Raw genomic sequence first — 46822 nt, forward strand, 5'->3', positions numbered from 1 at the left:
CGGATTCGCGCCTCAGGACTCAGCGCAACGCGTTGCGCTGAGTCCTGAGGCTGTTGCAATGAAAATGACAATCAAGGGAGCCCCGAAGTTTACTTGCCTCCTCCTCGTAAGCATAAAGATCGTCCACTTGTTCGATATACTCTGAAGGATGCTCATCATCAGGCTGATTAGAAATAGTATACATATGATTCTATGTAAGGGGTTTCATATGCCCGTTGTAAAGCCCATATCCGATCTGCAACGCAACTTTGGCTCCATTGCAGATATTTATCACAAGACCAAAGAGCCCGTCTACCTAGCTAAAAACGGATCGGCGTCGCTTGTCGTCATGGATGCTGAGGCCTATGACAAGCAGACGCGCGCTTGCCGCCATTCAGGAACGCGAAGCTCGCATCCAGCACTCCATCGCTCGCGGCTACGCTGACCTGGTGAACGGCCGCGTGCGTCCTTGGAAGCAGGCAAAAGCAGAGGCAGACCGGATGCGAGCCATCAGGTAAGGTCACCTCTCCCCCATGTAACCATACTGTAAATCATAGCGGCGCACTCGAGTTTTACCGTGATACGGTCGCGCCTGGCGCTCCACTGTGCTAAAGTATCCCGAACGTTCAAACGACTACGAGGGGAACTAGAAGATGGCACGTGTGCACAACTTCTCAGCTGGCCCGGCCGCGCTACCTACAAGCGTGCTCGCCGAGATCGCCGACGAGATGATGGACTACCGCGGTTGCGGCATGTCCGTGCTCGAGATGAGCCATCGATCTAGCATGTACCAGCAGATCATCGATGACGCCGAGGCAACCCTGCGCCGTCTGCTGAGCATCCCCGACAACTACCGTGTCCTGTTTTTGCAGGGCGGCGCCACGCTGCAGTTTGCGGGCATCCCGATGAACCTCATGCGCCGCGGCCGTGCCGGCTACGTCGTGACCGGTAACTTTGCCAACAAGGCGTACAAAGAGGCCGCCAAGTACGGCGAGGCCGTGCTGCTCGCGAGCTCCGAGGACACCAATTTCGACCGCATCCCCGACATGGCCGACATCAACGCGCGCATTGCCGCCGAGGCCGCGGGCGACGGGCTCGACTACGTCTACATCTGCCAAAACAACACCATCTTTGGCACCATGTTCCACGAGCCGCCCGATTGCGGCGACGTGCCGCTGGTCGCCGATGTCTCGAGCTGCTTTTTGTCGCAGCCGCTCGACGTCGAGCGTTACGGACTCATCTACGCCGGCGCTCAAAAAAACGCCGGCGCCGCGGGCGTCACCGTGGTCATCGTGCGCGACGACCTGATCGCCGACGGCCCCGCCTTTGCGCAGACGCCGCAGTACATGGACCTTAAGACCCAGGCCGCCAAGGGCTCCATGCTCAACACGCCCAACACCTTTGGCATCTACGTGTGCGGCAAGGTGTTCCGTTGGGTTGAGCAGACCGGCGGACTTGCCGCCTTGGCCGAGCGCAACTGGGCCAAGGCCAACCTGCTCTACGACCTGCTCGAGAACAGTAAACTATTCCACGGCACCACGCAGACAGACAGTCGCTCCATCGCCAACGTCACCTTCCGTACCGGCGATGCCGAACTCGACGCCGCCTTTGTTGCGGGCGCCGCCGAGCACCAGATCCAAAACGTCAAGGGCCATCGTCTCGTCGGCGGCATGCGCGCCAGCGTGTACAACGCCGTCACCATGGAGGACGTGCAGGCACTGGCCTCGTACATGAAGGACTTCGAAGCGCAGCATAGTTTGAGCCCGCGATCTAACTAGCCCGCAACACGCGGGCCGACCAGCCACCTCAGACCACCCTGTTTACATCAAAACCTGCTAAGGAGTTTTTTCCATGCGTAAGATTAAGACCATCGACGACATCACTAAAGACGGCAAAGTCGAGTTTGGCGAGGGCTACGAGTTTGTAAGCACCGCCGAAGAGGCCGACGCCATCCTGATGCGCTCCACCGACCTGCACGGCTACGAGCTGCCCGAGGGCATCCGCGCCATCGCCCGCTGCGGTGCCGGCATCAACAACATTCCCGTCGAGGAGTACGCCAAGAAGGGCGTCGTCGTCTTTAACTCCCCCGGTGCCAACAGCAACGCCGTCAAGGAGCTTGTCCTGGGCATGCTGGTGCTTTCGAGCCGCGGCGTAGTGCAGTCGATGAACTGGGTGCGCGACAACGCCGACGACCCCAAGATCCAGGTCGATGCCGAGAAAGCCAAGAAGGCCTTTGTGGGCCGCGAGCTCAAGGGCAAACGCATCGGTGTCATCGGCCTGGGCAACGTTGGCTCCAAGGTCGCCAACGCCTGCGTCGATCTGGGCATGGACGTCTACGGCTACGATCCGTTCATTTCCGTCGAGCACGCGTGGGTACTGAGCCGCGAGGTGCAACGCGTGGGCACGCTCGAGGACCTCTGCCGCGGCTGCGACTATCTCACCGTGCACGTGCCCAGCAAGGCCGACACCATCGGCATGATCAGCACCGAGCAGATTAACCTGCTGGCACCCGACGCCGTGCTCATCAACTACGCGCGCGAAACCATCATTGACGAGGACGCCGTCGACGCTGCCCTGCGCGAGGGCAAGCTGAGCTGGTTTAGCTGCGACTTCGCCACGCCCAAGACCGTCAAGATGCCCAACACGTTTATCACCACGCACTCGGGCGCCGGCACTGGCGAGGCCGAGGCCAACTGCGCAGACATGGCCATCAGCGAGCTCAAGGATTACCTGGAGAACGGCAACATCGCGCACAGCGTCAACTACCCCGCTTGCAGCATGGGCAAGGCGCGCGCCGCGAGCCGCATCGCCTGCCTGCACGCCAACGTGCCCAACATGATCGGCCAGATCACGGCCATTCTCGCCAAGGACAACGCCAACGTGCAGCGCATGACCAACGAGTCCGCCGGCGAGAACGCCTACACCATGTTCGACACCGACGAGCACCTGAACAGCAGCACGATCGAGGCGCTTAAGCAGATTCCGTCGATGTATCGCGTGCGCGTGATCAAATAGCGCCGGCACCAAGCCTGCCAGGCAGGCCATGAAGCCCATTCGGCCCCCGTTTTCACGAAACGGGGGCCGATTTTATTGCTCCGGCTGGTTTCAAAAATGCTATCCAGAACAAGTTTTTTCGGATAATCGACGGTAAGACCCAAATCACTGAGCGCACCTGCTTTGATAAACAACTTTATCAGGGGCTTTAGTAGGTAGTAATTGATCTCTATATGCCAAATCCAAGTTGACTGTCTATTTTCCGAAACAACTTATTCTAGATAGCATTTTTAAGGCCCCTTCAAGGCGAAATTAAAGCCTTTTTTGTGACCAAAAAGCTAGTCACGCGACCGCTTTCCACCCGCGCGGCTACATTCCCGCCCAATCGATAAAAATCTCCTCACGAAGACGCCGTTCGAGCTCCTGCTGCCGCGGCGTCTTGTCTTTCAACGGCATATTGAGATAGGACATGATGAGTTCCATCACCACGCGGAAAGCATCGGGGTCGGCCAGCTGACCATAGGTCATCAGAACGACGGGATATCCCATCGCTTGCAGCGCCGTCGTTCGGTCGGAGTCCGAGATCTTGGATTCTATGGATCCGTGAATGGCTTTACCCTGGCATTCAACAAGGCACTCTCGGCTGCCGTCCTTATTTGCCAGCAGAATATCGGCATAGCGCCTATCGAGCTCCGAAATCAGGCGGGCACTGCGCGTCATGCGAATTTCGACGTTATTGGTGAGGCGCAGCCCTTCGCCGCCGCGCAGCCTCGAAAGGCCAAACAACATCGAAGCTTGAACCTCAAGCGGTGATGCCACAACCCCCGTAATGCATTTCGCGGCACGTGTGAACGATTTAGCACCGCGGAGCCCCTGGATCTTACTGGCGTACTCCGTAAGCTCAGAGAGCTCGATCAAGGGCGGTCGTTTCCACAAGTCCGTTGGATTCCCCGAGACATCCTTTACGTTATCCCAGCCCAACCGTGCGTCACCCCACCGGCCCCCATATGCCTGCTCAAGTGCCAACTTTACTTGAGGCGCAATCTTGCACACGGCAAAGGTGCCGCACATCTCATACATGCACATGATTAGACGCTCGTTTGAGACCGAGGAAGACAGGGTCAGCAGGGTAAAGAGAGGGGACGCGACATCGAGGCCAAACTCCGTCTGCCGCACGGAGCCAAACGGTCTCTCCCCGTTCCAAACATGCCTGACAATGCGATCGCCCTTACGTCCGCAGCTGCCCTGCGCCAAAACGTGTATCGGGGTGCCCAGAAAATGCGCAACGAGAGGATGCTCACAAAGGCGTTCCCTGCGCGGATCGTCCGCAGAATCGGGCAGGTCTGGCATTATTGCCAAGACCTGTGGAGGTATCCGGTGATACCGAAAGGCAGATATGTCGCACAGCATGTCGTCCATGAAAGGTATGTACCCACCGCGTCGTTTGTAAACCCGCCTGGACGGCAAACGCGCTGGCTCGGCCTGCGAACGGTAAATACTGCTGCGCGCGCATCGCGGATCTCTCAGGAGGCTTACAATTGGTTTGGATAGCAAACTGATTGTGAGGTTGCATATGGTTGATGAGGACTTTGCCTGGCGGCTTGCGCAGGAGCTTGTGCGGATCGACAGCTCAGACCCGGGCGCGTATGAGGGCGAGATCGAGCACTTCATTAAGGGGCTCATTGAGCAGCAACTGGCGCAGCTTGATAGCCCTGTGCTCGATGCCGTACAGATTGCAGAGCTCGAAGTACTCCCCGGACGCCGCAACCTTATGGTCACCGTGCCCGGTTTGAGCGACGAGCCACGGCTCGTCTACATCTGCCACATGGATACCGTCACCTTGGGTGACGGCTGGGACGCAGGCATTCCGCCGCTCGGAGCAATCGTGCGTGACGATAAACTCTATGGCCGCGGTGCCTGCGATATGAAGGGTGGCCTGGCCTGCGCCATTGCCGCACTGGTCCATACGCTCGAGCGCGTGGCGGCGGATGGCGCGCTGCCCCGCCGCGGCTTTTCGCTCATCTGCTCGGTCGATGAGGATGACTTTATGCGCGGCTCCGAGGCCGCGATTGCCGCCGGCTGGGTCGGCTCGCGCGAATGGGTGCTGGACACCGAGCCCACCGACGGACAGATTCAGGTGGCGCACAAGGGACGCACATGGTTCGAGGTCGAGATGACCGGCGTCACGGCGCATGCGAGCCAGCCCTGGAAGGGCGCGGATGCCGTCGCCGCCATGGCCGAGGTCGTCTGCGCGCTGCGCCATGCGTTCGCGGCGCTGCCCGTGCATGATGAGCTGGGGCCATCGACCATCACGTTTGGTCAGATTGAGGGTGGCTACCGTCCCTATGTCGTGCCCGACCACGCCAAGGTCTGGGTCGACATGCGCCTGACCCCGCCGACTGATACGGCCGCCGCGACGCGCATGGTAGAACAGGCCATCGCCGGCGCCGAAGCCGCGGTCCCCGGCTGCCATGGCAGCTATACCGTGACAGGCGACCGCCCCGCCATCGAACGCGACCCAAGCTCTCCTCTTCTAGCCGTGCTCAAGCACACAGCAGACGATGCGACGGGCACGGACACGACCGTCGGCTTCTTTACCGGCTACACCGACACTGCCGTCATTGCCAGCAAGACGGGAAACCGCAACTGCATGAGCTATGGCCCAGGCTCGCTCGCGCTCGCCCACAAGCCCAACGAACATGTGCCCCATGCCGATATCGTTCGCTGCCAAAACGTGCTCATCGCGCTTGTCGACAACACGCTCTGGAGCGGAAGCGGCCAAGTTGGGGCATAATAAGCCGCGAACAAACCGACTCGCGCGTTAGGACCGTCCATGAAAGCACTTCCGTTTCCCTGCATCCGCCCAGCTCAGGACCGCGTGCTCGAAGCGCTACCTGCGATAGGCGGCATCCTGAGCGACAACGAAGCCCTGCGCGGCGCGATCGCCGATGGGCTCATGCTCAAGGATCCAGGCGCGGCATACTACGTGTACGAGTGTTCGGGAGAGCCGGGACGCGTAACGGGCGTCGTGGCAATCTGCCCGGTTAACGTGCTGGCGGGCAGCGACGAGGCTGGTACCGAGAGCGTCGACGCACTCGGCGCAGCGTGCGCAATCGCCGAGCTCAAGGTGCAGCCGCGCCCCGTGTCGCTCGCCTACGAAGCCTCTCCCGTCATGGATATCATCCTGGGCGCTGCCAAAGAGGGCGCTTCGCTCTATGCCGTCACCGATCCCGCCGGCATTACGCACCGTGTGTGGGAGGTCAAGCGCGAGGACGCCGTTGCCGCCATCCGTGCCATGCTCGATCAGGCACCGGAGTCGGCACTGGCCGACGACCCCGCCTACGCCGCAGCTCTGACCGTGGCGTCGCAGCTGCTGGCCGATGAGGCCCGTGCCGCCGGAACGTACACCGGCAAGGAGCCGTTCAACTTCACCGTGGCCGTACTCTTCCCCGCCGCGCAGGTCGGTGGCGCCGCGCCGCAGGTCCCGATGGGCCTGCTCACCCACCAGGTCGCGCGGTTCTAACGCTATCCCCGCTGCGGGCCTGCTGCCGCCACGAGCGGCTCAAGCCCCAGCTCGCGCGCGTAGTCCTCCTGCATAAAGATCTCGACCAGTTCAAACGTATCCGTCGCATCATCAAACGCAAAGTGCAACACCGAGCAATTGCCCGGAACGCGGTCGCGCTCGTCGGCCGCCGCGCCCCTCACGTGGTCCAAAAACTCCTTAATGGAAGAGGCATGGCTCACCGCGAGGACGCACGAGTGGTCCGGACGCTGCATGAGGTCGGTCAGCGTCGCCACCATGCGCTCGCGCACCTGCATCTGCCCCTCGCCGCCAAACTGGCGGTAGAAATCGCGCCACGGGCGCTCGGGCATGAGCATCACGCGCTCGGCCTCAAAGTCGCCAAAGAACCACTCACGCAGGCCGTCCAGGCGCTCGTAGGCAAGGCCCGGCCACAGGTTGGCGATAGTCTGCTCGGTGCGATGCAGCGTTGAGGTGTAGGCGTGGTCGGGCTCAACACCACGCGCGCGCAAAAACATGCCGGCGCGCGCCGCCTGGTCGCAGCCCAGCTGCGTGAGCGGCGAGTCGCTCCAGCCCTGAATAATGCGTTTGAGGTTAAATATCGTCTGTCCGTGACGGACCAGATACAGGTCTTTATTCATAGGGGTCCTTTCGTTTGTTACCAGCCCAAGAGCGAAAACGCCCCGTCGCGATAGCCAAAATGAAGCACGGCGCCGTTGTCGGGTTGTTCTCCCCCGCCAGTCACGCATCTAAGAAACTCCTGGCAGGCTGAGCCGTGGGAGACGGCCAACACGCAGTCGTGCCGGGGCCGGGCCATGATGCGGGATAGCACCGCGACCATACGTGCGCGAAGCTCACTTTCCGACTCGCCACCAAAGGCAACCGGATAATCGCCCCAGGGTTGCGCCGGCATCTCGCAGTTTGATGTGCCCTCCAACGAACCCAAATGCCACTCGCGCAGTTCATCGACCAGCTCTATGGAACGACCCTCGCCAACGATAAGCTCTGTCGTACACCGCGCCCGCCCCAACGGAGACGAGTACACATGGTCAAAGGTCACGCCGCGGTCCTCGAACGCCGCACGCGTCGCCAGCGCTTGCTCGCGCCCGCGCGCCGTCAACGGCGAATCGTGCCAGCCCTGCAAAATGTTCTTCACATTGAGCTCGGTCTGCCCATGCCGCACCAAATACAGATCGGCCACACGCCCTCCCCTCGCACCACCACAAAGGGGACAGGCGCCTTTGTGGTGGTTTTACCGCCTGATCGCGCCGCAACGACGCGCAACTACAGCAGCACGTCGGCAAGCGGACGCTTAGGCACGTGATGCGTCTGCGCCTCATCGCGCCAGTAATTGATAGAGCCGTCCGGGTTGGAGTCGATCGCGTCGATCACCTGTGTCTCGGCTGGCACGCCAAAAGCCATGATCAGTTTGAGCTCGTATCTGTCATTATCGAGCCCCATGGCGTCGATTGCGCGGGACGTAAAGGCCTTGAACATGCATGCCGCCACCTCGGGCGTGGCGCTGCGAGCGGCGAGCATCATCGTCTGGGCGGCAATGCCGGTGTCGACCTCGGTGATGGGCGCGGCAGGCTTACCCGGAACAGCGCGCTCGGCAAGAATCGCGATGTAGCCGGTTGGGCGCTCGCCCTCGGCAGGGCCCGGCCAGTCCTTGAGCGCACCGGCCCACGCGAGCTCATCAAATACGCACGCGCAGTCCTCTGCACCGCTCACCACATGAAAGCGCAGGCGTTGAGCATTGGCGCCACAGGGAGCCAGGTGCGCCAGCTCCGCCAGCTCGAGCAAAAACTCACGCGGCACGCGCATGGACTCGTCAAAGCGGCGGCACGTGCGGGCGCGGCGGACCAGCGCGTCAAACGTGTCCAGGCCAAGCTTTTCGCAACCCTGCTTTGCCATCGACTCAGCGCTTACCGGCGCCGTGGGAACTGTTTCGTTCATAGGGACCCCCCCAATTTCGGGCAATTGTTCTTAGGAGAATCTAACCCAAAACGTAGGCAATTACACTCAACGGCATAATGTTCCACAGCCGTTGAACACTCCTCACCAAAGCGGGGACAAAAGTAACGATTCGGGAAGATGGGGAGGCAATTCGCCCTCCTCGTCCCACACGCCGGCGCCCTTGGGCGATACTGGTTGCAAGAGCCACGGCTTACGCCGCACGGAAAGGAGACATCATGGGCATCTTTAAGAACGATGACAAGCAATCGAGCGCGTTTGGATTTGACGAGAACAGCATGGCAGGCAAGGCTGTCAAGGCCGTGCGCTGGATTTACGCCATCACGGGCGTCCTGGCGCTCGTCACCGGCATCGCACTGCTGTTTGCGCCCGCCAAGTCCCTCATCTTCCTAACGACCGTCTTGGGCTTCTACTTTGTGATCACGGCCGCGATCAGGCTGTTTACTGCTGTTTTCGAGCCGCTGCTGCCCACCGGTTGGCGCGTTACGAACATCATCACCAACCTGCTCATTATTCTGGGCGGCGTGGTGATTCTGCGCAACCAGGCCTTCTCGACCGCGACGCTCACCACGCTTGTAGTGGTCGTCGCCGGCTTTGGCTGGATCGTCGAGGGCGTCATGTCGATTCTGGAATCCGAGCTTTCCGCCAACCGCGCCCTCGCCATCCTGAGCGGCGCACTCTCCATCATCGCGGGCATGTTCGTGTTTATCTATCCGCTGTGGTCGGCCACGATGCTCGTCCTCTTTAGCGGTGCCGCGCTGCTGGTGTTTGGCGTGACGCTGATTATTCGCGCCATTCAATTTGGCAAACTGGTGCGCTAGATGCCAAAGACGCTTTTTATTGATGCCGACGCCTGCCCGGTCACGCGCGAGTCGATCGACTGCGCGCGAAGGGCGGGCGTCGCCGTCGTTATCGCCGGCAACAGCACGCAGAACCTGGAATGCCACATTCGCCGCGACGATCCGCGCGACGCCGAGCATGAACGTCGGGGCTTTTGGGTCACGACGCTCGATGTGAGCGTGGGAGCCGATAGCGCCGACTTTGCCATTGTCGAGCGCCTGCGGGCTGGCGACGTGGTCGTGACGCAGGACATAGGCCTGGCGAGCATGGCGCTCGGACGCGAAGCCGCCGCCATCGGCGCGCGCGGGCGCGTCTACGACAAAGCCACCATCGATATGCAGCTATTTATTCGTCACGAGGAAAAGAAGGTGCGCCGCGCCGGGGGACGCACCCGCGGTCCGGCAGCCTTCACCAGCGAGGACCGCGCCCGCTTTAAACGCAACCTCACCGAACTGTTACGCTAAACAAGGTAGATTTTTGGGACATGCCTAAAAATCTACCTAGAAGCCACAGGCGGAGAGAACGAGTCCCCAGCCGGCGCCGATGACGTACATCATAACCAGAAACAGGGCGTTTTCGCGGGCGCTGCGGTTGGTGCGGAACAGCACCAGGTAGCCCACGCCGGCGGAAATGAGGGTGCCAGCGAGCATCGGCGCCAGCTGCAGCGCACCTTCGAGGTACAGCTGCGTAATAACGACGCTGGCAGAGCAGTTGGGGATCAGACCGACAAGCGCCGAGCCCAGGACGGCGAGCGTCTCATTGCCGCGCAGGAACTGCTCGATCGTGGACTCGCCAAAAGTCTCGAGGACGGCAACCAGGATCAGCGTCACCAGGAAAATGAATACCGATACTTGCACAGTGTGCGAGATCGCGCTGCGGATGATCGACAGGAGGGGCGCACCCTCGTGGGAGTGACCGTGCTCATGGCCGTGTTCGTGACCGTGACCATGTCCGTGCTCGTCCTCATCCTCGTCACAGCCGCAATGATCGCGCTCGCACAGCTCATGGATGTGATCGGCACTTACGCCCGCCTCGGCAACTTCGTCAATGATGTCGCCCCCGGTATGGTCGTCGTGCGCGCAGTTCGCGTGTGCCGGATTGACCGCGGTCCCCAGCACGGTGCGGCGAATCGCCGCATGCGCGCGGACGTTGCGGCGCAACCCGCGAACGGCGGCGTCCACGATAAAGCCCGTGACCAGCGCGATCAGCGCCTTCGAAGCCAAAAGCATCGCCATGGTCTGCACGGGAACCTGCTCGGCAAGCAACAGCGGCAGCATCTCGTCTGAGGTCGAGAGGAAAACCGCGACCAGCGTGCCCAGCGTCACGACGCGGCCGGCGTACAGCGTCGCCGCCATGGCCGAAAACCCGCACTGTGGCACCATGCCCAACAACGATCCGACAACCGGACCCGCGGCGCCGGCGCGCTTGATAGCGCCGTTGACGCGGTCGCCCGCAACGTGCTCAAGTGCCTCAAGGGCAAGATACGTCACCAACAAAAATGGCACCAGCGACAGCGTGTCCTTGCCGGCGTCGAGCAGAATATCAATCAGTAAATCCATGACAGATGGAACCTTTCGTGTCTTTCGGCAGCATTGTAAAAGTCCTAGCGGTCAACTAGGGTATTGTAGTTGTCCCGAGCGCGGTGCCAATAGTTGCCCATGGTAAACTATCATCTCGCCACAACTCAGTAACCCAGAGCCGCGCGACGCGGCCCGTCAAAGGAGCAGCATATGAATGTTTCGCAAGCACTCGAATACGAGCGTCAGCCGTTTATCCCCATGTTTATCTACGGCGACCACGGCGCCATGGAGTCCGAGCGCCAGAAGGGCGAGGAGGCCCTCAAGGTGCTCGAGACCGAGTACTTTACCGCCGAGGGCGACCCCGGCTTCGACTTTGCCACTGTGCGCGACCTGGCCGACCGCAACCGCGACCTGTGCGACCAGATTGGCGAGGCGCGCCTGCGCAACGTGACGCCCGCGACGCTCTCGCGCGGCCTGTCCGACGCCGACACCTGCGCCGCCATCGGCAAGATGCAAAAGCGTACCGCCGCGTCCGTTATGCGAGAGATCCGCGGTGACCGCGACGCACTCGGCGTGGCCTATGCCCGCAAGCCCATCCAAGGCACGGTGCTGGGCATCGACATCGAGACCACCGGTCGCGCGCCCGAACGAGGCTACATCATCAACGTGGGCTGGGAGATCATGGATCTCACCAGCGACGCCGTGCCGCATGACGCCGAAGCACACTACTGCGGCCTGCCCGACATCTACCGTGGCGAGGATGTGCCGCTGTCGAACATCCATCACATTACCTGGGACGACATCGACGGCAAAAAGCCGTTCCGCGAGAACAAGGAGCTGCAGAAGCAGCTGCTCAAGCTCATGAAGAAGTATCCCTATATGGCACATAATGCCGCCTTCGAGGACAGCTGGTTCAAAATTCATCTGGACGGTTACGCCGAGGCACGGCGCGCAGGCAAGATCATCGTCATCGACTCGCGCCAAATCTGCCGCAGCCTGGACGCCGACGTGCGCTCGCTCCCCCGCGAGTCCGCGCCCGCTGCGCTCGAGAACTGGGCGCGCCGCCGTGGCACCCTCGCCGCCGACGCCAACGAGCAGCACCTGGGCCTCGACGACACCGACCTCATGCTCCGCACCGTCCAGGCCGAGTTCAACCTCAAGAACCTGTTTGCAAAATAACCGATCCATCTGCGGGAGCGCCTGCCAGGCACAGCGCAATCCGTCTGGGCGCGTCGGCACGCAGTAAACTAGGGCGCAGCCTTATGGCTGCGCCCTAGTTTTCATCAAAACGAGCGAATACGCGTACTTCGCACAGTCGAGTGGTTGGCCCACCTACATTTTTCGAGTTGTTCGGCCAGCTGAACCACTAGTCAAGGCCCCTTGAACCACAATCGAGCGCTGTAGTCGCCTTACTTTCGCAACAAAGCCCCATTAATCTACCTGAATCAATTCGAATAGGACGCATGCGTTCGCACCATTCGTATAGGATAAGGCCGAATAACTCAAATTATGTTGGTGAGGCATCTGGGCGGTCGGCAAAAACGCCTAGAAGCTACGAATTCGCAACTAAAGTTCACCAAAAAAGGCGCAGCTGGCAGAAACCTCCCCAGCCGAAGCTGCTCCGTCGATACGACTGCTCAAAAGCCCACCGTTCGCAGAAGATAAGCCGCGCCCCAATACCGTTGCCCGAAGTTTCGAGCGTATGTGGCGTCCGCTATGCCATCATGCGCGTATGGGAATCGTTCTGTCACATACCACGGCACGCGCTGTATACCAAACAGCCAACTCGCTCGCAAGCTATGCGATCGATCCCATACCTATGGAAAAGATCAGAGGGTCTGCGCCGACCACGTCCGACCTGGAAGCAGCGCGAGCATGGCTCAACAGAAAGAATGTCGATTCTGAATGCATCCATGTGCTGACGTTTTCCAATAATGCCAAAAGGCACCGCAAGGGCTGCATCTGCCACTGCACGCGCTATACGTTTGATGCAGAAAGCTACCTAAAACTCGAGCCGAACGTCTACATCGTCGATATCAAGCTGTGCGCGCTGGAAGCAACAGCCGACCTCAACCTTTCGGAGCTCGTTGAGTATTACTTTGAAATCTGCGGCTCCTACGCGCTTGAAACGTCCGACGAAACTCAATATCGCGAACGCCCAGCCCTAACCAGCGTTGAAGTGCTCAGAGCCTTCTTTTCAGAGGCATCGGGGTATCGTGGATCCAATAAAGCTCTTAAGGCACTTTCTTATGTACGCGAAGGCTGTCGCTCCCCACTCGAAACGGCGTTTGTCATGATGCTGACAATGCCCAAGTCAATGGGTGGCTTAGCCATACGCGCTATCAAAACGGATTATCCGATCCCAGTCCCCAAAAGATACGCCGCTCTAACGCGACGGACGGTTTTCTACCTCGACGCGCTGCTCAAAAATTCGATGACCGATATCGAATACAACGGCTTTTACCACGACGAACCCGAGCAGCAATCAATTGACGAGGAGCGCCGAAACACGCTGCGAAACATGGGATATGCCGTTATCACAGTTAGTCGTCATTCGTTTTTCAAGCAGTCCGCTTTTAGACGGATCATGGAAGCGATTCGCATTCGCGAGAAGATCTGGCCCGGTCGGCTACCGGATGACTTCGCCATCCTGCAAGAAACTCTTCGTCAATTTGTCTTGCGGCGCTATTTCGAATACGGTCGCCGCGTCCTGGAGGCACTCAAAGAAGAAGAGGCCGCCAAGCGCGAAATTGCAAGCCAATATCCGCAAGCCGATGACCCGAGCATCAACGATGTGCCCGAACCCGACGATATGCAACACGTCGGGGCCCTTGCTGAAGAAATCAATGGGCCTTGGGAATGCGACATGTCCGCAAAAATCGATGAAAACCGCACGGAAGACGACACGATTATTGATTTAATTGAGAATTCGCTCTTCTAAAGATGGTCTATGCGGATGTCCACCTACATTTTTCGACTTATTCGGCCACCAATGTGCCTGATTGACTGCAGCAATGCTCGATATAACTTTAGATAAAACTGATTCTGCAGGAACTCCCGTAGAGTAAAAACTGATTCTCACGGTATTTAACAAGATAAAGTACAAATATGAACAGTTCTAATGCTTCTCGAGACAGCTTTCTTAACATGTTGGCCGAACATCTCGAAATATGTTGGCGAGCATGGCATCGATACATCCCAACCCACAGAAAATCGCAGAGGCGGCAAGCAGTCATCGAAATTATCGCCAATTGTATTGACATATGAACATGCGCTCATATAATCGGAAGCAAGTTATATGAGCGCATGTTCATATGAAAGGACATTGCAATGAGCATCCGCGTTGATGAAACGAAGCCCGACATCGAGGCCACCGAGCCCGTGATCCCCACCACCTGCTCGCCCGAGGACCTTCCCGACGAGGAACTTCTCTACGACCTCGCAGACCTGTTCAAGGTCTTCAGCGACACCACGCGCATCAAGATTCTCTATGCCCTCATGGGCCGCGAGCTCTGCGTAGCCGACATCGCCGAGGCGACCGCAACCTCGCAGTCGGCAGTATCGCACCAGCTGCGCACGCTTAAGCAGTCGCGCCTGGTCAAGTTCCGCCGCGACGGCCGCAACATCCTCTACTCGCTTGCCGACGATCATGTCTACACCATGCTCAACCAGGGCATGAGCCATATCTGCGAATAGCAACCAACCACGGTATCAACGCGACCGGCACCCAGGTCGCCAACACAGGGAAAGGAACCCACCATGAAAAAGCAATTCAAGCTCGACGAGATCGACTGCGCCAACTGTGCGCGCGAGCTTCAGGACGAGCTGGCCAAACTCGAGGGCGTCAAATCCGTGTCCGTCAACTATATGACCCAGAAGTTGACGCTCGAGGCCGATGACGCCGAGTTCGACGAGGTGCTCAACCGCGTTGTAGAGTTTACGGCCGACGCCGAGCCGGACTGCGAGATCATTCTCTAGTTCAGGTTTACGCCAACCTGCAAGGCCGCGCTTGCCGCGGCCTTTGCTCGCGAAATTATATGAGCGAGTGTTCATACATTCAAATGGGAGGATACGAGTCATGGCCACCGGCGACCCCAAGAAGAAAAAGAAGAAGCGCAAGAAAAAAGAGTCACTCGAGCATAAGCGCAACCGCATCCTGGTAGCGCTGGGCATTTTTGCCGTGGTGTACGCCCTCGATGAGCTCGGCACCCTCGCCGCCGCATTCGGCACCCCGGGCGACATCTACGCCAGCTTCGTGCTGTTCCTCGTGCCGTTTTTGATTGCCGGCTACGACGTACTGCAAAAGGCATTCAGTAACATCCGCCGCGGCAAGGCCTTCGACGAGAGCTTCCTCATGGCCGTCGCGACTATCGGCGCGTTTACCATGGTGCTCTTCCCCGATACCGACCCGCACATGGCCGAAGGTGCCGCCGTCATGCTGTTCTACCAGGTCGGCGAGCTGTTCCAGGCATACGCCGTGGGCAAGAGCCGCAAGTCAATCAGTGCCATGATGGACATCGCGCCCGACTACGCTAACGTCGAGCAAGCCGACGGCACACTCGAACAGGTCTTTCCCGATGACATCGCCGTCGGCACCGTGATCGTGGTCAAGCCCGGCGAGCGCGTGCCCATCGACGGCGTCATCGTCGAGGGCGAAACCCAGCTCGATACCGCCGCGCTCACGGGCGAGTCAGTCCCCCGCCCCGCCAAGTCCGGCGACGATATCATCAGCGGCTGCATCAACATGACGGGCCTCATCCACGTGCGCACCACCAGGCCGTTTGGCGAGTCCACCGTCGCGCGCGTCCTGGAGCTCGTGGAGAATGCCAGCGAGAAGAAGGCGCATACCGAGAACTTCATCACGCGCTTTGCCCGCGTCTACACGCCCGCCGTCACCGGCGCGGCCGCGGTGCTCGCGCTTGGCGGCGGCCTGATCACCGGCGCCTGGTCCGACTGGATTCTGCGCGGTCTGACCTTCCTGGTCGTCAGCTGCCCGTGCGCGCTCGTGATCAGCGTGCCGCTGAGCTTCTTTGGCGGCATCGGCGGCGCGTCCAAGCTGGGCGTTCTCATCAAGGGTTCTAACTATCTCGAGACGCTCGCCGACGTGGACACCGTTGTCTTTGACAAGACGGGCACCCTCACCAACGGCACGTTCTCGGTGGTCGCGGTGCACCCCGAGGCTGGCTATACCGAGCAGTCGTTGCTCGAGGTCGCAGCCCTTGCTGAGTCGTTCTCCGATCACCCCATCGCGCAGTCCGTGCGCGTCGCCTACCAGGGCGAGGTCGACCCCAAGCGGGTGAGCGACTCCGCCAACGATGCGGGCCGCGGCGTGACGGCAACCATCGACGGCAAGCATGTCGTCGTTGGCAACGCAAAGATGCTCGCCGCGGCCGGAGTCGAAGCGCCCGATTGCAAGGTCGTCGGAACGATTCTGCATGTGCTCGTTGACGGCGTGTACGCCGGCCACATCGTGATTGCAGACACCGTAAAAGCCGATGCCGAGCAGACGATCCGCGACCTGCACGCCGCCGGCGTCAAGTGCACCGTTATGCTCACGGGCGACCGCGAGGAAGTAGCAGCGACAGTGGCCAAGCAGCTCGGCCTCGACGAGTTCCATGCGCAGCTGCTGCCGGGCGATAAGGTCGAGCGCGTTGAAGCGCTGCTCGCGGCCGAAAGCGGCAAGGGCAAGCTCGCCTTTGTCGGCGACGGCATCAACGATGCGCCCGTGCTCACCCGTGCCGATGTGGGCATTGCCATGGGCGCCATGGGGTCCGACGCCGCGATCGAGGCCGCCGACGTCGTGCTCATGGATGACAAGCCATCCAACATCGCCCGCGCTATTCGCGTGGCGCGCAAGACCATGTCGATTGTTTGGCAGAACATCATCTTTGCGCTGGGTATTAAGCTGCTGATTTTGGTGCTTGCGGCGCTCGGCATCGCCAACATGTGGCTTGCCGTCTTTGGCGATGTGGGCGTGGCGATCATCGCCATCCTGAACGCCATGCGCGCGATGGGGGTCAAGAACCTGTAGCGTTCGTGGGCTGTCCGGCCGGAGCCGGGTTTGGTTTTGAAACGTCCTCGCGCATGAGGCCCGTCTTTCCTGCTCCTGCAGAGCAACAGAAAGGCGGGCCTCGCGCTGCGGATTGTTTTCTAAACCAAACCCGGCTCCGGCCTGCGGTAACATCGCTGTTGGTTCTTGGGCATCGCTTGCTGGCGGGGTTCCTTGTCTGAATTGGACTTAGTTGATGGGGTTACTGGTCCCGATCGCTGTCCCGCCCCAGCATCGTTCTTAGCTTCTCGAAGCTTTCCTCGCTCAGGCAGTGCTCCATGTGGCAGCCCTCTTGCGAGGCAACCTCGGACGCTACGCCGGCGTCCTCGAGCAACTGCACAAAAAAGCAGTGGCGCTCCCACATTTGACGGGCAACTTCAAGACCGCGTTCCGTCAGATGCACATCGCGTTTACCCATCTCCACGTAGCCGCTGTTTTCCAGCGTCGCCATGGCTTTAGAGACGCTCGCCTTGGTCACGCCCAGGTATTCGGCGACGTCAATTGAGCGCACCGTGCCTTGGCGCTGCGACAGAACGTAGATCGATTCGAGATAGTCTTCTCCGGATTCACGCAGGGCCATGGGCCGCCTTTCGCGATGGCTTCTAGTTAGCCTTTGGATACTTTTACTAGATTCACTTTACCGCAAAAGTTGCCCATGTCTTACTACGTTGTCTAAAAAGTTAACCGCGTTTCACAAAATGTGCAGCACAGGAGCGGGGCGGTGACACACTCGCAAGGAGTGTCCCCAGCTGCCGGCAGAAAAGGAACGTCCCCAAGTGCCGAGCCGCAGCTATAGCAGGCCAAAGTGCTTGGCGGCGTTGTAGATGCCGTCGTCGTCCACGGCGGTCGTCACGTAGGTTGCCGCCGCCTTCACCGTGTCCTGCGCGTTGCCCATGGCCACACTTGTGCCCACGGCCGAGAACATCGACAGGTCGTTCTCGCCGTCGCCAAAGGCGATCGCCTCGCTCGCGTCGATATACAGCCGCTCGAGCGTCGCCGCCACGCCCAGGTCCTTGCCGCCGTTGGCCGGAATAATGTCGCAGAACAGATCGCACCAACGCGTGGTGAGCGAATGCGACACGGCATCGGTCACGATATGCTCGTCGGACGGATCCACAAAGGCGCAGAACTGGTAAACCGGTGCGTCAAAAGCGTGCTCAAATGGCTCCTCGTGGTAGACGATTCCCGCGTTGTTGCCGGCCGTCACCACGCGCTCGGATAGGCGGTTCACAAACGAGTTCTCGCCCTGCATGCACAGCGAGTCGTAGCGCCCCTGCGCCACCTGGTCCACGATCACCGCAACGTCATCCGTATCGATCGGGCAGCTGCGGTAAACCCCCTCGGCATCAAAGCAGTGCTGGCCCGAGAGCGTAATGTATGCAGCCCAGCCCAGGTCGAACAGCCAGTCCGGCATCTGGTAGGTCGGACGGCCCGTGGCGATCACGCACGCAATCCCCTGCTCGTGAAAGCTGTCGAGTACCTGCTGCGCCGACGCCGGAATCCGGTGGGTCTTAAAGCTCAGCAGCGTGCCATCGATATCGAAAAACGCGGCCTTGATCATCCTCGTCTACTCCTCGCCCTCGAGCTTTTCGCTCACCTCGAGCCACGCCATCTCCAGCTCATCCATGGCGGCGTGAGCCTCGTCGATCTTTGCCTGCTGCTCGCCCAGTGCCGTGTAGTTGGTGGGATCAACCTGAGCCATCGCGGCCTCGGCCTCCTCCACGCGAGCGCGCTGCGTCTCCATCTTGCGCTCGAGCGAGCTCACCTCGCGGCGGAACTTCTGGCGCTCGGCGTTGGAAAGACCGTTGGGCTGCCCGCTCGTCTTGGGCTTTTCGGCCGCAACCGCTGCGGCGCCGGTGTCGAACGTGCCGGTCTTGGCGCTCGGCGCGCCCACGGGCTCGCCCTCGGCCGTGGCGTTGCACAGGCGCAGGTACTGGTCGACGCCGCCGGGCATATGCGTCAGATGACCGTCAAGCAGTGCCCACTGCTGGTCGGTCACGCGCTCCATAAGGAAACGGTCGTGCGTCACCAGGATCAGCGTGCCCGGCCAGCCGTCGAGCAGGTCCTCGACAATCGCCAGCATGTCAGTATCCAGGTCGTTGCCCGGCTCGTCCAGAATAAGCACGTTAGGCTCGTCCAGGATCGTCAGCAGCAGCGACAGGCGACGGCGCTGGCCGCCCGAAAGGTCGCCGATGCGGCTCCAGAGCTGCTGCGTCGTAAAGCCCAGGCGCTCGCAAAGCTTCTCGGGCGAGGTCTCCTTGCCGTCGATGACGTAATACTTCTTATAGTTGCTCAGCACCTCGCGGATCGTGTCGCCCATGTAGGGCTCGAGCTCCTCGAGCTGCTGCGATAGCACGCCAAAACGCACTGTCTGGCCGATCTTCACGCGGCCAGACAGGGGCTCAATCTTGCCCCTGATCACATCGAGCAGTGTGGACTTGCCAGCGCCGTTCTCGCCCAAAAGACCGTAGCGGTCGCCCGCACCAATGAGCCAGGTCACATCAGTCAGCACCTGCTTGGGCGCGCCGCCGGCATCCGCATAGCCGGCGTCAACGTCAATCACGTCGATGACCTGCTTGCCCAGGCGGCTCACGGCGAGGCGCTTGAGCTCCAGCTCGTCGCGCACGGGCGGCACGTCGGCGATCAGCTCGCGGGCGGCATCCACGCGAAACTTGGGCTTGGTGGAACGGGCCTGGGCGCCACGGCTCAGCCACGCGAGCTCCTTGCGCGCCATGTTGCGACGGCGCTCCTCGGTAACGGCGGCCATGCGGTCGCGCTCCACACGCTGCAGGATGTATGCCGAGTAGCCGCCCTCGAAGGGATCGACCTGGCCGTCGTGGACCTCCCACATGCTGGTGCAGACCTCGTCCAAGAACCAGCGATCGTGCGTAACCACGAGCATGGCGCCCTGACCGCGCTGCCAGCGGGCCTTTAAGTGACGCGCGAGCCAGTTGACGGTGCGCATGTCCAGGTGATTAGTGGGCTCGTCGAGCATGAGCACGTCGTAGTCGCCGATTAGCAGGCGCGCGAGGTCCACACGGCGGCGCTGGCCACCCGAAAGCTCGCCCACCGTGCCCTCCCAGGGCACATCGCTCATGAGGCCGGCCAGAATCTGGCGCGTGCGGGGGCTCGAGGCCCACTCGTACTCGGGCGTGTCGCCCACAACGGCATGATGCACGGTATCGGTGTCGACAAGCTGGTCTTTTTGACCGAGCAATCCGATCGTGGTGCCGCGGCGATGCGTCACGCGGCCGTCGTCGGGCTCCAGCGTGCCCGCGAGCACACTCAGCAGCGTCGACTTGCCGTCGCCGTTTTTACCGACGATGCCAATACGGTCGCCCTCGGCCACGCCGAGCGTTACGCTATCGAAAATATGCTTGGTGGGAAACTCTAGGCTGACGGAATCGCATCCCAAAAGAATCGCCATATGCCCTGCTCCTTCGTAGAAATTCAACGTTGTCCATGATAGCAGCGAGCCCCACCCGAAAACCTACCAAAAAGGGACAGGTTTATTTTGGCAGGTTTTATCTGGTCAAACGCCGGAACACCCAAGTGCGTACTATGGTAAACCGTTAAACCTGCCAAAATAAACCTGTCCCTTTTTGGCAGGTCGACGGCCGCACACGACGCAAAAAGGCGGGCCATCTCCCGCAAGAGATGACCCGCCTCTCCAATCAGTCCCGTGGCGACCGCGGCCGCCGCGGGCCTCAAGCATGTCCCGGACTAGGAGAACATGCCGGTGAGGTAATCATTCAGCCGCTGATCCTTGGGCCGTTGGAAAATCTCGTCAGTCTCGTCGTACTCGATCATATCGCCCATGTAGAAGAACGCCGTGCGGTTGGACACGCGCGACGCCTGTTCCATGTTGTGCGTCACGATGACGATGGCGCGCTCAGCCACAATCGACGACATAAGGTCCTCGATCGCCAGCGTCGAGATGGGGTCGAGCGCCGAGCAGGGCTCGTCGAACAGAATCACGTCGGGATTGAGCGCCAGCGTGCGCGCGATGCACAGGCGCTGCTGCTGACCGCCTGAAAGCGCATAGGCGCTCTTGTCGAGCTTGTCCTTGACCTCGTCCCACAGCGCCGCGCCGCGCAGACTCTCCTCGACCATGCGATCGAGCTCGTCACGGTCGGTGATGCCGTGGCGCTTAGGCGCAAACGTGATGTTGTCGCGAATGGACTTGCGAAACGGGTTGGGCTGCTGGAACACCATGCCAATGGAACGGCGCAGCTCGTAGGTGTTCTCGGTCTTGGTGTTCACGTTGCGCCCGCGGTAGTTAATCTCACCCTCCACGCGGCAACCGCGAATCTCGCGATTCATCAGGTTGAGGCTACGCAAGAAGGTCGACTTGCCACAGCCCGAAGGCCCGATGAGCGCCGTGATCTCACCCTTATGGAAGGCGAGCGACGTATCGTGCAGCGCATGGTGGTCGCCATAGTACACGTTGACGTCCTTGGTGGAGAGCACGACCTCGTCGCTCACGGCCTTGCCGCTCACGCGAACGCGCTTTTCGCTCTCCCCCACACTCGACAGAAAGTCCTGGGTCTCGGACGTGGCCGCCTCGGTTGCGGGCGTTGCATTCATCTCGCTCATTCGGCCGTCATCTTCCTTGCCAGTTGCTTGCCCACGATGCGGGCGATTACGTTAAACAGCAGCACGCAGACCATCAGCAGTGCGGCGGTGCCCCAAACGATCTGCTGGGCCTCGGGGCTGCCCTCGCCGTAAATCTTGTAGATATGCACGGCGAGCGACTCACCGGGGCGGAACACGTTCCAGGCGCAAGTGGGGCTCGACAGGTTAAAGCTCAAGAAATTCAGGCGAACTGGCGAGCTCATGCCCGAGGTAAAGAGCAATGCTGCGGCCTCGCCAAAGACACGGCCGGCCGAAAGCACGATGCCGGTCACGATGGCGGGCATGGCCTCGGGAATCAAGATGTGCAGCGTTGCCTCCCAGCGGGTGAGGCCCATGGCCAGGCACGCATCGCGCTGGGCCTGCGGCACGTCCTCAAGCGCCTGCTGAATCACGCGCACCAGGATGGGGATGTTGAACATGGTGAGCGCGACGGCACCGGAGATGATGGAGTACTTCCAGCCCAGCTGCACCGAGAACACCAGAAAGCCGAACATGCCGACGACGATGGAAGGCAGCGAAGACAGCGTCTCGATGGCGGTGGAGGCAATGTCGCGGACGGGTCCGTCGGGTGCGTACTCAACCAGGAAGACCGCGCCGCCCAGGCTGATGGGCACCGAGATGACCAGGGTGATCAGCAGCAGGTAGAACGAGTCGAACAGTTGATAGAGTACGCCACCCTGGGTGCCGTTGGCGCGCGACGGCTCCGTGAGGAAACCCGGCTTAAACAGTGTCGAGATGCCCTCGAACAGGATATAGGCCACCATGGAAACGACGATGAGCATGACGATGGCAACGATCGCCGTCAGCACGGCCGTGGCGATGCGGTCCTGCTTTTGGACACGCCCGAGTCTCGCCTCGTCGATGTGGATGCGCGTGCTAGCCACGAGCCTTCGCCCCCTTGCGGCCAATGAGATGGATGATCAGGATGAAGATGAGGCTCATGCCCATCAGCAGCAGACCGAGCGCCCACAGGACGTCGTCCTGGGCCGAGCCCTCGGCATAGACCGCCATGGACGTGGTGAGCGTGGTGGTGATGGTCGACGCCGGCGACAACAGCGACGTCGGCATGGCCTCGATACCGCCGATGACCATGCGCACGGCGAGCGTCTCGCCAAAGGCGCGGGTCATGCCAAGGATGACTGCGGTCATGAGCGACGGCATAGCGGACTTGAGTACCACGTGCCAGATGGTCTGCCAGCGCGTGTAGCCCAGCGCGAGCGAACCCTGACGGTAGCTATCGGGCACGGCGCGCAGGCCGTCGACAGAAAGCGTGGTCATCGTCGGCAGGATCATAACGGCCAGGACGATGGCACCGGGCAGGATGCCCAGGCCCGTGCTCACGTGGAAAACGCTCTTCATAAGGCCGACGACCACGTGGAAACCGATCAGGCCAAAGACGACCGAAGGAATACCGGTCAAAAGCTCAATAAGCGGCTGAAAGACCTTGGAACCAAATTTGGGTTGGATCTCGACCGCAAAGATGGCAGAGCCGATGGCGATGGGCAGCGCGATGAGCGTGGAGAGCACCATGACCGAAAACGAAGTGATGATCAGGGGCAGGGCACCGGTATAAGGCAGGCCGTTATCAGCCGTGTTGGCCAGGTCCCACTTGGTGCCGGTAAAAAACTCGACGACCGAGACGCCGTCCTTGACAAAAGCCGAGAGGCCCTTTTGGGCGACCATAAAGATGAGCGCGGCAACGACAAGCGTCACGAGCGCTACGCACGCGCCCGTGACGCCCAGGCCCACGTTCTCAAGGTCGCGCTTTGGCAGCTGTTTTGCCATTGCAAACCTTTCCGGGGGCGATTACTTATTTAGCGGAGACCTTGCCGCTGGCGTCCTTGACGACCTTCATGGCAGAAACGGGGATGAAGCCCTGCTCCTCGACGAGCTTGCCCTGGACATCGTCGGAGAGCATGAACTCCAGGAAGGCCTTGGTAGCCTCATCGGCGTCCTTAGAGCAGTACATGTGCTCGGTAGCCCAAATCTTGAAGGAGTTGTCGGTGACGTTCTTGCTCTTGGGCTCGACGCCCTCGACCTTGACGGCGTTGAACTTGGAGTCATCGAAGTGCGAGAAGTCGAGGTAGGAGATGGCGTTGTCGGTGCTGGCGATCTGAGTCTGGACGTCGCCGGACTTATCGAGCTCGGCGTCGCCCTTAAAGTCGACAGCCTCGTCGCCAAAGACGGCAGCCTCGAAGGTGGCGCGGGTGCCGGAGCCGGCCTTGCGGTTGAGGACGACGATGGTGGCGTCGTCGCCGCCGACCTCCTTCCAGTTGGTGATCTGGCCGGAGAAGATGCCCTTGAGCTGCTCGAGGGACAGGTCGTCGACCTTGACGTTCTTGGAGACGACGGGACCCATGCCCACGACGGCGACCTCGTGGTCGACGAGGTTCTTGACCTGATCGGCCTCGAGCTTGCTCTCGGCGAAGACGTCGGAGTTACCGATGGTGACGGTGCCGGCGGCAACAGCGGTCAGGCCCTTGCCCGAACCATTGCCCGAACCGGAGATGGAGACGTCGGGGTTGGCGTCCATGAACTTCTCGGCAGCGGCCTCGACGAGAGCCTGGAACGAGGAGGCACCGTCGTAGGTCACCTCGCCGGAGACGGACTTGGCAGCAGCGGCGCTACCCTTGTCGGCGGCATCGGATGCGCCGGAGCCGCCGCAACCAACGAGACCGAGACCAACGATGCTGGCAAGACCACCAGCGAGGCCGAGGAACTGACGACGAGAATAAGCCTGATCGAGCATGATCTTCCTTTCGTACATGCGACTCGCGGGCACCCTGCCCGCTTTGCTGTTAGGAAAGATACGGCCCCGATCGGGCAGCGCCCGCGCCAACTGCGGTTTCTTACGGGTATTTGATAGACCCTTACCGCAAGCTCTACCCAGCCTTTACAAACGGATAACAATCCACACCCAAGCATGGCGCGCCTTTTACACCAATAAAAACAAAGTTGCGGTGAAATAGTTCCTGCTTGGCCATCAAATGGCCCATTCTAGGAACTATTCCACCGCAACTTGTAGTCGTTGGGGACGTTCTTGTTTGACTAGTCATTTAAGAACGTCCCCAATGACCACCCCATGTTTTGGCAAAGTCAATCTGCCGGCACTTGGGGACGTTCCTTTTCTGTCGGCAGAAAAGGAACGTCCCCAAGTGACGCAAAAAGCCCGGGCAAAAGCACCGGGCTCGTAATGCAAGTTTGTATCCAAGCAGGATATAGGGGTTTCCCAGGTGCCCGAGATTGCCCCGAAAGAGGAGCGCCGCGTACTATGGTACGCAAGCGACGGTTTGAGGGGCAAGGTCGGGTGCCTGGGGAAGCCCTAAAGCTCGAGTTCGTTTAGACGAAGGATTGCCACGATGTAGATCTTGAGCGCCTGCTTAAGCTGGTCCTCGTTGGCACACTCGTTGGGGCCGTGCATCTGGCCGCCCCACGCGGGCAGCTCAAGGCCGGTCTCCTCGGGGCCAAACGACACGGCGCGGGCAAAGTTGCGTGCGTACGTGCCACCGCCCATGGCGAAGGGCTCGGCATGCTTACCCGTAAACTCGTTATAGGTGTCAATCAGCGCCTTCACGGCCGGGTCGTCGGCCGAAACTGAGAACGGCACCTTGGCGCGACCTACGCGATACGTCACACCAAAGCGGCCCACGAGCGGCTCGAGCTGCTCGCACATGGTATCGACGCTCGTGCTGTCGGGGAAACGTACGTCGATGACCTGCTCAATGTGGCCATCCACCACGCGGATGACGCCGGGGTTGCACGTGAGCGGGCCAAACGTCGCGCTCGTCGCATCGATTCCCAGGCCGCGACCATAGGCGTCCGCGTGCACAAAGGCCAAGAACTTGACGAACTCGTGCTCGGCAGGCGTCAGCAGGCACTCGCCACGGGCGCCAAACGCATCCTCGACCTCGCGCAGGTACGTCACGATCAGGCCGGCGGCGTTGATCGTCCCCTCGGGCATCGAAGCATGGCCACCGATACCGTGCGCGAAAATCTGGGCATGGCCGTTGCCGAGCGCCGTGATCTCCAGGCGGTCGGCGTTCTCGATCGGCGCCGGCAGTTCATCGACGGCAATCGCAAGCTCGCAAATGGACTGCGATGGGATCGCGTTGGTCGCCTCGGCGCCGCTCCACGACACGATGCGCCCGCCGTCGATCCTAGGGCTCACGAACGTCGCCTCAAACTGACCCTTCTCGGCGTTGCAAACCGGGAACTCGGCATCGGGTGTAAACAGAAAGTCGGGGTTCGCGTAGTTCTCCAGATAATGGTGAACGTCGGACATGCCCACCTCCTCATCGCAGCCAAGCAGCGCGCGGAAAGTATAGCGCGGGGTAATGCCGCGCTTGAGCAGATAGGCGCCGGCATAGAGCGACAGCACCGCCGGGCCCTTGTCGTCGATCACGCCGCGGCCGAGCAGCCAGCCCTCGCGACGCTCCATCGCAAACGGGTCGGTGTTCCAACCGGGCCCGGCGGGCACCACGTCCACGTGGCAGATAGTCGCGAGCTGCTTGTCGCCGCGGCCCGGGATATCGGCAATGCCCACATAGCCCTCGTCATCGCTCGTCTGGTAGCCGAGCTTCTGTGCGATGCCGAGCGCGCAATCGAGCGCGTCACGGACCGGGCGACCAAACGGCGCGCCGGGCTCCGCATCGGCAGAAATTGCCACGGACGGATAACTCACCAGCTGCTCGATATCGGCGACGACATCCTCCCAGACCTCGTCAACGTACTCGGCAACGCTCTGCTCCACCTGATTCATAGACTACCTCCTTGCCAATGAGCGGCGAGTGCGCCCGCCCCTCACATCGCATACTTATACAGCGAAAAGTTTAGCAAGCTCGGCCACCGAGTGCACCACCGCATCGGCGCCCGCGGCCTCGTGCTCCCCCGGCGCCGCCGCGCCCGAATAGATGCCGATACACGGCACGCCCATTGCGTGCGCGCCCTCCACATCGTTAAAGCGATCGCCGATCATCACGGCATCGTCGGCCGTTGCACCGAGCGCCGCCAGCGCATCGCGGACCGAATCGGCCTTAGTCTCGCGCCCCTGCGGCGGATTCATGCCAACCACGGCTTTGAACTGGCAAAGTCCCAGCTCATGCACCATATCGATGCACTTCGCCTCCATGCGCGACGTCGCGACCGCCATGCGATGCCCCTGCGCGGCCAACCCATCCAGCAGCTCGGGGATTCCGTCAAACACGGGGTACTCTTCCGGTCCCAGCTCATCAAAAAAGGCACGGTACTCGTCAGCCACCACGAGCGATTCCTCGCGCGTAAAGCCGTAAAAGTCGTGGAAGCTCTTCCACAGCGGAGGACCGATCATGCGGCGCAGGTCACCCATCTGCGCTTCTGAAAATCCGCGCGCGGCAAGCGTCTTGCGCGTCGAGGCCATCACCGCCCGGCCCGTATCGGCCACCGTGCCGTCAAAATCGAACAGCACAATCGGCCGCTCGCATAGCTGTAATGCCGCCATCGATATCCCTCTTCCCCAGTTGACGATTTCCACACCGACACTTCAAACTGTTGACTATTCAACAATTAAAGCTGGCAATGTGGAACAACTCCACTATACTTGACGCACTTTGCTCTCAATCGGCGGCGCCGTGGCGCCCCATCGAAAGGTGCAATTATGTCTTTTGCCATCATAACCGACTCCACGTCGGACATCTCCCCCACCCGCGCCCAAGAGCTCGGCATTTACGTGATTCCGCTGCATGTGATTATCGAAGGCGAGGACCTGCTCGACCAGGTACAGATCACCGCCGAGGAGTACGTCGCCCGCATGGCAGGCTCCGAGCAGCTACCGCACACCTCGCAGCCGAGCGCCGGTGAGTTCAAGGAGCTCTTCGATCGCGTACGCGCCGACGGCCACGACAGCGCCATCTTTATCTCGCTGTGCAGCGAGTGGTCTGCCTGCTATTCCAACGCATGCCTGGTGGCCGAGACCCACGAGCTCGACGTGCGCTGCGTTGATTCGCGCACCGGCTCGGGCGCCGAGGGCCTGCTGGTGGAGTACGCGCTCGCCATGCGCGAGGACGGCCGCAGCCTGGACGAGACCGAGGCTCAGATCCGCGCGACGCTGCCCGACGCCCATCTGCTGCTGATTCCGCGCACGCTCGAGAACCTGGTCAAGAACGGCCGCGCACCCAAGCTCGCTGGCCAGCTCACGCAGATGCTCAACATTCGCTTGGCCGTTTCGCCGGAGTAGCAGTCGGGCGAGATCAGGGCCATCAAGAAGGGCCGCGGCGCCAAGCGCATCGTCGCCAACACCATGGCCGACTGCCTCGCATTTTTGGCTGAGCACCCGGGTTCGAGCGTGCGCGTGCTCACAACCGGCGCCGCCGAGGAGCAAGAGCTCGTCAACCAAGCGCTCGCGGGCCAGGACTACGCCGATGCCGGCACCGGCCCCATCGGCTGCACCATCGCGACCCACGTAGGCGTCGACGCCATCGCCATCAGTTACTGCCCCCGCTACCAACCAACTCGCTAGGGACTCCCACATCAGTTGCGGTGAAATAGGGACCGTTTTTGGCTTATCAGCCGCAAATCAATCCCTATTCCACCGCAACTTCTTTTGCTGAGCCATCCATATACAAGATATGCTGACGATCGGCGCATTCCCAGCTGTTTGGGGGAGCTTCGACTAGCCCCTAGTGATACCCGGTGGGCAAAAAATGGCAAATATGAGTACTGTCATAAATTTAGTAACAGCAAAATTACACTGAAATTGCCCGCTTCCACCGATTTCAAGCTCCATAAAGCCCCGAATCGTCGTGTTTAGGGGGGTGAATATACTAAAACTCAGTCAATTGGTCTTAGATACTTCTCAAATGATATGAGACTAACCGAGCAACACTACTCATATTTGCCATTTTTTGCCCACCGGGTCTGAATGAGGTCCGCTCTTTACGCCTCCGGCTACCTATATGACCGCAAACCCTGATTATCAAGGGCCGTCGCGCGCCTTGGCATCGACCGAAAGCCGCTCGCAGAATAATCCCTTGCCATTAGCAAACTTGAATCGAAATAACATATCCCAAAAAGCCGTAATGCCGTACCCTCGTCTCAACAACTCCAATACAAGGACGGCATTCAAATGGGCAACGCCATGCATCAATACGCCCTCTTTGGGACCGCACAATTTAAATACGATCAGACGATCACACATATATCGGACCAACACCGACAAATCGTCATTTGCAACAACGGTTCAGACGTACGCTACGCAACGCTAGAAGAGTGGAAAGAAGCTGGCGCTTTGTTCGATGAACGAGCGCAAATCGAGGGCATCGTCACCAGCGCAAGCCCAGCGCGCGACAAACTCGAGCTCTTCCGCAATCTCTTTACTGGCCGCAAAGATGTTTACGCTCATGGGTACCGCAGAAAAGACGGAGGAATTGGCTATACGCCCGCCTGCGCAAATGAGTGGAAGTCAGGCATTTGCCCCAAAGCAAGCCACCAGAGAGTCAAATGTACGGAATGCAGCAGCCGCGTCTTCCCCGAGTTGAGCGATGCCGCGATCATCGCCCATTTCAGAGGCAATGACGATAGGCTTCGAGACGTTATAGGCCAATATGCGCTCGATAAAGACAGTAACACGAAAGTCCTGGTCATCGATTTTGACGGAGCCGATTGGAAAGAAGCGACGAATGCCATTCGACACGTCGCAAAAAGCCACGGAATCGATGTCGCAGTCGAGCGATCGAGATCGGGCGACGGCGCACATGTCTGGTTTTTCTTCCTAGAGCTCGTCAGCGCAAAGACCGCACGAGATTTTGGAAGCAGCCTTATCACCGAAGCGGCGATACTGAACAAGACGATCACCTTCAAAGCATTTGACCGAATGCTGCCCGCGCAGTCCACCATTCCTGAGGGCGGCTTTGGAAATCTCATAGCGCTGCCTTTTCAAGGAAAAGCGCAGCGAAAAGGGAACAGCGTATTTGTTGACGAGCAATTTGGGCCCTTTCCCGATCAATGGCTTTACCTTTCGCAAATCCAGTTAATCCCGCGCGTGACGGTGCAAAATCTGATCGAGAGCATCGAAAATAGGTCACATGGAATAGCGGCTGCTGCAGTGGCAAACACCGGTGTGCCACATTCCCAGAGACTGCGAAAGCGGCTTCCGCTCACACCGCGGGACTTCCCGTCATCGCTGTCCGTCACGCAGGCCGATATGCTCTATATCCCCGAAAAATCTCTGAGTCCCGCAGCTCAAATGGAAGTCCGCAGGCTTGCAACATTTGCCAACCCGGAATTCTTCCGCGCACAATCTATGCATCAATCGGTATACGGCAAACCGCGGTTCATAGACCTCAGCGAACTTAGAGATGGCTACGTCGCGATTCCCAGAGGCTGCAAGGTTCAACTTGAGCGGCTGCTTCAAGAAGCCGGCGTTTCTGCCCACTATTCAGACAAACGCAAGTCGAGCAATCCAATTGTGATGGCATTTAAAGGGACTCTTCGCCCTGAACAGCTAATTGTCGCTGAACAGATGCTCGGCTACGAAGACGGAATCATGTCCGCACCGACGGGGTTCGGCAAAACCGTCATCGGAGCTTATCTTATTGCTGCCATTGGACTTCCAACGCTCGTCATCGTTCCTAAAACTGCGCTCATTGCCCAATGGAAATCCCAACTCGAACGATTTCTCGACATCACGGACAACAGAGAGCCCGTCCGAACCCCCAAGGGACGAATCAGCAAAAGACAGCCTCCGCTCATTGGGCAAATCGGAGGAGGCAAGACCGCCATAAGCCGTCTCATCGACATTGCTTCATTCCAGTCGCTATCCGGCAAGGATCCCCAAACCGGCGAGTCATTAGCCAAGGAGTTCGTTCGCGATTACAGTCTCATCATCTGTGACGAATGCCACCATGCGGCCGCGCCACAGCTTGAGCTTGTCCTCAAGTCCGCTCCTGCCAAATATGTATATGGCCTTTCCGCAACGCCCGAGCGTTCGGACGGACTCACGCGGGCACTCTCGATGCTCTGCGGCCCGGTTCGCTATGTCGTCGATCCAAAAACGCAAGCAATCCAACAGGGGATTCAGCGCATTGTTAGACCGCGTTTCACCGGAATTCGATTACCCACCTACGAACCAGGAGCATCCTTTAACCAAATTCTCGATCTCCTGTGTGTACATGCCGCGAGAAATGAAGCAATTATCGAGGACGCCCTCGAGGCCGCATCAAACGGCCGGCATCCGCTTGTGCTATCTAAAAGAAAAAAGCATGCCGAAGAGCTATGCAGGCTACTTCAAAGCCGCGGACACGAACCCATACTCTTAACCGGAGAAATCGACGCCAAAGAAAGAAAAGCAATACTGAAGAGTCTTCCCAGCTTTGAGCATGAGCATCGAATCATCGTCGCAACTGAAAGTCTTCTGGGCGAGGGCTTCGACCTGTCTTACCTTGACACTTTGCTCATTGCCACTCCAATATCTTGGGACGGCAGCATAACGCAGCAGGCGGGCAGGCTACACAGAAGCCACGAGGGCAAACAGCGGGTTGAGATATTCGACTATGTTGACCTGTCGATACCCATGTTCGCGCGCATGTACCAAAAGAGGCTCAAGACCTACGCTAAGCTGGGGTATGAAGTCTTTGCGGCAAACGACAACAGACAGGACGAACGAAACATCCTCGTTAGGTCGGCAAGAGCCGTGGAGGCTTTAGTGAATGACATCGAGAACGCATCGAAAAGCATTTTTATTGCCGCACCCTACGCGTCCGCCGCATGCCTTGAAAAGCTCGCCGTTGCACTCGCGAATGCCGCTACCCGTGGAATTGCCCTTGAGATTTCTATTGCTTCGACTCCGCGCGACGACGTGAAAGCGATTTTTGCCGAGATGAACGTCAACTATCTCATCAAAGCCGAAGGACGCCTGTGCGCATCAGTGATTGACGAGGAAACTGTCTGGTACGGAGCTATTCCGTTGCTGGCTTTCCCAAAGAAAGAAGACTGCAGCATTCGTTTCAAAAGCATCGAAGTCGCAGCCGAGCTTTTGAGCGAAATTCAACGAAAAGTGGAACCGGAGGCCGCGGCGACGAACGGGGTACCCCCAGCAGTTGCGGTGAAATAGGGACTGTTTTTGGCTTATCAGCCGCCAATCAATCCCTATTCCACCGCAACTTAGAAATCGGCGATCAGCCCTGCGGACCTTGGAACAGCTCCTCGTGCGAGCCCGTTCTGACCAGTCGGATCACCGGATTAGTCTTATGCGGCAAGTACAGAACGACCACATCGACCAAGCCATCGGATAGATGGAAATCAATGCGGCCGTTATAATTGCCACCCGGGTTTGAGAGCTCGTGCGCACCATATTCCGCGGGAAACGAGCCGTGAACCGCAAGCTCTGCGACGGCCGCCTTAAACTCCGTTTTTAGCTGCGGATGGACGCGCATCGTCCGTTTGTAATCCGCCTTAAACTGGTCCTCGACTTTAATCTCAAACATCGTTAGTCCTCATCGAGGAACGACATCAGATCGTCCACGTTGTCGAACGACGAGCTGTCGTCTGGTAAAATCCCCAGCTCATGAGCCTCGGCGATCACCATGGCGCGCCTCGTCACCTCGTTGGGAACTTCAGGTCGACCCACAATCTCAAACGGAATCTTTCGCTGATTCACAAGCTGCCGAACAGCAAGGTTGAGATACGAATTGAGACTCAGACCAACCGAATCCAAAAACTCAGTCGCCTGTTCCTTGAGCCCCTCTTCGATACGAACCGTCGTAGGCTTAACCGTTGCAGTAGACATACGCGACCTCCTCGCCTCGTCTTTTGCATCAGTATACCCCATTAAGATGGCAGCCTGATGTTAGATAGCATCAGACTGCCGTTCACATTACTGTAACCCACATTGCCGCAACGGCAGACACGCTCGCTCTACATCAGCCCGCTCAGGGCAATGTCAACGGCTTCGTTGAGGTCGTCGGTGATGTGCACAAGCTCGGGATCGAGCGGACTGATCATACCGTCGTCCATCACCGGACCGTTGAGCCAGTCGAATAGGCCCTGCCAGTACCCGCTGCCTACCAGCACAAGCGGCATGCGCTTGACCTTGTGCGTCTGTACCAGCGTGAGCACCTCGAACATCTCATCGAGCGTACCAAAGCCACCGGGAAACACGATGGCACCCGAGCTATATTTGACGAACATGGTCTTGCGCACAAAGAAGTAGCGGAAGTCCATGCCGAGGTTCACGTATTTATTGAGCCCGTGCTCGTGTGGCAGCTCAATGCCCAAACCAACTGACTTGCCGTTGACGCTCGCCGCTCCCTTGTTGGCCGCCTCCATGATGCCGGGGCCGCCGCCGGTGATAACCGCCACGCCGCGCTGGGCGATCTTACGGCCGACGGTGCGCGCCGCCTTGTAGACCGGGTCCGTCTTGGGTGTGCGGGCGCTGCCGAAGATGGTCACTGCGGGTCCGAGCTCGGCCAGCGCGCCAAAACCATCGACGAATTCTGCCTGAATACGAAGGACGCGCCACGGGTCGGCATGCAACCAGTCGGTTGAATCCTCGGGCGCCAGCAGGTTGGCGTAAGTGTTGTCCTTAGGAATCATGGGGCCGCGCATGACCACGGGACCGCGGCGGTACGTCTCGTCGTAGGCAGGTTCGCCCTCGACGTTCTCATTCTTAATCATGGGTACTCCTATCGAAAATAGAAACGGGCGGGGCCGACGCCATGCGTCAAACACCCGCCCGCGATATGGTACCCACGATACGTCAAGCGCTTGCAAGGCATCGGTCAGCAGCCGCGCAGGCGGTGTTAGCGAACGTGATGACCGGTCGGCGCTCGCCCCTTGCCGTTGCCCGCGCTCTGCAAGCGCCCGCGCCGCTCCTAGTAGTCCACCGCCGCAGGACAGTTCATCCAGTCGCTCACAAACGCGCCGTAGCGGCCCTCGATAATGGCCTGGCGGGCACGCTGCATAAGGTTGAGCAGGTAGTAGATGTTGTGCATCGACAGCAGAATTCCGCCGAGCATCTCCTTCTGCGTGACCATATGGCGGATGAGTGCGCGGCTGTAGCCGCCCGTGCACACCGGGCAGGTGCAGGTGGGGTCGATGGGGCCGTCGTCGTGCGCAAAGCGCGCGTTGCGGAAGTTAAGGCGGCCTTCACTGGAGAACGCCGTACCCATGCGGCCGGTGCGCGTCGGCAGCACGCAGTCGAACATGTCGATGCCCACGCCAACGCCGCGCACGAGCGTGGTAGGGTTGCCGACGCCCATGAGGTAGCGCGGCTTGTGCTTAGGCATGTACTCGGAAACCAGCGGCGCCAGCGTCTCGAACATGGTCTCGTGGTCCTCGCCCACCGAGTAGCCACCGATGCCGTAGCCGGGGAAGTCGCCGCACTCCTCCAGGTGGCGCAGCGACCGCAGGCGCAGATCCATATGCATGCCGCCCTGGACGATGCCAAAGAGCGCCTGGTCATCACGGGTGTGGGCCTTATAGCAGCGCTCGGCCCACATACTCGACAGCTCCACGGCGCGCTCGACATAGGCACGCGTGGCAGGATAGCCGGGGCATTGGTCGAGCTGCATGCAGATGTCGGAGCCGAGCTTCATGGCGATTTCCATGTTGTCCTCAGGCGTCCAGAACACGTGGCGGCCGTCGTAGTCGTTGACGATAAAGTGAACGCCCTCGTCAGTGAGCTTAACGGCGTCGTTGTGGCTGAAGACCTGGAAACCGCCCGAGTCGGTGAGGATGGGGCCGTGCCAGTTCATAAACTTGTGCAGTCCGCCCAGCTCGGCGATGGTGTCTTCACCGGGACGCATGGACAGGTGGTAGGTGTTGGCGAGCACGATCTGCGCACCGAGCTGCTTAACGGTCTCGGTGGGGATGCCCTTGACATTTGCCTTGGTGCCCACGGGCATAAAGATCGGTGTCTCAATGTCACCGTGCGGGGTGTGCAGCACGCCGGCGCGCGCATGTGTCGTCGGGTCCTCGGCGATCAGGTCGAATGTAAAGAGGTTCTGGTCCATAAACTGGAACTCCTTGGTTGCGGTTCATACGCAAACCATTATAGGGGCGTCCCGCGAGCGGGCCGCCCCTACACATCAAACGGGCATCGTATCTACGGCGATCATCTACCGTTGTGCCCGCAGCTTCAGAGCCGCGGCGACCATATTCCTCAGCGAAGGCCAGACCTCGGCATTGCTACGCGTCTTGAGCCCGCAGTCGGGGTTGACCCAAAGCTTGTCGGGCGCAACCTTGTCGAGCATCCTTGCGAGTGCCTCGCCTATCTCCCGCTCGGAAGGAATACGCGGCGAGTGAATGTCGTAGACGCCCGGGCCCACCTCGGTCTCGAAGCGGTTATGGGCCAGGGAATCGAGGATCTCGAGCTCGGAGCGAGAGGCCTCGAACGAAATCACGTCGGCGTCCATGGCGTCGATCGCCGGAATAATGTCAGCGAACTCGCTGTAGCACATGTGCGTGTGGATCTGCGTCTCGGGACGACAACCGCTGTGCACGAGATTGAACGCGGGGATAGCCCAATCCAGGTACTCGCGCTGCCAGTCGCTTCGGCGCAGCGGCAGCTTCTCACGAAGCGCGGCCTCGTCAACCTGAATCACCCTGATGCCGGCGGCCTCGAGATCGAGTACTTCATCGCGGATTGCAAGGGCAATCTGGCGGGTGGTGTCGCGCACGGGGATGTCCTCACGCGGGAAGCTCCAGTTCAGGATCGTAACCGGGCCGGTCAGCATACCCTTCATTGGCTTATCGGTCAGCGACTGCGCATAGCTCGACCATGAGACGGTCATGGGTTTGGGGCGCGAAACGTCGCCCCAGATGATGGGCGGCTTGACGCAGCGCGTACCATAAGACTGAACCCAGGCGAAGCGCGTGAACACGAAGCCGTCCAGGCGCTCACCGAAATACTCGACCATGTCGTTGCGCTCGAACTCGCCGTGTACGAGCACATCGAGACCGACCTCGTCCTGGCGGCGCACAACCTCGGCAATCTGGTCACGCAGAAACTCCTCGTAGCGTTGCTGCGAAATCTCACCATGGCGACGACGAGCGCGCATCGAGCGGATTTCCTGCGTTTGCGGGAAGGAACCGATCGTCGTGGTCGGGAACAGGGGAAGCCCCAGCTCCTTTTTCTGAATAACCTCTCGCACGGGACGAGCGGGCAGGCGCGTCTGCGCGCCCGCGGGCACGGCGACGACGCGGGCGCGCACGGCCTCATCGACGCTATCGGGACGAGCGCCCATGAGCGCCGCGTTGGCCTTCGCCGCAGGCGTGGATGAGGGATCGTCGCGGTCGAGCAGCTCGGCAAGCTCGGCAAGCTCGGCAAGCTTCTCCTCGGCAAACGCAAAGTGGCAGCGATAGGAATCGTTGAGCTGGGTCTCGTGCTCCAACGTATAGGGCACGTGAAGCAGCGAACAAGACGTGGAGAGCACAATCGGCGCCCGAGTCCCCCCGCGCAAGGCGGCGATGGTCCCGATCGTGTGGGCGTAATGGTTGCGCCAGATGTTCTTGCCGTTCACAAGACCCGCAAACATCACTTTATCCTGTGGGAATCCATAATTCGCAACGAGCTCTGCCGTCTGCACACCCTCGATAAAATCGAGGCCGATGCCATCAAAGGCCAGCGCACACACGTCGCGATAGCAGTCGCGAATATCACCAAAGTAGGTCTGGAGCAACACGCGGGAGTTGCCACGCGCATCGAGGATGGGCGCATAGAGCCGTCTAAACAGAGCGATATCGCGCTTGTCGAGGTCTCGAACCAGCCACGGCTCGTCAAGCTGAATCCACCCGGCACCCGCATCGGATAAGCGGGTGATAAGATCGGCATAGGCGCTCGCGAGCGGCTCGACCACGTCGGCAAGCTGACGTGAGCCGGTATAATTCGCGAGATTGAGCAGTGTGAAGGGACCAAGAATGGCAGGCTTTGTCTCGATGCCGGCGGCCTTGGCCTCGAGATACTCATCGATCGGCTTGGTGCCAACGAGCGCAATCTCTGCCGCATCATCGATTTCGGGCACATTGTAGTGGTAGTTGGTGTTGAACCACTTTTTCATCGGTAGTGCATGAACATCGCCTGCCTCGCCCTGGTAGCCGCGAGCCATGGCGAAATAGGTGTCCAGCGCAGAAAGCCCGAGCACGCGATAGCGCTGAGGCACCAGGCCAAAGAGCACGGCCGTGTCGAGCGTAGTGTCATAGAAAGAGAAGTCATTCGAGGGGATCATATCGATACCGGCATCGCGCTGCATCGTCCAATGAGCCAGACGCAACTCACGAGCAGTTTGGTCGAGCTGGGCGGCAGGAAGCTCGCTGCGAAAGTACTTCTCGCATGCAAACTTGAGCTCACGCAAGCGACCGATACGGGGAAACCCGACAACCGAGGTCTTCATGATGACTGTCCTTTCATACCTCTTTTCGAAAACGACATCTGGGCGTGCGAACATTCGACCAGACGGTTGGGCTCTATTAGACCACCACCACTACGCAATCGGAACTACGAAAAAACACTCGCTTGCCATAGTCAAATCAAATGGCAAGCGAGTGTGAAGAATAAAGGTTGATGCGCGATGGGGGCAAGATAGCCTACCCGAGGGGGCGCGGCATGCTCTGCGCAGGGGGCAGGAGCCGCCGTTGCCCTACGGACGCTGGCCCATGCCACCTTCGAGGGTGACGGTCTCGCCGTTCATATACTTAAAGTCGGGACCGCAAAGCTGAACGACCACGCGGCCGATCTCCTTCTCGACATCGCCGTAGTGGCCCGCCGGCGGCATGTGGACGTTGGCCTTGAACGCCTCGGGGTAAGCATCCTGGAAGTTCTCGAGCGCAGCGGTCCAAGCAAGCGGGCACACGATGTTGACGTTGATGCCGTCGGGGCCCCACTCGTTGGCGGCGACGCGGGTCAGGCCGCGAATGCCCTCCTTGGCAGCGGCGTAGCTGCACTGGCCATAGTTGCCAAACAGGCCGGCACCCGAAGCAAAGTTGACCACGGAACCCTTGGTCTCCTTCAGGTGCGGATAGGCCTTCTGCATGTACAGATAGGTAGCGTACAGGCCGGAATAAATGGCCAGGTTAAACTGATCCATAGTGTGGTCGGCGATGGTCACACCCGAGGCGCTGGCCTGAGCGTTGTTGACGACGGCGTCGATACGGCCGAACTTCTCGATGGCCTTGTCGATGACGTTCTGGACGACGGCCTCGTTATCCTGACCAGCCGAGACATCAGCTTGAACAGGCAGGACCTTGACGCCGTACTCGGCCTCGAGAGACTCCTTGGCAGCCTCGAGCTTAGCAACGTTACGACCGGTGATAACGAGGTTCGCGCCCTCCTTGGCAAAAGCGATATCGATACCGTAGCCGATGGAGCCAGCAGAGCCGTCCTTAAGCGTGGCCTTGCCGCCGCCGGTGATGATCACAGTCTTACCAGTGAAAAGTCCCATATGGAAATCCTTTCAGAATCGCGACGGGCGTACCCGCCGACTTCGCGCATCCAAATAAACGCGCCAAAAGCTGAGATGCAACTTTAGCGTGTTCAAGTGAGAAGAAAAGGCCTCGGTAGGCGAACGGCACCACGTCGTTCGGCGAAGGGATTGTCAAGTACAACCTGGATAACGTGGCCGAGTTGTTGCTATCGACGCGAGACATCGAACACGTTTTGAAACTTTGCTGCGGCGCGCGGGATGTCGGCGCGAGACTCTATCATAGGGTGACAAACAACGATGAGGAGCACATGCCTATGACAGACGAGCTGGACCCCCAGACTCAACAGCATATTGATGATTCCGCAGGCACCATTGACGACTGCGATGCTTCTACCAGCAGCGATGGAGGCATTGATGCCGCTGTCGAGGAAGCTTCTGCCGCCGCAGACGAGGCCGCAGACGCAAATGTCGCCGCAGAGCAAGACAAGGAAGATCAGCTAGAGCAGCCGGACCCGAGCGATACTGAGCCCAAGGCTGAGAACGCTCCGCAAGCAGCGGGCCCCATCGAGGTGTCTTCAGAAGAGGAGCTCGACGCCGTCATGGACTCCATGATGGATGCCGTCAAAGCGATGAAGGACGCTGTCGCCGATGCCGATGTCGACGCCGAGGAGGAGGAAGCCGCCGAGGCTGCCTCGACGTTTGTGCCCGGCGAGACCCCGGTTGCCGACCAGGGCAGCACCATGCCCTCGTTCCTGCAACTCGAGCACCCCACGATCGGCACCGACGCGGTCGACCCGCACGCAGCGGGCTTTTCCGTAATCGAAGGCGGCACCGGCAATATCGCCGCGCCGCAGACTGCCGATACGAATGCCGCCGAGGCCGCGCATCCGACCACCTCGCATGCTCCCGCCACGAGCCGCGACCTGGGAAGCGCCGTCTCAAACACCGCTAACGCCGTGGGCACTTTTATCGCCCAGGGCGCGTCGGCCATGCGCGAGATGAACGCCGCCAAGAAGGCACTCGCCGATGCCCGCGCCCACCTGTCCGAGCTTGAGCAGCGCATCGCCGACCAGGTAGAGGAGCTCGAGACGCGCCGGGACATCGCAGGCCGCTACGATCGGATCATCGCCGATCAACGCCAGGCGATTGCCGCGGCACAAAAGACCGCTGCGGCAGCTGAAATTAACCGTGATGCCCATGCCGCCAAAGCGACGGAGCTCAAGGGCCAGCTCGAGCAAATGAAGGCAGAGGACGATGCGACCGAGCTCCGCCTGAAGGCTGTCCTCGACGCCGTGGAAGCCCGCGAGGCGAGCTCGCGCGAGACCGGCAACCGCCTGGTTCGTCGACTCGAAGATTCCAAGCGCATCCGCGACAAAGTGAAGGCCGAGCGCGATACCGGTGTCGCCGCCGCACGACAAACTGCCGATGCTACGCGCGCACAGCTCGAGACGCTGCGTCATGAGTATGCCGAGCTGCAGCGCAACCCTTCGGCAAATCCCGCCAATTACACCGTGCGCACCAGCGAGTTGTCTATGCAAATCTCCGACGCTGCCGACGCCCTCCGCAAGGCCGAGGAAGACATTCCGCGCATCACCGCCGATCTTGAGCATTCACTTGCCGCCGCCGAGCAGGCCGTCGAGCAGGCACAGGCCCCCATCGCCGACGCTAAACGCGCGCACCAGGCCGTAACGGCTGAGGCAGATGCCGCGCGCGACGAGCTGCAGTCCGCAAAAACTGCCGCCGCGACGCGCCAGCGCGAGCTGCGCGAAAAGATCGCCACGCAGGACAAGGCACGCCGCGAGCAAGAGCAGGCCATCGCAAACGCCCGGGCAGATGCCGCGCATGCGCAGTCGATTATCGAGCAGGCGACCGAGGTGCACGACCATCCCGAGATCACCGATTCGCTCGCCGGATCCTTGGCACGCGACAAGGCCGAGTATACCGAGACCGAGCGCGAAGTTGCCCAACTCGAGGCCACCGAAGACGACGTGCGCAAGCGAACCCGCGACTCACGCGTCAAATTCACCGGAGCCATCGCCTGTATCATTGCCGCAATCCTTGCGATCATCGCAATCTGGCTGTTCATGAGCAAGTAAACCAGTTGGCAAAAAACGCCCCAACGCAGTTGCGGTGAGGTAGTTCCTGTTTAGCCCTCAAAAAGGCCAATTCAAGAACTATCTCCCCGCAACTTATTAGATTGATGCAAGGTAGTCGTTTAAGAACGTCCCCAATGACTACACCGATGTTTTGGCGAAGTCAGCGAAAACCCGCCAGAGCGAGCAAGGTGACGTGAAAGAGGAGGGCATTGACCTTCTGGTCATGCCCGACGATTGAACGTCAGATTGCCGCTCTGGCGGGTTTGCAGCGTCGAGCCGTTACGCGGTTCGTAGAACCGCGTAACTACAAAATGAGCATCGCGTCGCCAAAGCTGAAGAAGCGGTAGCGCTCCTCGATGGCGGCGGCGTAGGCATCCATGATCTGGTCGCGGGTGGCAAGCGCGCTCACGAGCATCATGAGCGTAGAGCGCGGCACGTGGAAGTTCGTGATCAGCGCGTCGACCACGTGATAGGTCGAGCCGGGCATAAGGTAGAGCTGCGTCGTCGCGTTCTCGCGCACCACGATGTCACCGCGGCCGAGCGTGTCGGCGCCGTCCTCACGGCCCTCAAAATAGCGCGCCGTCACAGCCGGATCGGACACCGGCGCGTCCGCGTCAAACGCGCTCTCGAGCGAGCGCACTGCGGTGGTGCCGACGGCGATCACGCGATGCCCTTCGGCCTTCGCCTTATGCACGGCGTCGACAACCTCCTGCGACACGTGGTAGCGCTCGGTGTGCATGACGTGCTGCGTGGGGTCGTCCTCCTCCACCAGACGGAAGGTATCGATGCCGACCTCGAGCTCGACAGCGGCAAACTTCGCACCCTTGGCCTCGATAGCCGCCATGAGCTCGGGTGTGAAGTGCAGGCCCGCCGTGGGAGCAGCGGCCGAATGCTCCTCCTTCATGGCGTACACGGTCTGGTACTTCTCGGGGTCGCCCTCGTAGTCGGTAATGTAGGGCGGTAGTGGCACATGGCCGGCGGCATGAATAGCCTCATCAAGCGTGCGCGGCTCGCCAGTGGCATTGCAACCGACCGGCTCAAAGCGCACCAGACGACCGCCGCGACTGTCGGTGACAAAGTCGACGATCTCGGCCGTCAGCACCACGGGAGCCCCCTCGGGCGCATGGGCGCCACCGGCACGATACTCGATCTGAGCGCCGGGCTTCAAACGCTTCCCCGGCTTGACCAGACACTCCCAAACGTGGCCCAGCGGATCCACGTCCTCGCGGCGCTTGAGCAGCAGCGTCTCGACCACGCCGCCCGAGCCGGCCTTGCGGCCGATCAGGCGGGCCGGCATCACGCGCGTCTGGTTGATGACGAGCACGTCACCCGGTTCGATGTAGTCGATGACGTCGCGGAAGATGCGGTGCTCGACGGTGCCGCCGTGCTCCAGCGGCGCCCCCGCCTCGGAACCCTTGCGGTCAACCACCAGCAGACGACAGGAGTCGCGCGGCTCGACGGGCGCCTGGGCGATGAGCTCTTCGGGCAGGTTGTAATCAAAATCATCGGTACGCATAGACACGTCAGATTCTCCTTATATAGGTAAAGTCCGCTCTACATCCTAGCAGGCTGCCAGCTCAAAAGAACTACTTTTTGGACGCTTTGCGCTCGTCGCGGATGCGGGCGCGGTCCATGGCCGCCTCGACGGCCGAGAATCGGCAGCCGCAGTAATTCTGCCGATACATGCCCAGCTCGCGCGAACGACGCGTGGCCTCGGGATAATACGGGCGAAAATCGCGAATCACCGGAGTGAGACCGCGGGCGGCAGCCAGACGCTCCAACACATCATTGCAGATTTCGAACAACTGATACGGCGAGACGGCGAGCGTCGTGCCCACATATTCAAACCCGTGCTCCTGGGCCACGCGGCATGCCTCGGCCAGACGCAGGGCATAGCACGCACGACAGCGACGGGGTCGATCGGCGCCCAACGGGGCCACACCGGCCTCCCAGCGCTCGCGGTCCTCGCCTGCCTCAATGAGCTCGATGCCGCCGTCGGTACACCACCGGCGCAGCTCGTCCAGGCGGCGCTGCCATTCATCGCGCGGCTGAATATTGGGGTTGGTCCAGCAAATCGTGGGCTCAAACCCCTCCTCGCGCAGCAGGCGAACCGGCTCAAGCGAGCATGGTGCACAGCACGCATGCAGCAGCAACGACTTCATCAACATCTCCTCTCCCACAATGATTTTTCTGGGACGGGGATTAAATAATCATTGCGTACCTAACGATTATTTAATCCCCGTCCCAGAAAAATCATCCCAAATAGACTACCTTGCGAAAAAGCGCACCCCAAAGGACGTGTCCTCGCAGGCGACAATGCGACGGTCGCGCAAAATGGTCCGCACGTAGTACCAGTCGCCCACGCACCCCGAAAGATGCAAGCCTGCCGCCAGGTAACACAGCAGCGGATAGCCCAAAAACGCAAAGCCCAAGGCAAACGCTGTCGTCACAACAACCGTCGGCGCCAGGCAAACCGCCACGTACCGCCGGCGCGAATACACAACGCCCTCGGCGCAGGCATAGATCATCGCCGTCTCGCGATTCGCCCCAAAGGTCACCCGCGCGCCCGCAGGCGCCAGCAGCTTAAAGAACACGCCATGCACAAGCTCGTGAACGGCAAACGACGCCGCCGAAACCGCAGCCAAGCCGACTATCCAGCCCACGACCGCCGTCCAGCCGCCCGCATCGGCAGCATCCAGGTCAACGGGCCCGCCCAGCAGCATAAACACCGGCACCAAGCACACGGCAAACACACCGACTACGACCATCCCCCACACGAAGCAAGCGTGCAGGAAATCCTCGTCTTCAAACGCATGTATGTTGGAAATCTCATTCATAGCACCTTAGGATAGCGCCCCTGCCACGTACCCGTCCGCATGTGCGATAATGTCGAACGATATGCACGAATTGACCACCGCGCCGCCGCGCCCCGCGCCCGGCCGCGCCCCCCACCATATGCGAAGGAGTCCCATGGCATCCAAATACTCCATGAACGACCGTCCCAGCTGGCCGCGCCGCGCCATCGTTACCGCCGGCGAGCCCTACGGCAACAAGGGTCTGCACTTTGGCCACGTTGGTGGCGTCTTTGTCCCGGCCGACTTCTTCGCCCGCTTCCTTCGAGACCGCCTGGGCCGCGAGAACGTCATCTTCACCTCGGGCACCGACTGCTACGGCTCTCCCATCATGGAAAGCTACCGCAAGCTCAAGGAGAACGAGGGCTACGACAAGTCCATTCGCGAATACGTCGAGTCCAACCACTCCCGCCAGGCCGCGACCCTCAACAACTACAACATCAGCTGCGACATCTATGGCGGCTCGGGCCTTGAGCCAGCGGCCCAGATCCACAACGAGGTGACCGCCGAGATTATCGAGCGCCTGCACGAGCGGGGCGCCATCTCCAAGCGCTCTACCCTGCAGTTCTACGATGCCAAGGCCGGCACGTTCCTCAACGGTCGCCAGGTCATCGGCCGCTGCCCCATCCAAGGTTGCAAGTCCGAGAAGGCTTATGCCGACGAGTGCGATCTGGGCCACCAGTTTGAGCCCGAGGAGCTCATCGCGCCCAAGAGCCAGCTCACCGGCGAGGTGCCCGAGCTGCGCCCGGTCGACAACCTCTACTTCGACCTGCCGGCCTACCTCGACTTTATGAAGACCTACACCGCCAAGCTCGCCCAGAACCCGCAGGTTCGCTCCGTGGTCTCCAAGACCATGGAGGAGTGGCTGCTGCCGGCTCAGCTCTACATTCAGAACAAATTCCGCGAGGCCTTCGACGCCGTCGAGGACCAACTCCCCGAGCACACCGTGCTGGAGCCCGAGGGCAACAAGAGCAGCTTTACCGTCGCCTTCCCCAGCTGGAAGGAACGCGACGACGCCCACGCGGTGCTCGCCAACGGCGGCGTGCGCTTCCGCAGCGGCAAGGCGCTCGTGCCCTTCCGTATCACCGGCAACATCGACTGGGGCGTTCCGGCGCCCGAGGTCGACGGCGTCTCCGACGTCACCTGCTGGTGCTGGCCCGAGAGCCTGTGGGCGCCCATCAGCTACACCCGCACCGTACTCGCACGCGATGCCAAGGCCGCCGGCGTGACCGAGGGTGTCGCCGCCCAGGATGCCGCCCTCATGGGCGAGCCCGCCGCCGATTCCACGCAGGTCCCCGCGCCCACCTACCAGCACAGCTCACTCGACTGGCGCGACTGGTGGTGCTCTGACGACGCACAGATCTACCAGTTCATTGGCCAGGACAACATCTACTTCTACTGCATCGCGCAGACCGCCATGTGGGAGGCCCTGGGTTGGAACCTTACGCAGAGCACCGTCAGCGCCTGCTATCACCTGCTCTACATGGGCAAAAAGGCCAGCTCGTCCTCGCAGACGCCTCCCCCGCCGGCAGACGACCTGCTCAACCACTACACCTGCGAGCAGATGCGTGCGCATTGGCTGTCGCTCGGTCTGTCCGAGAAGCCGGTGAGCTTTAGTCCCAAGGCATACGACACACGCGTGACCGGCAAGGACAAGGACGGCAACGAGGTGCGTGCCCGCGACGACAAGCGCGTCATCGATCCGGCCCTAAAGGAGAGCGCCCTCTTGACCGGCGTCTTCAACCGCCTAGCCCGCAGCTGCTTCTACGGTGTCGCCATCAAGGAGGGCGACGAGAGCCCCTACCGCAACGGCTGCATCCCCGCCGGCGCCGCCTCCGCCATCGTGGTCGAAGCCGCCGAGCAGGCAGCTCTCGCCTTTGAGCAGGCCATGTACAAGTTCGAGACGCATCGCGCGCTCGCCGTGTGCGACGACTACCTGCGTGCCGCCAACAAGCGCTGGAGCGATGCCTCCAAGGCCGCCAACAAGCTCGAGGGCGAGCCAGCCAACACCGCCATGACGCAGGCCCTCGTCGACGCCTTTACCGAGCTGCGCGTGGCAACCGTGCTCATGCACGGCATCGTCCCGGCCGGCTGCGAGCTCATCTGCGAGTACTTCGATGTCGATCCGGTCGCCTTCTTTAGCTGGGACAACATCTTTGCTTCCACGGACGAGTTTATGGAGAGCCTGGGCGAGAAGCCCGGCGAGCACCGCGTGAAGCCGCTGCCCCCGCGCTTCGACTTCTTTAGCAAGCACGCGAGCCAGTACTAGGCAATCGCAACGCGCCCGGGAATGATTATTCTGGGACGGGGATTAAAAATCATTCCCGGGCGCCACAGTACAGTCTTTTTGGGACGGGGCTATTTTGACTACTTTTGACACTGGTCGGCCAAAATACCTGCGACAACAGCAAAGTAGCTAAAATAGCCCCGTCCCAAAAAGACTGATCGGGGATCGTTGATTGATTTTTTAATCCCCGTCCCAGAATAATCATTTAGGTGGAAGGAAAGACGTATGTCCAAGCCGCGTCGTCGTAAGCAGAAGAAGCAACCTAAGCCCGAGCTCAAGCTCAGGCAGCTTGCTGCTACCGAGCTCTCCGACCAGCTTGCCGCCCAACACTCCGCCGCCGACCTGCCGCGCTTTATGGTCAACACGGTCGCCGGCGCCTATGCCCCTACTGATGCTCAGCTCATGATCGAAGGCTTTGGCGCCGCGGCCACACGCCCGGTCACGCTGCGCGCCAACACGCTCAAGGCAACCGCCGAGGACATCGCTGCGGCGCTCGATGCCGCCGGCATCGCCCACAACCCCGTCGCCTGGTACCCAGACGCCTTTATCCTGCCCGAGGCACAGGTTTCCGACCTGTGGGACCTCGGCATCTACCGCGACGGCAAGATCTACTTGCAAAGTCTGTCGTCCATGATGCCGCCGTTGGTCCTGGGCGCCCAGGCAGGCGAGGACATCCTGGACATGTGCGCAGCCCCTGGCGGCAAGACAACGCAGATCGCCGCCCTCACCCAGGGCCAGGCACACCTCACGGCCTGCGAGATGAGCATTCCCCGCGCCGAGAAGCTCGAAGCCAACTTGGGCCGCCAGGGCGCCAAAAATGTGCCCGTCATGCGCATCGACGCACGCGAGCTTGACGAGTTCTTCCGCTTTGACCGTATCCTGCTCGACGCCCCCTGCACCGGCACGGGCACCGTCATCAGCGGCAACGAAAAGAGCCTGCGCGGCCTCACCGAGCAGCTGCTCTTCAAGTGCGCCCGCTCGCAGCGCGCGCTTCTGGACCGCGCCATGGGGGCCCTCAAACCGGACGGCACGCTCGTCTATTCGACATGTTCGATCTTACCGCAGGAAAACGAGGATGCCCTGCAAGAGGCCCTCGACAAGCACATGGACTGCGAGCTCATCCCCCTCGACGGAACGCCGAGCGAAAGCGAAGCGCGTCGCGCCCAGGATGCCGGCGACAAGCCACATATCGAGTGCAACGCCCTTACCGAGGCCATCGCCGCGGGCCACGTCTCGTCCGTCGCCAACGGCATGCCCGGCACGCTGACCATTCCGCCCAGCCGCGACTTTGAGGGCTTCTATATCGCCCTGATCCGAAAACGCAGCTAGCGCACGGATTCAAAACTCAACAAACTATCTCCGTACGCACTTGTCCTGCTGGTCACGGTGCTGCTTAAGTGCCTCGCGTTCCTTGCGCTCGGCTCTTTTGCCTTTAATGGCCGTGACCACCAAGTAGATGACCGCGGCGGCAACGATTGCGCCCACACACAGGCCAATCGAGCCCAACATTGCTGTGAATTCCATACCGCGTCACCTCTCTATTAAACGGGACATTCAAGATAGCACCTCAATACCCGCCACCACAGCTCCTTCACGTTCGCTGGCCCTGGTTGATTTTCAATCTCAACGCAACAGCTTGAACGGCCCCCGCGTTTCCGCAGCTAGCGCAACGCGGAACTAGCCCC

General features: G+C 60.4%; 40 protein-coding genes and 2 pseudogenes. 18 read left to right on the forward strand and 24 right to left on the reverse strand.

Annotated features, from left to right (window positions below; all coding sequences use genetic code 11):
- Positions 1-208: 208 nt before the first annotated feature.
- The 4 genes and pseudogenes from GT495_RS11130 to GT495_RS07295 all read left to right on the forward strand — a co-directional run.
- Positions 209-301: pseudogene (locus GT495_RS11130) on the forward strand (hypothetical protein); the annotation flags it as partial.
- A 43-nt stretch (positions 302-344) separates the two neighbouring features.
- A complete protein-coding gene (locus GT495_RS10895; RefSeq protein ID WP_240128139.1) occupies positions 345-497 on the forward strand; it encodes a hypothetical protein in 153 nt (50 codons plus the stop codon).
- Between the two features lie 135 nt (positions 498-632).
- Positions 633-1757, forward strand: coding sequence for a 3-phosphoserine/phosphohydroxythreonine transaminase (gene serC / locus GT495_RS07290; protein WP_161162121.1), 1125 nt, complete (start codon positions 633-635; stop codon positions 1755-1757).
- A gap of 73 nt (positions 1758-1830) precedes the next feature.
- Positions 1831-2994, forward strand: coding sequence for a phosphoglycerate dehydrogenase (locus tag GT495_RS07295; RefSeq protein WP_161162122.1), 1164 nt, complete (start codon positions 1831-1833; stop codon positions 2992-2994).
- 348 nt (positions 2995-3342) lie between these two features.
- On the opposite strand, the gene GT495_RS07300 is transcribed toward GT495_RS07295, so the two are convergent.
- Positions 3343-4392: a hypothetical protein gene (locus tag GT495_RS07300; protein WP_161162123.1), complete on the reverse strand. Its 1050-nt coding sequence runs from the start codon at positions 4390-4392 to the stop codon at positions 3343-3345.
- Between the two features lie 154 nt (positions 4393-4546).
- On the opposite strand from GT495_RS07300, the gene GT495_RS07305 reads away from it, so the two are divergent.
- Positions 4547-5767 carry a M20 family metallopeptidase gene (locus GT495_RS07305; protein ID WP_161162151.1) on the forward strand — a complete coding sequence of 407 codons (1221 nt, stop codon included), beginning with the start codon at positions 4547-4549 and terminating at the stop codon, positions 5765-5767.
- Between the two features lie 39 nt (positions 5768-5806).
- A complete protein-coding gene (locus tag GT495_RS07310) occupies positions 5807-6496 on the forward strand; it encodes a DUF1015 family protein (RefSeq protein ID WP_161162124.1) in 690 nt (229 codons plus the stop codon).
- A 2-nt stretch (positions 6497-6498) separates the two neighbouring features.
- Here GT495_RS07310 and GT495_RS07315 read toward each other — a convergent pair whose 3' ends face one another.
- The 3 genes from GT495_RS07315 to GT495_RS07325 form a co-directional block, all read right to left on the reverse strand.
- Positions 6499-7134 carry a histidine phosphatase family protein gene (locus GT495_RS07315; protein ID WP_161162125.1) on the reverse strand — a complete coding sequence of 212 codons (636 nt, stop codon included), beginning with the start codon at positions 7132-7134 and terminating at the stop codon, positions 6499-6501.
- Positions 7135-7151: 17 nt separating this feature from the next.
- On the reverse strand, positions 7152-7694 hold the full coding sequence (locus tag GT495_RS07320) for a histidine phosphatase family protein (protein WP_161162126.1): 543 nt from the start codon (positions 7692-7694) through the stop codon (positions 7152-7154).
- Between the two features lie 83 nt (positions 7695-7777).
- Positions 7778-8449 carry a nitroreductase family protein gene (locus tag GT495_RS07325; RefSeq protein WP_161162127.1) on the reverse strand — a complete coding sequence of 224 codons (672 nt, stop codon included), beginning with the start codon at positions 8447-8449 and terminating at the stop codon, positions 7778-7780.
- 236 nt (positions 8450-8685) lie between these two features.
- On the opposite strand from GT495_RS07325, the gene GT495_RS07330 reads away from it, so the two are divergent.
- Both GT495_RS07330 and GT495_RS07335 read left to right on the forward strand, forming a co-directional pair.
- Positions 8686-9288, forward strand: coding sequence for an HdeD family acid-resistance protein (locus GT495_RS07330; RefSeq protein WP_161162128.1), 603 nt, complete (start codon positions 8686-8688; stop codon positions 9286-9288).
- A complete protein-coding gene (locus GT495_RS07335; protein WP_161162129.1) occupies positions 9289-9771 on the forward strand; it encodes a DUF188 domain-containing protein in 483 nt (160 codons plus the stop codon).
- Positions 9772-9807: 36 nt separating this feature from the next.
- On the opposite strand, the gene GT495_RS07340 is transcribed toward GT495_RS07335, so the two are convergent.
- A complete protein-coding gene (locus GT495_RS07340) occupies positions 9808-10866 on the reverse strand; it encodes a putative manganese transporter (protein ID WP_161162130.1) in 1059 nt (352 codons plus the stop codon).
- Positions 10867-11037: 171 nt separating this feature from the next.
- Here GT495_RS07340 and GT495_RS07345 point away from each other — a divergent pair, with 171 nt between their 5' ends.
- From GT495_RS07345 to GT495_RS07365, 5 genes are all read left to right on the forward strand, one after another.
- Positions 11038-12006, forward strand: coding sequence for a 3'-5' exonuclease (locus GT495_RS07345; RefSeq protein WP_152073679.1), 969 nt, complete (start codon positions 11038-11040; stop codon positions 12004-12006).
- Between the two features lie 640 nt (positions 12007-12646).
- Complete coding sequence (locus GT495_RS07350; protein ID WP_161162131.1) at positions 12647-13768, forward strand: hypothetical protein; 1122 nt, start codon at positions 12647-12649, stop codon at positions 13766-13768.
- A 389-nt stretch (positions 13769-14157) separates the two neighbouring features.
- Positions 14158-14523: a helix-turn-helix transcriptional regulator gene (locus tag GT495_RS07355; protein WP_161162132.1), complete on the forward strand. Its 366-nt coding sequence runs from the start codon at positions 14158-14160 to the stop codon at positions 14521-14523.
- Between the two features lie 63 nt (positions 14524-14586).
- A complete protein-coding gene (locus GT495_RS07360; protein WP_152073676.1) occupies positions 14587-14805 on the forward strand; it encodes a cation transporter in 219 nt (72 codons plus the stop codon).
- A gap of 100 nt (positions 14806-14905) precedes the next feature.
- The gene (locus GT495_RS07365) at positions 14906-16858 is read left to right on the forward strand and encodes a heavy metal translocating P-type ATPase (protein WP_192924174.1); all 1953 of its coding nucleotides are present in this window, start codon (positions 14906-14908) and stop codon (positions 16856-16858) included.
- A gap of 220 nt (positions 16859-17078) precedes the next feature.
- Here the strand turns inward: GT495_RS07365 and GT495_RS07370 are convergent, their stop codons facing one another.
- The 9 genes from GT495_RS07370 to GT495_RS07410 all read right to left on the reverse strand — a co-directional run bounded on the left by GT495_RS07370 (position 17079) and on the right by GT495_RS07410 (position 26987).
- Positions 17079-17456 carry a metal-dependent transcriptional regulator gene (locus tag GT495_RS07370; protein WP_161162133.1) on the reverse strand — a complete coding sequence of 126 codons (378 nt, stop codon included), beginning with the start codon at positions 17454-17456 and terminating at the stop codon, positions 17079-17081.
- A gap of 210 nt (positions 17457-17666) precedes the next feature.
- Positions 17667-18437, reverse strand: a complete 771-nt coding sequence (locus GT495_RS07375; protein ID WP_161162134.1) for a Cof-type HAD-IIB family hydrolase — start codon at positions 18435-18437, stop codon at positions 17667-17669.
- 6 nt (positions 18438-18443) lie between these two features.
- A complete protein-coding gene (locus tag GT495_RS07380) occupies positions 18444-20303 on the reverse strand; it encodes an ABC-F family ATP-binding cassette domain-containing protein (RefSeq protein WP_161162135.1) in 1860 nt (619 codons plus the stop codon).
- A gap of 296 nt (positions 20304-20599) precedes the next feature.
- Entirely contained in the window at positions 20600-21472 is an 873-nt protein-coding gene (gene pstB / locus GT495_RS07385) for a phosphate ABC transporter ATP-binding protein PstB (protein WP_161162136.1), read from the reverse strand.
- The gene (gene pstA, locus GT495_RS07390; protein ID WP_193221614.1) at positions 21469-22395 is read right to left on the reverse strand and encodes a phosphate ABC transporter permease PstA; all 927 of its coding nucleotides are present in this window, start codon (positions 22393-22395) and stop codon (positions 21469-21471) included. The genes pstB and pstA overlap by 4 nt, the downstream gene beginning before the upstream one ends.
- Positions 22388-23296 carry a phosphate ABC transporter permease subunit PstC gene (gene pstC / locus GT495_RS07395; protein WP_161162137.1) on the reverse strand — a complete coding sequence of 303 codons (909 nt, stop codon included), beginning with the start codon at positions 23294-23296 and terminating at the stop codon, positions 22388-22390. The genes pstA and pstC overlap by 8 nt, the downstream gene beginning before the upstream one ends.
- Before the next feature lie 25 nt (positions 23297-23321).
- Positions 23322-24278, reverse strand: coding sequence for a phosphate ABC transporter substrate-binding protein (locus tag GT495_RS07400; RefSeq protein ID WP_240128140.1), 957 nt, complete (start codon positions 24276-24278; stop codon positions 23322-23324).
- A gap of 555 nt (positions 24279-24833) precedes the next feature.
- Positions 24834-26270: a M20 family metallopeptidase gene (locus GT495_RS07405; protein WP_161162138.1), complete on the reverse strand. Its 1437-nt coding sequence runs from the start codon at positions 26268-26270 to the stop codon at positions 24834-24836.
- A gap of 54 nt (positions 26271-26324) precedes the next feature.
- Entirely contained in the window at positions 26325-26987 is a 663-nt protein-coding gene (locus GT495_RS07410; RefSeq protein WP_156598771.1) for an HAD hydrolase-like protein, read from the reverse strand.
- A 156-nt stretch (positions 26988-27143) separates the two neighbouring features.
- Between GT495_RS07410 and GT495_RS07415 the strand changes: the two are divergent.
- Positions 27144-28004 (forward strand): annotated as a pseudogene (locus tag GT495_RS07415) (DegV family protein).
- A gap of 606 nt (positions 28005-28610) precedes the next feature.
- Entirely contained in the window at positions 28611-31595 is a 2985-nt protein-coding gene (locus tag GT495_RS07425) for a DEAD/DEAH box helicase family protein (RefSeq protein ID WP_161162140.1), read from the forward strand.
- 64 nt (positions 31596-31659) lie between these two features.
- Here the strand turns inward: GT495_RS07425 and GT495_RS07430 are convergent, their stop codons facing one another.
- The 6 genes from GT495_RS07430 to GT495_RS07455 all read right to left on the reverse strand — a co-directional run bounded on the left by GT495_RS07430 (position 31660) and on the right by GT495_RS07455 (position 37920).
- Positions 31660-31968 (reverse strand): type II toxin-antitoxin system YafQ family toxin, encoded by a 309-nt coding sequence (locus GT495_RS07430; RefSeq protein ID WP_161162141.1) that lies wholly within the window; start codon positions 31966-31968, stop codon positions 31660-31662.
- 2 nt (positions 31969-31970) lie between these two features.
- A complete protein-coding gene (locus GT495_RS07435; protein WP_156598757.1) occupies positions 31971-32270 on the reverse strand; it encodes a type II toxin-antitoxin system RelB/DinJ family antitoxin in 300 nt (99 codons plus the stop codon).
- A gap of 128 nt (positions 32271-32398) precedes the next feature.
- Entirely contained in the window at positions 32399-33157 is a 759-nt protein-coding gene (locus GT495_RS07440) for a TIGR00730 family Rossman fold protein (RefSeq protein ID WP_161162142.1), read from the reverse strand.
- Positions 33158-33354: 197 nt separating this feature from the next.
- Complete coding sequence (gene tgt, locus GT495_RS07445) at positions 33355-34494, reverse strand: tRNA guanosine(34) transglycosylase Tgt (RefSeq protein WP_152076841.1); 1140 nt, start codon at positions 34492-34494, stop codon at positions 33355-33357.
- Positions 34495-34599: 105 nt separating this feature from the next.
- Complete coding sequence (gene metE, locus GT495_RS07450) at positions 34600-36873, reverse strand: 5-methyltetrahydropteroyltriglutamate--homocysteine S-methyltransferase (protein WP_161162143.1); 2274 nt, start codon at positions 36871-36873, stop codon at positions 34600-34602.
- Between the two features lie 246 nt (positions 36874-37119).
- A complete protein-coding gene (locus GT495_RS07455) occupies positions 37120-37920 on the reverse strand; it encodes an SDR family NAD(P)-dependent oxidoreductase (RefSeq protein ID WP_161162144.1) in 801 nt (266 codons plus the stop codon).
- Positions 37921-38216: 296 nt separating this feature from the next.
- Between GT495_RS07455 and GT495_RS07460 the strand changes: the two genes are divergently transcribed.
- Entirely contained in the window at positions 38217-39998 is a 1782-nt protein-coding gene (locus tag GT495_RS07460; RefSeq protein WP_161162145.1) for a hypothetical protein, read from the forward strand.
- Between the two features lie 304 nt (positions 39999-40302).
- Here the strand turns inward: GT495_RS07460 and queA are convergent, their stop codons facing one another.
- The 3 genes from queA to GT495_RS07475 all read right to left on the reverse strand — a co-directional run bounded on the left by queA (position 40303) and on the right by GT495_RS07475 (position 42835).
- Entirely contained in the window at positions 40303-41514 is a 1212-nt protein-coding gene (gene queA / locus GT495_RS07465) for a tRNA preQ1(34) S-adenosylmethionine ribosyltransferase-isomerase QueA (protein ID WP_161162154.1), read from the reverse strand.
- Between the two features lie 70 nt (positions 41515-41584).
- The gene (locus tag GT495_RS07470; protein WP_161162146.1) at positions 41585-42160 is read right to left on the reverse strand and encodes an epoxyqueuosine reductase QueH; all 576 of its coding nucleotides are present in this window, start codon (positions 42158-42160) and stop codon (positions 41585-41587) included.
- 105 nt (positions 42161-42265) lie between these two features.
- On the reverse strand, positions 42266-42835 hold the full coding sequence (locus tag GT495_RS07475; RefSeq protein WP_161162147.1) for a DUF3267 domain-containing protein: 570 nt from the start codon (positions 42833-42835) through the stop codon (positions 42266-42268).
- A gap of 133 nt (positions 42836-42968) precedes the next feature.
- On the opposite strand from GT495_RS07475, the gene GT495_RS07480 reads away from it, so the two are divergent.
- Together GT495_RS07480 and GT495_RS07485 are read left to right on the forward strand one after the other, a co-directional pair.
- A complete protein-coding gene (locus tag GT495_RS07480; RefSeq protein ID WP_161162148.1) occupies positions 42969-45119 on the forward strand; it encodes a class I tRNA ligase family protein in 2151 nt (716 codons plus the stop codon).
- A 243-nt stretch (positions 45120-45362) separates the two neighbouring features.
- Positions 45363-46466, forward strand: coding sequence for an RsmB/NOP family class I SAM-dependent RNA methyltransferase (locus GT495_RS07485; protein ID WP_161162149.1), 1104 nt, complete (start codon positions 45363-45365; stop codon positions 46464-46466).
- A gap of 24 nt (positions 46467-46490) precedes the next feature.
- Here the strand turns inward: GT495_RS07485 and GT495_RS07490 are convergent, their stop codons facing one another.
- Positions 46491-46661, reverse strand: coding sequence for a hypothetical protein (locus tag GT495_RS07490; protein ID WP_161162150.1), 171 nt, complete (start codon positions 46659-46661; stop codon positions 46491-46493).
- Positions 46662-46822: the final 161 nt, after the last annotated feature.

The sequence above is a fragment of the Collinsella sp. BIOML-A6 genome (assembly GCF_009875845.1).
Taxonomy (GTDB): Bacteria; Actinomycetota; Coriobacteriia; order Coriobacteriales; family Coriobacteriaceae; genus Collinsella; species Collinsella aerofaciens_H.

Excerpts from the sequence above, each read along its gene's own strand:
- GT495_RS10895 (WP_240128139.1), top strand. The coding sequence starts at position 345 with ATGACAAGCAGACGCGCGCTTGCCGCCATTCAGGAACGCGAAGCTCGC.
- serC (WP_161162121.1), top strand. The coding sequence starts at position 633 with ATGGCACGTGTGCACAACTTCTCAGCTGGCCCGGCCGCGCTACCTACA.
- GT495_RS07295 (WP_161162122.1), top strand. The coding sequence starts at position 1,831 with ATGCGTAAGATTAAGACCATCGACGACATCACTAAAGACGGCAAAGTC.
- GT495_RS07300 (WP_161162123.1), bottom strand. The coding sequence starts at position 4,392 with ATGGACGACATGCTGTGCGACATATCTGCCTTTCGGTATCACCGGATA.
- GT495_RS07305 (WP_161162151.1), top strand. The coding sequence starts at position 4,547 with ATGGTTGATGAGGACTTTGCCTGGCGGCTTGCGCAGGAGCTTGTGCGG.
- GT495_RS07310 (WP_161162124.1), top strand. The coding sequence starts at position 5,807 with ATGAAAGCACTTCCGTTTCCCTGCATCCGCCCAGCTCAGGACCGCGTG.
- GT495_RS07315 (WP_161162125.1), bottom strand. The coding sequence starts at position 7,134 with ATGAATAAAGACCTGTATCTGGTCCGTCACGGACAGACGATATTTAAC.
- GT495_RS07325 (WP_161162127.1), bottom strand. The coding sequence starts at position 8,449 with ATGAACGAAACAGTTCCCACGGCGCCGGTAAGCGCTGAGTCGATGGCA.
- GT495_RS07330 (WP_161162128.1), top strand. The coding sequence starts at position 8,686 with ATGGGCATCTTTAAGAACGATGACAAGCAATCGAGCGCGTTTGGATTT.
- GT495_RS07335 (WP_161162129.1), top strand. The coding sequence starts at position 9,289 with ATGCCAAAGACGCTTTTTATTGATGCCGACGCCTGCCCGGTCACGCGC.
- GT495_RS07340 (WP_161162130.1), bottom strand. The coding sequence starts at position 10,866 with ATGGATTTACTGATTGATATTCTGCTCGACGCCGGCAAGGACACGCTG.
- GT495_RS07345 (WP_152073679.1), top strand. The coding sequence starts at position 11,038 with ATGAATGTTTCGCAAGCACTCGAATACGAGCGTCAGCCGTTTATCCCC.
- GT495_RS07350 (WP_161162131.1), top strand. The coding sequence starts at position 12,647 with ATGGAAAAGATCAGAGGGTCTGCGCCGACCACGTCCGACCTGGAAGCA.
- GT495_RS07355 (WP_161162132.1), top strand. The coding sequence starts at position 14,158 with ATGAGCATCCGCGTTGATGAAACGAAGCCCGACATCGAGGCCACCGAG.
- GT495_RS07360 (WP_152073676.1), top strand. The coding sequence starts at position 14,587 with ATGAAAAAGCAATTCAAGCTCGACGAGATCGACTGCGCCAACTGTGCG.
- GT495_RS07365 (WP_192924174.1), top strand. The coding sequence starts at position 14,906 with ATGGCCACCGGCGACCCCAAGAAGAAAAAGAAGAAGCGCAAGAAAAAA.
- GT495_RS07370 (WP_161162133.1), bottom strand. The coding sequence starts at position 17,456 with ATGGCCCTGCGTGAATCCGGAGAAGACTATCTCGAATCGATCTACGTT.
- GT495_RS07375 (WP_161162134.1), bottom strand. The coding sequence starts at position 18,437 with ATGATCAAGGCCGCGTTTTTCGATATCGATGGCACGCTGCTGAGCTTT.
- GT495_RS07380 (WP_161162135.1), bottom strand. The coding sequence starts at position 20,303 with ATGGCGATTCTTTTGGGATGCGATTCCGTCAGCCTAGAGTTTCCCACC.
- pstB (WP_161162136.1), bottom strand. The coding sequence starts at position 21,472 with ATGAGCGAGATGAATGCAACGCCCGCAACCGAGGCGGCCACGTCCGAG.
- pstC (WP_161162137.1), bottom strand. The coding sequence starts at position 23,296 with ATGGCAAAACAGCTGCCAAAGCGCGACCTTGAGAACGTGGGCCTGGGC.
- GT495_RS07400 (WP_240128140.1), bottom strand. The coding sequence starts at position 24,278 with ATGTACGAAAGGAAGATCATGCTCGATCAGGCTTATTCTCGTCGTCAG.
- GT495_RS07405 (WP_161162138.1), bottom strand. The coding sequence starts at position 26,270 with ATGAATCAGGTGGAGCAGAGCGTTGCCGAGTACGTTGACGAGGTCTGG.
- GT495_RS07410 (WP_156598771.1), bottom strand. The coding sequence starts at position 26,987 with ATGGCGGCATTACAGCTATGCGAGCGGCCGATTGTGCTGTTCGATTTT.
- GT495_RS07425 (WP_161162140.1), top strand. The coding sequence starts at position 28,611 with ATGGGCAACGCCATGCATCAATACGCCCTCTTTGGGACCGCACAATTT.
- GT495_RS07430 (WP_161162141.1), bottom strand. The coding sequence starts at position 31,968 with ATGTTTGAGATTAAAGTCGAGGACCAGTTTAAGGCGGATTACAAACGG.
- GT495_RS07435 (WP_156598757.1), bottom strand. The coding sequence starts at position 32,270 with ATGTCTACTGCAACGGTTAAGCCTACGACGGTTCGTATCGAAGAGGGG.
- GT495_RS07440 (WP_161162142.1), bottom strand. The coding sequence starts at position 33,157 with ATGATTAAGAATGAGAACGTCGAGGGCGAACCTGCCTACGACGAGACG.
- tgt (WP_152076841.1), bottom strand. The coding sequence starts at position 34,494 with ATGGACCAGAACCTCTTTACATTCGACCTGATCGCCGAGGACCCGACG.
- metE (WP_161162143.1), bottom strand. The coding sequence starts at position 36,873 with ATGAAGACCTCGGTTGTCGGGTTTCCCCGTATCGGTCGCTTGCGTGAG.
- GT495_RS07455 (WP_161162144.1), bottom strand. The coding sequence starts at position 37,920 with ATGGGACTTTTCACTGGTAAGACTGTGATCATCACCGGCGGCGGCAAG.
- GT495_RS07460 (WP_161162145.1), top strand. The coding sequence starts at position 38,217 with ATGACAGACGAGCTGGACCCCCAGACTCAACAGCATATTGATGATTCC.
- queA (WP_161162154.1), bottom strand. The coding sequence starts at position 41,514 with ATGCGTACCGATGATTTTGATTACAACCTGCCCGAAGAGCTCATCGCC.
- GT495_RS07470 (WP_161162146.1), bottom strand. The coding sequence starts at position 42,160 with ATGAAGTCGTTGCTGCTGCATGCGTGCTGTGCACCATGCTCGCTTGAG.
- GT495_RS07475 (WP_161162147.1), bottom strand. The coding sequence starts at position 42,835 with ATGAATGAGATTTCCAACATACATGCGTTTGAAGACGAGGATTTCCTG.
- GT495_RS07480 (WP_161162148.1), top strand. The coding sequence starts at position 42,969 with ATGGCATCCAAATACTCCATGAACGACCGTCCCAGCTGGCCGCGCCGC.
- GT495_RS07485 (WP_161162149.1), top strand. The coding sequence starts at position 45,363 with ATGTCCAAGCCGCGTCGTCGTAAGCAGAAGAAGCAACCTAAGCCCGAG.
- GT495_RS07490 (WP_161162150.1), bottom strand. The coding sequence starts at position 46,661 with ATGGAATTCACAGCAATGTTGGGCTCGATTGGCCTGTGTGTGGGCGCA.